The sequence below is a fragment of the Sedimenticola selenatireducens genome, assembly GCF_963675335.2.
GTDB lineage: Bacteria > Pseudomonadota > Gammaproteobacteria > Chromatiales > Chromatiaceae > Sedimenticola > Sedimenticola selenatireducens.
This window is the reverse complement of the sequence record NZ_CAXXYC010000003.1, coordinates 803,244-860,914: the sequence shown is the minus strand read 5'-3', so window position 1 is coordinate 860,914 and position 57,671 is coordinate 803,244. Positions and strand designations below refer to the sequence as shown.

Below are 57,671 nucleotides of genomic sequence, written 5' to 3'. Positions count from 1 at the left end.
GGGCGTCTGCGCCAAATACCTGGAAAAAGCCGGTGTCATCAATACAGTGGTAGTCATCATGACCACAGTGCACATTGAGTGACGCCTTGGTAATGGCACGGGTACCGATATTCAGCACATAGGGAAGGCGTTTGCCGACTGCCGCATAGAGCGACTCGTGCATGAATGCCACGCCCTGTGCCGAGGAGAAATTGGTCGCGCGCAGTCCAGTCATTGCCATACCGGCGGTCACCGCGGCGGCGGCATGTTCGGATTCCGGTTCGACGAACACCAGCGGTTTGCCAGAGACGTTGATATGACCCTGGGCCACCTCTTCCGCCCAGTACTCACCCATCTGTGTGGAGGGGGTAATCGGATAAGCACCGGCAGCATCGGATGCCTCCCGCTCGCACATAATGACAGCGGTATTGCCATCCATTGCCATGCGGATGCCGGGATACTTAAACTGCTTTTGCTCTTTTTTACCGAACATGGACACTTCCTCTTCTGCTACATTTCGGGAACAGCCATCTCTGTTGGCAGCCCAACTGATGAAACTTCAACTACCCGATGGGCAGCATCTCTTTGCGGATAATCTTTTTGGCGTCTTTACCCACTTGATAACCGCCCTGCTTATCAAACCAGACAATAGCGCCCGTCGGGCAGCGCTCTATCGCCACCCGGGATGCCAAATCATTTTTGCTGTAATCAATCACCGCCAGGTTGTTTCTGATTTCGATCAGCCCTTCCGGCGAATCCACTGCACATCGCTCACAGGCGGTGCAGATCACCTCGCACTCGTTTTCAGCTTCTTCACCTTTCTCCAGATTTTTGCAGGCGACAAACAACTGCTCATTAATGGAGTGGAGTTCAAACAGGTCCTTGGGACAGACCTCGACGCAGTCGTTACAGGCAGTACAGAGATCTTCATTCACCACCGGCAAGCCGTATTTATTCATACTAATGGCAGCAAAATCACAGACGTCGGCACAATCCCCCATGCCCAGACAGCCCCAGGAACAACCCTTGCCACCACCGGAGACCAGCGCCGCCGCACGGCAGGAGTTCATACCGGCATAGCTGGCGCGGATGAATGCCACGTGACTGCCACCAGCACAGGCAAGCCGGGCAACACGTTTCTCTTGCGCACCCAGATCCACGCCGAGATAATCGGCAATCAGCTCATTGGTCTCTTTGGAATTGACTGTACATTGGGCGGGTTCAAAAGTGCCGTCGATCAGGCCTTCAGCAAATGGACGGCAGCCCGGGCTGCCACAGGCGCCACAATTGGCCCGGGGCAGGAGATCTTCCACATCATCGATACGAGGGTCTTCGTAGACAAACAGGCGCTTGTTGGCAAGCACCAGAATGGATGCGAGTACCGAACCAAGTACGGCCATAAAACCAACGGATAAGGCTATGCTGGTGATATCGGTCATTTATTCGGCCCTCAAGCAAAACTACAATTTATTGCCGTATAAAAAAATATAACGGTTTCAAGTTATACTATTTTTTTCCTTTTGATTTCAATCAGATGAATCCTTTTCACTTGAAACTATCGCACTCATTATCGCAAGTGCAGCAAAGTGTAGTGTAAATTGTGGTATTTGACAGGCCAATTATTTCAATGCTTACTATTAACATCAGCAATAAAGTAACCAGAGAGCACCATGGCATCGCCCGCCCCGATCTACTACAAACAGAACAGACTCAAACAATTACGCGCTTTTTGTCATGCCGCCCGAACCGGCAGCATCAGTGAAGCCGCCGACAAGGTTTTCCTCAGTCAGCCGACTGTTTCACTGCAGATCCAGGCATTGGAGCGGGAACTTGAAACCGTTCTGTTCGAGCGCCGTGGACCTAAAATACGACTCACTCCGGAAGGCAAAATCCTGTTTAAGCTCTCCCAACCTCTTGTCGAGGGCATGGATAAACTGCATGAAACCTTCATCGCGCAACAGGGGCTTCTTGAAGCCGGCGATCTGAATATCGCGGCGGGCGAATCCACTATCCTGTATGTACTGCCCGAGCCGCTGAAACAATTCATGGAGCAGCATCCCAAGATCAGGGTCAAACTGCACAATGTAACTGGCGGACGGGACGGCCTGTCCAGGCTGCGGGCGGATGAGGCGGACTTCGCTGTCGGCTCAATGCTGGACGTACCCGATGACATTATCTATAAACCGTTAGTCACCTACTCTCCTGAACTGATTGTTCCGATCGGCCACCCCCTGGCAGAGAAAAAAAGTGTCACATTGAAGGATATCGTTCCCTACGGACTAATACTTCCACCGCCCAGCCTGACCACCTGGCGTATGGTCGATCTGGTGTTCCGTCAGCATGAACTCAAATTCAAGACCGGCCTGGAAGCCGGTGGCTGGGAAGTTATCAAGAAATACGTTGAACTTGGCATGGGGATCTCAATTGTTACCGACGTCTGCCTGACAGGCGAAGAGAAACTGGTGAAAATCCCCCTGAATGAATATTTTCCCAAACGAACCTACGGCATTGTGCTGCGCCGCGGCAAATATCTCTCGCCCCAAGCGAAACGTTTTATTGACATGATGGAGGCCTGTTACGATGGCGATGTGGCTGACGCAACAACCGATGCAGTAATCTAAATAAAACATCAAATATGTATTATAACAAACTGTATTTAAAGACGTTTTAAAAGAACAAAAAAGCGACTCTCATCGTCATTAACCGAGTGGCATCTGTGTATATTTAGTCCTTGACTAGTGAACAAACCACGTGGAGAATGAAGCGAGTTAACGTAGATTACTGGTATCGGATAGTTTAACTATTCAGAGCAGGACAGAACTCGTATATGACCTTGGTTATCGGGTAGATGGAAAAGAATCTAGTCACGCTAGGATTTTCTCCATCTATCTGGAAGAGATAGGTGGTCGCACGATCACACACCGGCAACATACAAGTAGGGCCAGTGTTTTTTGTAATGCCAATAAAATTTGGCGCTGTTATATAGTACGAGGGTTATATGTCTGATTTAGTTACCGGTGTCGTTAAATGGTTTAACGATGACAAGGGATTCGGTTTCATTGAGCGCGAAGGCGGTTCTGATGTTTTCGTTCACTTCCGTGCAATCAATGGCACTGGTCGTCGCACACTGGCCGAAGGGCAAAAGGTCACGTTTGAAGTGACTCAGGGCCAGAAAGGTCCCCAGGCTGAAAACGTAACTATCGTCTAAGCTACTGATATCCGTTCACCGGAAGCGTGCCTAACGCTTCCGGTGAACCAATTGAGTACACTGGTTTTTGTTGGACGCACGGATGTCTGCTGGTTCGGTTGTGCCAAAAAATCCTGCTATCCTACCTCCGCCTTGCTGCACCGGACCCGGGTAATAGCCGTTTTACTGACCCAGCGTCAGGTTTACTTCCAGTTGCTTGTCCCCAAACAGAATCCTCCGACGCAACAGTGTCAGTCTGGCGTCGTCCCCCGGTTTTTTCTTGAGCAGTTGTATCCGCAAGTCATTCGGAGAAGCAACCACCTCCCCGTCAAATGCCAGAATAATATCATCGCGCTCCACACCGCCAAGTTCGGCGGCACCCTCTTTCAAAACTCCACTGACCAGCACCCCATTGTCCGCTTTCTCCATATATATCCCCATTACGGCCGCCGGCGGCAACTCGGCCGCTTCGGGAAAAAGCATGAAATCAGCGATGCCCGGCTCAATCTTCAGATCACCGCCCGGAAGCACCACTGCCGATGATACCTGCTGACGCCGCTGTATCCGGTTGGGAATGCCCGAACTGTGCATCAGGTGTCCGCTACCAGCCAGGATCACCAGCTGTTTTTGTGGCTGTTCCATCAGATAAGCGGCAGCCCTTTCGGCCATCCCCTCATCCCACAGCAGTTGCACCTGCAGAAACCGTTCAAAGTCCTGACTGATCTCTTTACCGTGCTGATTGAAAATCTGCTTAAGCCGGTCAGTATATGCCTGATCCGAGTAATCAATATCGGCGGGAACCTGACCCCGCTCCTCTTCACTGAGCGATTTCAGACCTGCCTTCGAAACACGTCTCGTAATCTCACGCGGAACATTCAGGGCGATCACTGGAATGCCATTTTCTTTTGCGAAATTCAGGATGGGTCGGTAAAAACGATAATCGTAGACCCAGCGTTCGTACCATTCCGTCTTTCGAAGCATTTCTGCTTCGGATATTTTTCCGGCAATGTAATCGTCCAGATACTGCTGATAGGGTTGTTGAAACATCTCCATCCCGATCGCCAGATCGGCGCCGGATTCATAGAGCGCCTCAATAACCGCCAACTGGGCCCGGTGGTGCGCGTAATTATCGTGTGACTCACCCACATAGACCACGCGCCGTGTTGCCAGCACCGGTGTCAAGGTTTTCAGATCCAGGGCCTGATGCAGGTCCAGCACAGTCGCAACCGCCGGGCGAGCCTCTTCCTGCTTGCTTGTTTGTTTGTCCGGGTGATAATCATGCCCACTGGCACTGCGCTGATTTACGGCGGCGTTGCCACAAGCAACCAGAAACAGCGACGAGAAGATCAGAGGAAGGGGCAAGGGACATCGTGTTATAACCATAACCGGCTCTCTTTGACTACAAGACATGCGATCAGACATAAAATATTCGGATTGATTCAACCGAGGTAGATAAATTGCGCATCACGCTCCGTCACGCACCTCTCTTGGGAACTTGCAAGAGTTATATTATCAGACGAATAACACTCCTTCTGCTGCTGTTAGGTTCTGCCCCGGCCTTTTGTATTGACACAAATCAGCTGGTGCATCATCAACTGCAGATAGAGATCCTGCCTGAACAGGGACGGCTGATCGCAACAGACCAAATCAGCCGGCGCACGGCTGATAGCGAGGTCGAATTCCTGCTGCATGCCGCGTTGACACCGGTCCTGCTTGACAGTGACGCAACCCTGATCACCGAAGAACTGCTGGATGGGCCGGTGCCGATTCGACGCTACCGGATTCGAACCTCAACTCCCAGAAAAGATTTTTCCATTGCCTACCAAGGCACCATTTCACACGAATTAACGAACGAGGGAGAACGCAGCAGCACCCGCCAATCCACACCCGGCCTGATCTCAAAAAACGGTGTCTTCCTGGCCGGGACCAGTTATTGGTACCCCCAGACCGGTAGCTCACCGGTTAGTTTTCATCTGCAAGTAAAACTGCCGGAGGGCTGGCGATCAGTCAGCCAGGGAAGTCATATCTCCGGCCACAGCGGCTGGCAAGAGCAGCATCCCCAGGAAGAGATCTACCTGATCGCCTATCCTTATCATCATTATCAACAGCAGGCGTCGGGACATCTTGCCGAGGTGTACCTGCGGCAACCAGACCCCGATCTCGCCAAACGCTATCTCGATGCCACCATTGAGTATCTCACCCTCTATGAACGACTGCTGGGTCCCTACCCCTACGCCAAATTCGCCCTGGTGGAGAACTTCTGGGAGAGCGGCTACGGCATGCCCTCATTTACCCTGCTGGGGCCGCAAGTCATACAACTGCCGTTTATCATTCGCACATCTTATCCCCATGAAGTGCTGCACAACTGGTGGGGCAACGGGGTTTACGTGGATGTTTCATCAGGTAACTGGAGCGAAGGTCTCACCACCTATCTGGCAGATCATCTGTTGAAGGAACAAGAGGGCAATGGCGCCGGTTACCGCAGAACCACCCTGCAGAGCTACACCCACTATGTAGCGAGTCAGGACGACTTTCCATTGATCCGGTTTCGTGGCAATCATGGCCAGATCAGCCAGTCCGTAGGCTACGGCAAGACCCTGATGCTGTTTCACATGTTGCGGATGGAACTGGGAGACCAGCAGTTCCTCCACGGCCTGAGGCTGTTCTATCGCACATATCAATTCAAGGCGGCCGGTTTCGATGAGTTGCGGGATGCCTTTGAATCAGTCTCCGGTAGATCATTAAGGCGGTTTTTCAGCCAGTGGCTGACACGCACCGGCGCGCCGATACTAAAGCTGGCATCGGCCGAAACATCCGTCACACCGCAGGGCTACCGCCTGAAAGTCCGCATTGAGCAGACACAGCCGGAGACGCCGTTTCAACTCCATGTCCCGCTCTTTGTTCATTTTGCCGAGAGTGAGCAGGCGGTTCCCTATATCCTTGAGATGGACGAGCGTGCCGCCACGCTGGTGATCGATTCCGAGACACGGCCCCTGAAGGTCAGTGTCGATCCCCTGTTCGATCTGTTCAGGCGACTCGACCCCAGCGAGACCCCCAGCAGTCTGGGACAACTGTTCGGGGCAAAACAGCTGTTCGCAGTCGTACCTGACGCTGCAGACGCGGCGACGCAACAGGCCTATATGCGACTGATCAAACAGTGGCAACAGCGGCAACCTGGCCTCACCCTGCTGCGGGATAGCGCCATCCAACAGCTGCCGGATAGCGGGCCGGTTTGGATTCTCGGCAACAACAACCGCTTTGCCCACCTGTTCGAGCCACTACTCGCGCAACAAGAGCTGATCGGCAAATCGGGTACGCTGGCACTGACGCTGTCCCGGACACGGGGAAACCGGCAGACATTCGGCTATATTTCGACAGACAATCCGACCGCCCTGGGCGGCCTGGCAAGAAAATTGCCCCACTACGGTCGCTACAGCTACGCCCTGTTCAATGGCGATGAGCCCGTCATCAGCCGACGGGGCGAGTGGCGCCTGACTGACAACGCCTTATCCGTTCTTCTGGGGCCGATTATCGAAAAAGCGTATCCGCAGATTCCCGATCATCTGCCACTGGCCAGGGCCAGCGAGTAGCCCGTGGGCCGCTATTTTTTGGGTTTCCTGGCCAGAACGCCGAGTGACAACTTGCCTTTTCCGAACCGCTCCGTTGCATTATCCAGCATCGAATAGAGGCGCCGCTCCCGCTCATCATTTTCCCCGGAAGCGAACAGGTCCAGGTTGGCATCCCCACCTTCCCCCCATTCCGAGGCACCCAAACCGATCAACCGAACGGGCCGATCAACGAAGGACGAGGTGACAAACAGTTCCCATGCCACCCGAAACAGGGTGGCGTCCAAATCACCGGCGACCGGGAGACGACGCTGCCGGGTATGGGTCTCAAAACCACCCAGTCGCAGTTTGAGAGTTACCACCCGGCATTTCAGCCCCGCTTTGCGCAGGCTTCTACCGACCTCCGAGGCAAGACTCCTCAGAGTCGCCCTCAGTTGATCCTGGTCGGATATATCCTGATTGAAGGTGGTCTCTTTCGAAATCGACTGCCGACCGCCCTGCACACCCACCCGGTCGGATGAGACCCCCCGTGCCTGGCGATAGAGACTACCCCCCATCTTTTCACCGAAGTAACTGCTGAGCAGATCCAGCGGCATGGTACGTAGCTGCCGTACGTTTTTAATGCCCAGATGCTGGACCGTCTTCAGGGTGCGTGGTCCAACTCCCCGCAGGTTGGAGAGTGGCATCGGATCAAGAAATGTCTCTATCTCTTCCGCTGCGACGACGATCAATCCATCGGGCTTGTCATGTTCTGAAGCCAGCTTGGCAATCAGTCGGTTAGGGCCGACACCAACCGAACAGCTCAATCCGGTCCGCTGCCAGATTCGCTCCTTGACCAGCCTGGCTATTGACCGGGGCGGACCGTACAGCCGCTCAAGACCCGAAATATCCAGGTAAGCCTCATCCACCGAAACCGGTTCTACGACTGGAGAGACGCTCTCCAGCACCTCCAGCACCTGACGTGACGCCTCCGCATAGCGCGGCATATCCGGTTTGAGATAGATGGCGTCCGGGCAGCGCCGGTAAGCCTCGGAGATCGGCATGGCGGAACGGATGCCGAATACACGCGCCTCATAGGAGCAGGTGGAGACCACGCCCCGTCGGCCAGGCTGGGCCCCGACCACGACTGGCCGGCCACGGCATTCCGGCCGGTCACGCTGCTCTACCGCAGCAAAAAAGGCGTCCATATCGACATGCATGATCCATCTGATGATCGGTCCTGTCATGGTCACGGCGTGGCCCGGGTAAATTTATCTCGATCCAAGGCCGATCCATAAAGCGCGCCGGCCACTACGACATGGATTGTAGCGCGCCGCTCTGTCCGGGAAAATGTTACCAGCCCCCGTTGGCGGGCCGTGTATAGGAAAAGTGGCTAGATTACGCAGAGTTGGCTTACAATGCTGACACAGTCGGTTCGATCAGAACAGGCGTCCCGACACGGTTTTTGTGCGGACGACCGATCGGCCATAAATTCCCGGCAGGTGGAGTACAGGAACAGAAATCCATCGGCCATCGTTCGATTCATCTGTCCAACGGAGTAGCAAGTTGTCTCAGAACAATACAACCAATAACAGTGAAAGCGGTGAGGAACCACGAGTCGAGCTTGAAACCTTCATCCCTTACCGTCTGTCCGTGTTAAGTAACTTTGTTTCCGGCAGCATCGCTACTATCTACTCGGAGCGATTTAACATCAGCATCATGGAGTGGCGGGTAATCGCTGTTCTCGGTAATTATCAGCCCCTTTCGGCAAACGAGATCTGTGAGCGCACCAACATGGACAAGGTGCAGGTAAGCCGTGCTGTCTCCAGCCTGACCAAATCCGGCCGTGTGCTGCGCAAGACCGACAAAAAAGACCGGCGCAAATCCCAACTGAGACTGGCTGCCAAGGGCATGAAGGTCTATCAGCAGATCGTCCCCCTGGCCCTGGAGCGCGAACGCCAGCTGCTCATGCCGTTCAACGCCAAGGAGATAAAGGAGTTTGATCAGCTATTGAGTAAACTTGAAGTACGCGCCCGCGAACTCTGCATTACCAGTTAACCTACCCCAGCCGCCAGTCCCGGCGTCATGGGCGGGACTGGCAAACCATGCCGGATATCCGTGTTTATAGACATGGTGAATTGGTCATATCCGGCACTACAGGTCCTATCGATCGTCATCCAGACTGAACCGTATCTCCCAGGCTAATAGCCGGCACCCACCAAACTTCCGGGTTAATAACTATACTTTCCCTCATGGGAACCCCCTGGTTCGGCCCATTTCAGGGCCCCTTAATTAGCCTACTTTTTTAGATGTTGTTATTAGTTGCTTTTGCAACTATATTTACCGCAACTGACATATGTCATGATTTACAGTTTCACCGGTAACTAATATTCCTCAAACCGGACAGATAGAAGGTATCTCTATGAGCAAGAAATTTGCATCCCACGCTGATGTCGACGAGAAAACAGTCTCATTCGATAAACTGGCCGAGGGCGTTTACGCCTACACCGCGGAAGGCGATCCCAATACCGGTATCATTATTGGTGATGACGGTGTGATGGTGATCGACACCCAGGCGACCCCGGATATGGCGCAGGATGTGATCAGACGCATACGTGAAGTCACGGACAAGCCGATAAAATATGTAGTGCTTTCACACTACCACGCTGTTCGCGTGATGGGCGCCTCGGCCTACAACGCCGACCACATCATTGCCAGCCAGGCCACTTATGACCTGATTGTCGAACGTGGCCAGTTCGATTTTGATTCCGAGGTGGGCCGCTTCCCGCGCCTGTTCCAGGGCGTCGAATCTGTTCCCGGTCTCACCTGGCCGAGCATCACCTTTGAAAGCTCAATGACCCTGTGGATGGGCAAGCGCCGCGTCGAGTTGATGCACGTGGGGCGCGGTCACACCAAGGGTGACATCGTGGTCTGGCTGCCAGAAGAGAAAGTCCTGTTCAGTGGCGATCTGGTGGAGTTCGGAGCTACCCCCTACACCGGTGACGCCTACCTCTCCGACTGGCCCCAGACACTGGCCAATGTTCGCGCTTTGGGTGCCGAGAAACTGGTACCCGGACGCGGTGATGCCCTCACCACCCCCGAGACTGTCGAGGCGGCCATCAGCGGCACCCAGGATTTCCTGACCCAGATGTTTGAAAGCGTGAAGAAGGGGCGGGCTGCGGGAAAAGAGCTGAACGAGATCTACACCGAGACCTACCAGGTGCTGCAACCGCAATTCGGTGACTGGGTCATATTCGACCACTGCCTGCCGTTCGATATCACCCGTGCCTATGACGAGGCCGGCGAATATCCGGATCCGCGCATCTGGACCGCCGAGCGTGACACCGAGATGTGGCATGCACTGCAGGATGCGCTCTGATTTGAGCCGGAAACACATCCGCAACGCAGACAGATAAAGGCGAAAAGCCAGTACAAAAGGAGGATCGACCAACCATGATGCAGACCCACCAGAACCCAGTCTACGAGTATGTCCACTCGGCCGATCAGGACGCCGTCACCCCGGTTCACCACCCGGTGATCGTGGTGGGCGCCGGACCGGTCGGCATGGCGGCCGGACTGGACGCTGCGGCCCAGGGCATCCAGGCCGTGATCCTGGACGACAACAATACCGTCAGCATCGGCTCTCGTGCAGTCTGTTATGCCAAGCGGGCCCTGGAGATTCTCGACCGACTCGGTTGTGGCCAGCGCATGGTGGACAAGGGCATCACATGGAACCTGGGTAAGGTGTTTTTCCAGAAAGACCAGGTCTACTCCTTCAACCTGCTACCGGAGTCGGATCATCACCGCCCCGCGTTCATCAACCTGCAGCAGTACTACCTGGAAGAGTACATGGTTGACCAGATCCAACAATCCGAGAATCTGCAACTACGCTGGAAGAGCCGGGTAACGGCCGTCGAAGAGAAGGATAACCGGGTCGAGATCCGGGTGGAGACGCCGGAAGGCGAGTACAGCCTCACCTGTGACTACCTGATCGTGGCCGATGGCGCCAACAGCGGCATTCGCAAGATGATGGGCCTGGAGAGCAGTGGCCAGGTGTTTCAGGACCGCTTCCTGATTGCCGACGTGGTGATGGAGACCGATTTTCCGCCGGAGCGCTGGTTCTGGTTCGATCCCCCCTTCCACAAGGGCGGCTCCACCCTGTTGCATCGGCAAGCAGACAACGTCTGGCGTATCGACTTCCAACTCGGCTGGGATGCTGATCCGGAAGAGGAGAAAAAGCCGGAAAATGTCATCCCCCGACTCAAGGCGATGCTGGGTGAGGAGACCCAGTTCGAACTGGAGTGGACCTCGGTCTACACCTTCCAGTGCCGCCGCATGGAACAGTTCCGCCACGGTCGCCTGTTCTTTGTCGGCGACGCCGCGCACCAGGTTTCCCCATTTGGTGCCCGCGGTGCCAACAGCGGCTTCCAGGACACCGACAACCTGCTATGGAAACTGAAACTGGTGCTGGACGGCAAGGCGCCGGACAGACTGCTCGACAGCTACAACGCGGAACGGGTCCCGGCAGCCGATGAGAACCTGCTCAACTCAACCCGCAGCACCGACTTCATCACCCCCAAGAGCAAGGTGAGCCACACCTTCCGCGACGCCACCCTGCTGCTGGCCGAGGAGTACCCTTTCGCCCGCAACCTGGTCAACAGCGGCCGCCTCTCCATGCCATCGGTATACCGTGATTCCCCACTCAATACACCGGACGAGGCAAGTTTCGACAGCGCCATGGCACCGGGCACACCCAGTACCGATGCACCGGTCAATGACGGCGACTGGTTTTTGCGGCTGATCAGCAATAACCGCTTCAACGGACTCTATTTCTGCCAGACAGACGGCTGCCTCAGCCGTGAAGAGCAGGCGACACTAAGCGCTCTGACGGAAAACACGGAAATCCCGCTCACTATTCTGGCTGTGGGACTCAGCCCTGACATCAATCAACCCGCGGGGGTCAACCCGGTGACTGATCCCAAAGACATGCTGAAACAACGTTTCGATGGCCAGCCCGGCACTTTCTATCTGTTCCGCCCGGATCAGCACATCACCGCACGCTGGCGCGACCTGGACCAAAAGAAGATCGAAACCGCCCTGAACCGGGCCACCGGCCGGAGCTGAAGGAGCACAACAGAGATGATCGAGACACGCAAACTGAATATCCAGCCGGCGCTCAATCGCCCGGATGACTTCTATAACGCCCTAGTGGATATGCATCGGGACCTGAGTGAGGAGCAGAGTCAAATGGCCAACGCCAAGCTGATCCTGCTATTGGCCAATCACATCGGTGACGAGGAGACCCTGGAAGAGGCACTGAAGATTGCCGCTGAAGGGCTGAACTGACCGACCGACTTTAACACAACCGTCTAATTGACAGGAGCCACCTGTGGAAATCAAACAGATTCATCACGTCGCATACCGTTGCAACGACGCCAAGGAGACCGTGGAGTTCTATACCAAGAATCTCAACATGGACTTCCTGCTGGCCATTTCGGAAGACAAGGTCCCCTCGACCAAGGAACCCGACCCCTACATGCACCTGTTCATGGACGCCGGGATGGGTAATATCCTGGCCTTTTTCGAGGTACCGAACTCCCCGCCGATGGGCAAGGACCCCAACACCCCGGGTTGGGTACAGCACATCGCTTTCCGGGTAGAGGATGAAGCCGCCCTGATGGAGGCCAAGGCACAGCTGGAGGCCAACGGTATCGAGGTGGTGGGGCCAACCAACCACGAGATCATCAAGTCTATCTACTTCTTTGATCCCAACGGCCACCGCCTGGAGCTGACTGTCGTCACCGCGACCCAAGAGATGTTGGACGAGTTGCATGCCATCGCCCCCACCATGCTGGAGGAGTGGAGCAAGACCAAGAAAGTCGTCACCCACGCCTCCTGGCTGCACGAAAAGGAGTTCAAGGAGTAATCGCGGATTTACCGGCGCCAAGACACATTGTAGGTTGGGGTGAGCCTGCGAACCCCAACGAACGGCCATGCACTGATCCACCGTCCGTTGGGGTTTGCTCCGCTCACCCCAACCTACAGAAAGGTCAAGTCGTTATCTGTGTTTATTCGCGTCCATTCGCGGCGAATGTTTTATAAGACAACACCCGTTTCCCGGGTAAAAGGAAAAAACCATGAAACTGGCTTCACTGAAACAGGGGCGTGACGGCGTGCTGCTGGTGGTCTCCAAGGACCTCAGCCGCGCGGTACGTGCCGATGATATTGCACCCACCCTGCAAGCGGCACTGGATGACTGGAATGCAACTGAGCCAAAGCTGCAGGAGCGATATAAACAGCTTAATACGGGCAGCGCGACAGACACCTTTACTCTGGACATGGCACAACTCGCCTCCCCCCTGCCCCGCGCCTACCAGTGGGCCGACGGCAGCGCCTATGTCAATCATGTGGAGCTGGTGCGCAAGGCGCGGGGCGCCGAAGTCCCCGAGAGTTTCTGGCACGATCCGCTAATGTACCAGGGTGGCTCTGACAGTTTTATCGGTCCCCGCGAACCGATCTGCATGGCGGATACCGCCTGGGGTATCGATTTTGAGGGCGAGGTGGCGGTGATCACCGGTGACGTACCGATGGGCTGCAACAGCGACCAGGCTGCCGGACAGATCCGTCTGCTGATGCTGGTCAACGATGTCTCCCTGCGCGGTCTGATCCCGGCCGAACTGGCCAAGGGTTTTGGCTTCTTCCAGTCCAAGCCCTCCAGCGCCTTCTCACCGGTAGCCGTGACACCGGATGAACTGGGCGAGCACTGGCAAGATGGCCGGGTCAGCCTGCCGCTGTTGATCGATTACAATGGCGAGCCCTTCGGCAAGGCCAATGCCGGGGTGGACATGACGTTCAACTTTCCCCAACTGATCGCCCATGCCGCCAAGACCCGTCCACTCGGCGCCGGCGCCATCATCGGCTCCGGCACCGTATCCAACAAGCAGAACACAGAGTGGGGTTCGGCCATTGCCGAAGGCGGGGTTGGCTACTCCTGTATTGCCGAGGTACGGATGATCGAGACCATCAACAGCGGCAAGCCGGAAACCCCGTTCATGAACTTTGGCGATACCATCCGCATCCGCATGGAGGATGCGGCAGGTAACAACATCTTCGGCGATATTGACCAGCAGGTGGAGCAGTACGTCGGACCATGATGACACTGTACGACTACTTCCGCTCTACCGCCGCCTACCGCGTGCGTATCACGCTCAATCTGAAGGGGCTCGACTACCAACAGGCGCCGGTCAATCTGCTCAAGGGTGAGGATCACGGCACGGATTACCGGGCGGTCAATCCCCAGGGATTGGTGCCGGCACTGACTGTGGATAAGGCGGTGCTGCAGCAGTCACTGGCCATCTGCGAATACCTGGATGAGGTGGAGACGGAACCTCCCCTGTTACCGGGTGATCCACTGCAACGGGCACAGATCCGCGCCCTGGCACAGATGGTGGCCTGTGACATTCACCCGGTAAACAACCTGCGCATTCTCAAGTACCTGACCGGTGAACTGGGAGTCAGCGAGGCGCAGAAGTTGAACTGGTATCGCCACTGGATCGACGAGGGGTTCCGCCCGATCGAGCAGATATTGGAGAAAACCGCTCCCGACGGGCCGTTCTGTTTCGGCGAACGGGTGACCTTGGCGGATATCTGCCTGGTGCCCCAGATCTACAACGCGCGCCGTTTCGAACTGGATCTGACACCCTATCCGCGTATCGTGGCGATTGAGCAGCACTGCCTGACCCTCGACGCCTTCGAGCGGGCCAAGCCGGATAACCAGCCAGACGCACATTGAACCCGAGCAGTGTGCTGGTTATCTAATAATCAGTCCATTTAGGAATGTAGCCGCGAGGAGTGGTGCAAGGGTGCACCGTTTACGGACCTAAGGATGGAATGAACGCGAATGGGTGCAAATAGTTTCCAGGCTATCCCAACCTGTCACCGCCTGAGCAGGCAGGGTGGACAAGCGAAGTGCATCCACCAGCGCGTGTAGGTTGAGTGAGCCTGCGAACCCTAACGAAGGGGATTGCACGGATCCACCGGGCGTTGGGGTTCGCTCCGCTCACCCCAACCTACCGAAGGGCCGAGTCGTCCACCGCATTCATTCGCGGCTGATAATTTTTTCTCATGAATCGGCCAGCGGCCGGGAGGTGAAGCATGGGACAACTCTGGGATAACCCAATGGGAACCGACGGGTTCGAATTCGTGGAGTACACCTCACCAGAGCCGGAGGTACTGGGCAAGCTGTTCGAGCAGCTCGGTTTCGTCGCCATCGCCCGCCACCGTTCCAAGGCTGTCACTCTCTACCGCCAGGGCGACATCAACTTCATCATCAACGCGGAGAAAACCGGCTTCCCGCGCTCGTTCGCCCAACAGCACGGCCCCAGTGCCTGCGCTATCGCCTTCCGGGTGAAGGATGCGGCACGCGCCTATCAGATGGCCCTGGAGCACGGCGCCTGGGGCGTGGAGACCAAGGCCGGCCCCATGGAACTCAACATTCCCACCATCAAGGGGATCGGTGACTCCCTGATCTACCTGGTGGATCGCTACGGTGACAAGGGCAGCATCTATGACGTGGACTTCGTTCCCATCGAGGGGGTCGATCAGTACCCGAAGGGAGTCGGCTTCACCTACATCGACCACCTCACCCACAATGTCTATCGCGGCCGCATGGACGAGTGGGCCGACTTCTATGCTCGCCTGTTCAATTTCAGGGAGGTGGGCTATTTTGATATCGAGGGCAAGCTGACCGGTCTCAAGTCCCGTGCCATGACCAGCCCCTGCGGCAAGATCCGCATCCCGATCAACGAGAGCAGTGACGACAAATCCCAAATCCAGGAGTACCTGCACGCCTACCATGGCGAGGGGATCCAACACATCGCCCTGGGTACGGATGATATCTATGCCACGGTGGAGCAGCTGCGCCATAAGAAGGTGCCGCTACAGGAGACTCTGGATACCTACTATGACCAGGTGGACCAGCGGGTGCCCGGTCACGGTGAAGACCTGGAGCGACTGCGGAAAAATCGCATCCTGATCGACGGCGCCCCCACCGAGGGCCAGGGCCTCCTGCTGCAGATCTTTACCAGCACCGTGATCGGTCCGATCTTTTTCGAGATCATCCAGCGCAAGGGCAACGAGGGGTTCGGCGAGGGCAACTTCCGCGCCCTGTTTGAATCGATCGAGCTGGATCAGCTGCGGCGCGGCGTGATCAGCGACGATACGGCGAGCCACTGACGGCTCTGTTATGATCCTCTCCAAGTCGCAAAAAAACCGCGTAGGTTGGGTGAGCGGCGTACAGGCACCGCGCATCCAGACCACGACAAAACCCGGGCGTCGCGCAACCCAACGCATCCACGGTCGTAAAATGGTGTGTTACGGCGCACTCCCATATGCATTCCCACACAGAGCGTGGGAACGAGGAACAGGCAGATCATGACGTTTTCATTTCATGCCTGATCAGTGCTATTCTTTTATTACGTTTACGTAAGCGTAAAGCATATTACCGGTGGAGATATCAATGGCAGAACTGCTCTGGCAGCCAAAACCCGAACAAATCGAACAGGCGAACCTGACCCGTTTTCGTCACTTCGTCAATCAGAAGCATGGCATCGAACTGGCCGACTACCCGGCGCTTTACCAGTGGTCCATCGACCAGCCGGAAGCGTTCTGGTGCGCGGTCTGGGAAGAGGGCGGCGTCATCGCCGAGACCCGTGGCGAGACGGTGCTGAAAGATGGCAACAAAATGCCCGGCGCCCGCTGGTTTCCCCAGGCCCGGCTCAACTTTGCCCAGAATCTGCTGCGCCGCCGGGATGACAGCGATGCGCTGATATTCCGGGGCGAGGACAAGGTGCAACGACGGGTCAGTCATCGGGAACTCTATAACCATGTCTCCCGGGTGGCCCAGGCGCTGAAGGCAGCCGGTATCGGCCCGGGTGATCGAATCGCCGCCTACCTGCCGAACATGCCGGAGACTATCATCGTCATGCTGGCCGCCAGCAGCCTGGGCGCCATCTGGTCCTCCTGTTCGCCCGACTTCGGGGTCAACGGCGTGGTGGACCGCTTCGGACAGATCGAACCAAAACTATTGTTCGTCGCCGACGGCTACTACTACAACGGCAAGACCCATGACAGCCTGGAGAAGATTGCCGAAATACGCCGACGCATCCCCTCTATCGAACGGGTGGTGGTGATTCCCTATACCCGGGACACGTTCGCACTGGATGCGATCGACGGCGCCCTGCCCCTGGGGCAGTTCATTGATGGTTATGCCGCACAAGAGATCAGCTTCGAGCAGCTGCCGTTCGATCACCCGCTCTACATCATGTTCTCCTCCGGTACCACCGGAGTACCCAAGTGCATCGTGCACGGCGCCGGCGGCACCCTGCTGCAGCACCTCAAGGAGCACCGCCTGCACACCGACGTGAAACCGGGCGACCGCACCTTCTTCTTTACTACCTGCGGCTGGATGATGTGGAACTGGCTGGTCTCCGGACTGGCGGCCGAGGCGACCCTGCTGCTATATGACGGCTCCCCCTTCTACCCGGACGGCAACGTGCTGTTCGACTATGCCGATGCGGAAAAAATGACCCAGTTCGGCACCTCGGCCAAGTTCATCGACGCCATCAACAAGGCGGGGCTGAAACCGCGTCAGACACACGATCTCGCCAGTGTTCGCACCCTCTGCTCCACCGGTTCCCCGCTGGTGCCTGAGGCGTTTGATTTCGTCTACGAAAACATCAAGCAGGACATGTGTCTCTCATCCATCTCCGGCGGCACCGATATCATCTCCTGTTTCGCGCTGGGCAACCCGGTGCTACCGGTCTACCGCGGCGAACTGCAGACCCGTGGCCTTGGCATGCAGGTGGAGGTATGGAACGACGACGGCAAGCCGGTGCGCGGGGAAAAGGGCGAGCTGGTTTGCACCAATCCGTTCCCCTCCATGCCGATCGGCTTCTGGAACGATCCCGACGGAGAGAAGTACCACAGCGCCTACTTCGACCGCTTCCCCAACGTCTGGTGTCACGGTGATTACGTCGAGCTGACGGCACAGGATGGCATCATTATCTATGGCCGTTCCGACGCGGTGCTCAATCCCGGCGGTGTGCGCATCGGCACTGCGGAGATCTACCGCCAGGTGGAACAACTGGACGAGGTGGTGGAGAGCCTGGTAATCGGCCAGGAATGGGAGGGCGATGTGCGGGTGGTGCTGTTCGTGCGCCTGCGGGACGGCCTGACTCTGGACGATGCCCTGATCGACAAGATCAGGAAACAGATCCGCGCCAACACTACGCCACGCCATGTACCGGCCCGGGTCGTGCAAGTCAGTGACATTCCGCGCACCAAGAGCGGCAAGATCGTGGAGCTGGCGGTACGCGAGGTGGTGCATGGGCGACCGGTGAAGAACAAGGAGGCATTGGCCAACCCGGAGGCGCTGGAGCAGTTCGCCAACCGCCGGGAGTTACTCTCCTGAAAACCGACCGGCGCCCACCACTAGGGTGGGCGCCGGTCCATTGCGCTCATAAATCCACAGCTTACAGTTTATCGCATGCGTGCCATGCCACCCATTGGCCGCAGCTCGTCGGCAATCTTCTGCTGCTCGGGTGTCAGACTGGCGTAGAGTTTCTCTATGGCATCGGCCATTTCGGTCATTTGGCCAGCACCATTGCGCATACGCTCAACCCGCTCCGCCACCGTCATGCTCCTACCCGCTTCACGAGCTGCCTGACGTGCCTCCAGCCGCGAGCTCATCTTCTGCTTCATGCTCTGCTCAAAGGCTTGCCAGGCCGGCTCCTGTTCCTCGGTAATACGCAACTTGTACTTGATCATATCCAGGCCCTGCTCCATTCTGGCCGCAGGATCACCGGATCTGCCATGCCCAAAACCGTGGCGACCCCATTGCCCCTTGCCCCCATCCTGCATACTTACCGGCCCCTGACCATATCCACAGCGGTCATAACGGCCATTGGCGGATACATACGAGAGCGACGCGAGGCTGATGCCAACCACGGTGACTGCTGTAAGAATAATCTTGCTCGAACGTTTCATGATTTACCCTCTCTGCTGATGGAGCGGCATACCCCCTCCTGTAGGCACTATGAGAACAGCCGAATGTAAGCTGCCAATTTCAAAAGCACGCCTTTTTGTAACCCTGAGTAACAACGCCCGGGCTGTTACACTCTGTTACAAAGTCGGCCACCCGGATACCGGCTGATCGGGTATAAAGAGCCAATGGAAAAACCACAACACATTCTGGTGGTCGATGACGACCAAGAAATCCGCCAACTGCTGCAGGCCTATCTGGAGCAGAACGGTTACCGTGTGACCACGGTGGGTGAAGGCAAAACAATGAACCGGGTACTGGAGGATCAACGTATCGATCTGGTGGTATTGGATCTGATGCTGCCCGGGACCGACGGTCTGGAACTCTGTCGCAATCTGCGCGTGAAATCCAGAATACCCATCATCATGCTCACCGCCCGGGGTGACGAGATGGATCGTATCCTGGGGCTGGAAATGGGTGCCGATGACTATCTGCCCAAACCGTTCAATCCGCGGGAACTGCTGGCCCGCATCAAGGTCGTCCTGCGTCGCAGCACCTCGCTTCCTTATGATCAGCCGGAGTCAACACCCCAGGCAATATGTTTCGCCGACTGGACGCTGGACCCGATAGCCCGCCACCTCGTGTCGTCATCGGGGATCGTGGTACCCCTCAGCGGTGCGGAATACCGGCTGTTGAAAGTATTTCTGGAGCACCCCAACCGGGTATTGAATCGCGACCAATTGCTTGACCTCACCCAGGGGCGGGAAGCCGATCCCTTTGATCGCAGTATCGATGTACTGGTCAGCCGTCTCAGAAGACGCCTGGAAGATGACCCGAAGGAGCCCGGGATCATCAAGACGGTGCGCGGTGAAGGTTATGTGTTCACTGTACAAGTCAAGAGTAATGGTGCTCCGATATGAGGCTGCTCCCCCGCTCACTGTTTGGACGACTGACTCTGATACTGATTGGCGGACTGCTGTTGGCTCAATTTCTCAGTACCGGACTGCTGCTGAAAGACCGGGTCGATGTGATTCGGGAAAACACCGGGATACAGCTGATTCAACGGGTGGCCTCGCTGGTCTACTTGTTGGAAGATACGGAACCCAGGGAACGGGCGCGTATTGTCAGGGCATTCAGTACCCCGCAGTTTCGCACCACGCTGTCCGATAGTCCCCTGCAACAAGGCGTAGATGCCGTGCCGTCAAATCACCTGGAGATGCTATTACGGCAGGCGCTGTCCGAACGCACGGAGATCCAGGTGGCGATCAATCCCATCCACGGCAGTCGTGATCGGGAAAGTTCCTTCTGGCGGCAGCGGCGGGAGGTATCTGACCGACAAAACGTGGAATCCCGTCCGTCGCGATTTCGTCCCCCGAGAAGCGGATTTCAGGCCAGTATTCGGTTGTCTGACGGCAACTGGCTGAATATCCTGCGTCCGATCCCCGAAGGGGTGGAACAGTGGCCGTACAGGCTGCTCACCTATCTGGGTGTGCTGCTGATCTCCATCATCCTGCTCTCCTTGCTGGCGGTTCGTTGGGTTACCCGCCCCCTCGGCACACTGGCCGAGGCGGCACAGAATATCGGCAAGGACATCACCTATCCGCCGCTCAACGAAAAAGGCCCGCGGGAAGTCAGGAATGCGGTACGGGCATTCAATACCATGCAGGAGCGGCTGCGACGCTATATCGAGGATCGCAGCCGGGTGCTGGCCGCCGTATCACATGATCTGAAAACCCCCATCACCCGTCTGCGTCTGCGCCTGGCACTGCTGAAGGACGACGCGCTCCAGTCCAGGTTTGAGAAGGACCTGGATGAGATGGAGCAGATGGTGCTCGCCACACTGGATTATCTGCGCGGCACCGAGAGCAAGGAGAAACCGGTGCAGATCAGTGTCAATGCCCTGCTGGAATCCCTGCAGGATGATGCCCAGGAGCTGGGCTGGGAGATGACCCTGACAAGCAGTAAAACGGCACCCTATACCGGACGGCCGCTGGCCCTGAAACGCTGCCTGATGAATCTGATTGAAAATGCCGTGCGTTATGGCGAGGCTGCGGATATCCGCCTGGAGGATAGTCCGCAGAAATTAACCATCATCATCGCAGACCGTGGCAAAGGCGTACCGGAAGACGAACTGGAGGGACTGTTCAATCCCTTCTATCGCCGCGAGGAATCGCGTGCCCGGGAGACCGGCGGAACCGGCCTTGGACTCGGGATCGCCCGGAATATCGCCCGGGCCCATGGGGGCGATGTCACCCTGCGTAAAGGGAAACTGCATGGACTCGAAGCGGTGATCACCTTGCCCCGTTGACCAGGACGGGTTATTCGGACGCTGAGAGCGATCCGTGCAGTGTCAGTTGCGGGAACGGGATCTCCCAGCCGTTTTCACTGCAGGCATCCACACACCAGCGTTGAATGGCGCGACGCAGCCGGTTATACAGATCACCCGCCTCGCCCTTGAAGTCCGCGATGATGGCAATATCCAGTGACGAAGTGTTCGCGGCTGCAAACTCCACCCGCAGATTCAACAACTGATCACCGTAGCCTTCCTGATGTATCCTTTGCGTCAGATAGTTCTGCAATGCCTCAGGAATAACTGCTGTTATCTCCCGTTGCAGGGCGTAACTGAGACCAATGACCTCCTTGACACGGAAATTGGTCGCCAGGTTACGCGGCGATGCCGCCAGGAAATCCGCCATCTGATAGGTCACTCTGGCACCACCCCGCTCCACCAGCTGAACCATTTCATGAGAAATACCGGTGACCTTGCCCCTGATCCCGTTGCTCAGAATGACCCAGTCCCCCTGACCACAGGGAAACCAGGGATCATCGGTTTGAGATGGACGCGATTTAAGATCGACCAGCTCGTCAATGGGTACCCGCTGGCTGATACCGGCCACCGGATTGACCAGCGTGCTGTAGACGTTGATCTGCTCTACCCGCCAGGGCAATCCCTCCATGAAGATCCGCTCGCCCTCGCGTACCGAGCCTACATTGAGAAACAGCTGTATCTGGCTCCAATAGCGTGGCAAGGTCTGCCTGAGCGCCCAGGCGATGCCGAACAACAGCAGTATACCCAGGCTGAACAGCACCCAGTCTTCCACCAGATAGAATACTGTCATGGGGCCAAGAATTGAAAACAGGACAGTGAGCATGCGGTGTAGCAGCTCAACCAGGCGAATCTTGAAACTGCGATGTTTTGCCCGAAATCCCGGGATATAACGCTGCATTACCCTGGCGCTCAGGCGCGACAAGAGGATGACGGACGCCACCACCAGGAGTGCGATCGTGAGGTAGAGTCCGCGCTTCTGAAAAAAGGATTTCAGATAGCTCTGGGATGCCTCGGCAAACGATGTCTCAGCGGCATTCAGCTTATCCAGTTGTAACTGTGCCGCCTGCAGCTCACTCTGTATGAACGCCTGCTGCTTGGACCACTGCTCTTCCGTCTCCTGCAGGGTCTGCATCAGGCTTTTATTACTTGCCGCCTGTTTAAGTGTGTCGATATTGGCCAGCGCCTGGGTGATAACCGGCAGTTGCTCCTCGAAATAGTCAATTTTTTTCTTGAGTTCCGATTTCTTGCGAACCCGGGCGGTCATCTCCTTCATCTCGTCAATAGCGGGCCTGACCAGGGCGAACACCTCCTGTTGCAGATTGAACTCTTCCGTGACCTCACCCCGTAGCGTGGTAATATCGACACCCGCTGCGATATTCTCGAAATTCCGCGTGGTGGTTCGGAGGTCACTCTCCAGCTTTTCCAGCCGCTGCTTCAGGCTCGCCTTCTCGGCCTCTGACCGGGTGGACTGGAGCTCCTGGTTTAGTGTCCGGATATCCTTTTGCAACGCTTTTCTCAGCTCGACAAAAGAGCTGAGGGTCTCGATCGTGGAGGGTGCAACTGCTGCTTGCGGCTGCTGGGATTCCCCGTTGCTCTGCGCTACAGCCGTCGTTGCAATCAGCCACAGGCAGCACCATCCAAGCAGGACGGAGGCGCTATATTTGAGCAGCTTGTTTTGATATTTCACCGCATGCGAATTCCGTATCAGAAGTTGAATCGTCTTGGAAGCGGAATCAATCCACTGAGTCCTGAGAGCATGCCTCCTGGCTTCTTTTGCATTGACTCCGCCTCTTCCTTACAAAACCACCATACCGGCAGTTACCGGTCAATCTTCATCCCGGTCATCAACATCCAGCTGACCACTCATGCGGCGACGGATATGGGACCAGGAGAGTCCGGTGGCCATCACCGCAGAAATAACGACCAGCACGATATAGGTGAGCAGTGTGGTATTGCTGAGAGAAATGACCTGATAATGGATCAACGCCCAGACCAGGGTTCCGAAAAATGCCAACGCCAGCAGCGCACCGATCACGCCAAGAGAACGGGCGCTTGCACGTACATAGATCACCCAACCAATTAGCAACAATACGCCGGCCAGGGCGATCAGCGGATCGATTTTGGTCTCCGCTTCAGTCAGCCAGTGATACCAGGAGTAACCCGATGGATTGTAGGTTGAAAACACCAAAAGCAACGCCAGGATCCATCGAATCATGAATCCTGCAAAATTGAAACCGCGGTCCGCCATAGACTGTCCTTGATAAAATTAAGACCGATTGCCGCCACCTTGTTCTGATAGCCGTGCCGGTCGACCAAATCAATGATAATTTATAACACAGAATTGGGCAGACAATCTGTCACTATTCCGGGGTGAAACTTGTCCTGCTGATGACGGTCGATTTAATCGGCTGGTCCTTTCTCCACGCCAGGCGTTTCTTGATGGTGTCGCAGAGATTGGCCTGTTTTACCATGAACTCGCCACCGATATGGGTAAAACCAAGACGCTCATAAAACCGCTTGACTCTTTCCACATCCGCTTCCGGAACACGCTTGCCATATTCCGGCGAGAGCGGAAAAGCCTTCAAGGCGATAATGCTGTCTTCCACATCCACCATTTGACCGATTTTTCCCATCAGGGCGCTGCCAATACGCTGCCCCCTATAGTCCGGGTCAATCGTAATCTCGTTGATGTAGACCAGTCCACTGCACTCCTGCTTCTTCATACTGCCATCGGCCATTTCCTGCAGATAGTGGCAGCCATCGTCACCGAACGCCGTCTGGGAAAACTCCGATAGCTCGGGACAGACCGAGTCGAGCAAGAGTGATTGATTGACACCATCCACAATCGCCGCCGCCAAATCGAGCTTGTGACCATGTATCTCTCCTACCACACGATCGGAGCCTGAGGCATCATCCCATACAATTGATTTTCCGGTAAATTTGAGCACATAGGGAGCCAGCTCAGGATCTGAGTCCGGCCTTAGTGAAAATTCAAATTCGAGATCGGGCATTGGATGCTCCAAAAACAACATATTAGCTAATACTTATACTATAGTATCTTCGGAGTGTTTTCATCGGTTTTTTGTTCAAACGTGACATATATTGAACAAATAGTACTTTATCTACTTAGCGGCTGATCAACTTATCTGCGAGACTGCCGATATTGCTACCATTGCGCAAAAAACCGGAGGATACATCCATGTCAACCGCTGCCACTGCAGGCATGAAAATCGGCTCACTGCTACTGCTGGTCACTGCATCGATCGGAATGGCCGACGACTTGAATAAAACTTCGGCGCAAAAAGCGGATACCAGGGTGATTCCTTTTGACCTCTACCGGACACCCGCCACGGTGACACCAACGGAAAGCGAGCGCGCTCTAAACTGTCTCGCCCTGGAACGTGAAATCACCGATCTCATGCCCAAAACCTATAGCTATAAACCGGACTTTTATAATGACCCCTACCAGGGGGCGGCAATCTGGATAGGCTCCACGCTGTTTATGCCGGCCTATGCGATATCAGGATACGCCGGATATCTTCAGTACCAGGAGAATGGACGAATTATCTCGGCAGAGGAGCGGATCGAAACACTTCGACACCTGAAGGCACAACACCACTGTTTCGAGAGCTGACGGTACCTGCCTGAATTCAGGCAATGCGATTGAGCTGACGGGCCGCTGCAACTGCCGCCTGTCCCAGCGAAAGCCCCCCGTCATTGGCCGGCACCACGCGAGGACTCATTAGGGTCAATCCCTGTTCGCGCAGCCTTCGGCTCACGCCCTCAAGTAGAATCCTGTTCTGGAATACGCCTCCTGAGAGTACCACGGTATTCAACCGCTGTTGTCGGCAAAGCTGCAGCGCCGTCTCTGTTAGCGCCTGGATCAATCCTTGATGAAACCTGGCGGCTATGACCCCCGGTGCCACATCCCGCCAAAGATCCTTAAGCAAGGCGTGCCACAGTGGTTGCCAGCCCAGCACGCACTGCCCGCCAATCCATTCCATCCGGTATCCATATCCTGTTTCCTGCCCCTCCAAAAACTCATGGTCAATCAGGGCCTCCATCTCAATGGCGGCCTGTCCTTCGTGGCTCGCCTGCTCCCGGCAGATCCCGATAGCAGCGGCGACCGCATCAAACAGTCTGCCACAAGAGGAAGCCAGTGGTGAATTCAGCCCTCGCTCAAACATCTGCTGCAGGTTGGCAATCGGCTTGCTGTTGAGAAAGCGCATAATCTCCAGTTCGCCATAATCATTTGACAGACGATCCCAGGCGAATTCACTCAACAGGTGGGCGAGCGTATTGCGCCAGGGTTCATGCATCGCCTTGGCGCCCCCCAGCATGGCCGTGGGTTTGAAGTAACCCAGGCGTTGAAATTCACGATAATTGACTCTCAGGAACTCGCCGCCCCACAGGGCACCGTCCTCCCCCATGCCAAGACCATCGAGCGCAACACCCAAAACATCCGCTTGATCCAAACCCCTGCCATGCTCCGCCATACAGCCGACTATATGCGCATGATGGTGCTGAACGGATTCCAGATGGATCTTACGCTCCTCAGCCATCTGCTGGCCCCACTGGGTCGAGAGATAATTGGGATGATAGTCGACCACCACTACCGCCGGGTCATGTTGGAACAGTTGACCATAGAGTTCCAGGGAGCGATGATATTCCTTGATGGTGGCGCCGTTCTCGAGATCGCCCATATGCTGGGAGAGAATGGCCTGGTTGTCCTTCATCAGGCAGAAGGTGTTTTTCAGTTCACCACCCAGGGCAAGTATCGGTGGGGTTCCCCTGAACTCATCAGGCAAAGTGATAGGCGCAGGCGCATAGCCACGCGCCCGGCGCAATAATCTGGCATCACCATCCATCACCCGAACCACCGAATCATCCAGGCGATTCACAATCTCCCGGTCATGCAGAAGCCAGTAATCGGCAATAGCCGACAGACGATCATGAGCAGCGTTATTCGAGATTACCTGCGGCTCATCCGACAGATTGCCGGATGTCAGCACAATCGGTCGCGCCAACCGCCCCATCAATAGATGATGCAAGGGCGTATAGGGCAGCATAAAACCAAGAGATCGCCGCCCCGGGGCGATCGCAGGCGCGAGCGTTTCCTCCCCTCCCTGCCGCAGAATCACAATAGGTGCGGCGCTACTTTTCAGCAGAGCCTCCTCCTGATCACTGACGTCGGCATAACGGCGGATCATTGCCAGGTCGGTCGCCATCAAGGCAAAGGCCTTGTGGTAGCGTCGTTTCCTTGAGCGCAGTGTCGCAACGGCCTGTTCATTCCCCGCATCACAGGCGAGATGCACGCCGCCGATTCCCTTGATCGCCAGGATAGCGCCGGAGCGTAGAAGTTTGGCCGCAAGCTCAAGCGGTCCCTTGTCACTTCCCTCATGCAACGCTTTGCCTGCGACATCTTCCAGCCAGACCCGCGGACCACACGCCGGACAGGCATTAGGTTGTGCATGAAAGCGTCGATCCGCTGGATCACGGTATTCTGCCAGGCAAGCCTTGCATTGTTGAAATACCGCCATACTGGTAGTCGCCCGGTCATAAGGGATCGCGCGCACAATGGAGAGTCTGGGGCCGCAATGGGTACAGTTTGTAAACGGGTAGTGATAACGCCGGTTATGTGGCTGATGGATATCCTGCAGGCAGGCATCGCAGGTAGCCGCATCGGGAACAATACCGGTACGGATCTCGCCCCCTCTGCTTTCAATGATCTCAAACCGGGTGTATGCCGGTCTATCCAGCAATGCAAGCGGCTGTCGTTCGACAGCATCGATCTTGGACAGTGGCGGTGGTTGTTGTGTGATTAATTTGATCAGTCGATCTATTGCAGATTTACAGCCAATGGCATCGATCAGAACACCTTCGGCGTCATTCCATACCGCACCGAGCAATTTGCAGTGATTGGCAAAATTCCAGACCGTCGGCCTGAAACCGACGCCCTGAACCAATCCACGTATACGGATTCGCTCTGCATAGGGTTTGACGTTCATGGGTTAGTTGGGATCCGGGTCGGTGAAATATTGTACAAGTGTACCCCTACCCCCCTTTTCGGGCGAAGTAGAAAACACCGGTTTTCCGGTATCTGCTTCAGTGATCCTGACCCAGTCCCTCCAGAACCGCTTCAGCCAACTCTTCGGTAACAAACTTCGTCAAGGCGGCATTTGCCCCGCTGGCCGTGGCATACTCCTTACTGACGGCGCCTGCCAGCGAGGTATGGAGCAGTATATAAACCGAAGCGAAATCCTGATCCTTGCGCAGTTCCCGAGTCAGCGTGTAACCATCCATCTCAGGCATCTCGATATCCGAAATGATCAGATCAACAGTACGCCCTTCTGCATGCAGTGCGTGCAATAATTGCAGGGCCTCTTTACCGTCGTTGGCCATCACCGGATCTATACCAATCATCGCCAGAGTCTGGGAGACCTGCTTTCTGGCAAGCCCGGAGTCATCCACCACAAGGATCAACTTTCTGCGCAACAGCTCAAGTTGTTCATCCGAGAGGCTAACACCCTTTCCGGTGCTGTCCTTGGGTGGTGCAACCTCATTCAGCACGCGCTCAACATCAATCACCTCTACAATCTTATCGTCGATATTAATCACACCCGTTATGTAATTAAAGCGTCCAGACGAAGCCGGTGGAGGTTGTATGGCATCCCACCCAAGCGGAATTATCTTATCCACTTTTTTAACCAGAAAGCCCTGCAGAGAACGATTGAATTCTGAAATAATGATTGAACAATCGGCAAATTCCGCTACATCCTTGGTTGTAGTCATACCCAATGCACTGGAAAGATCAATTACCGGGAATGGCTGTCCACGCAGACGGGCGATGCCAATAATCGCAGGATTGGCCCCGGGAAGTGTGTTCATCGCATGGTAGGGGATGATCTCCTTAATCTTCAGAACATTGATGCCGAATACCTGGCGACCAAAAAGGGTAAACAGCAGCATGCGCTGTTGTGTCCTGTTTTGATTTTTTTGCTGATTTGAATTTTCAGTAGTCACAAACAATACGTGTGTTATTGAGTTAACGACGACGATGGGCAGGAACCAACAGTCTCTCCACTCCACCATGCTCGAAATAGTCTAGCGACCGACCTCATCATAACTTGAACCCGGTTACTGTTTCATCGACCCGATTTATCCTAATACCACACTGGTAAAACGGGCGACCAGAGTATTCCAAGGCGCTGAATTTGATTTAGCAAGGGTGATTGCTAATTTAGTCTTGACGAAGAAATCATAAAATTATTGCGCGTTGTTTAAGTAAGGTATCGCTATTATCTGTAAAACTATTGAATATTTTTCATAATTTCCAAATAAAGTATTGGCAACAGTATTCAACTTTGGCAATATTCGATCTGTGGGATACTCAACTACCCGTCGCATTTCATACACTCTTATGGGGAACCTCAGATGGTCACGAAAAAAGCAAGAACCACAAAAAAACGCGTTGCTAAAAAAACGGCAGCCCGTGCAACAAAAACTACTGCCGCCAAGAAGGCAGCACCCAGCATCTCTCCTGTAGCACAACTCGAACAGTCAATTGCCAAATCACAAGCTCAACTGACCAAGCTTTACGAAAAAGACGCGGCACAGGCACAAAAGAGTGTAGAAAAAATCAAGGGCCAACTGGATAAGGCGGTAGCCAGACAGGCGGTACTGCGCGATAAAAAGAACGCTGCAGCGGAAAAGGCCACCACCAACCGTACCGCAGCCGCAAAGAAACAGGTAGAAAAGTCACGCGAGGCGCTGCGTATCGCAGGTCAAAAGGTATCCGAGCTGCGTGAGCAGATGAAAAACGCCAAACAGGCTCTCAAAGAAGCGAGCGACACACAGAAGAAGTCTGCCGCGCAACAGAAGGCACTGGAAAAATTCGAAAGCGACTGGACCAAGGCCAATGCCCCCAAGAAGAAGCGGAAGGCAAGCGCCAAACGTCGTCCGCGCAAGACCGCAGCCCGGAAATCGGCTGCAATGGCTGCCGCTACCACCGAAACTGCGGCAAGCGAATAAAACACCAACGGGATGCCGGGTCGACCTGCATCCAGACAGCAAAAAGCCCGCTCCCGAGATTGCACGGGGCGGGCTTTTGTATTGTCTGCCGTCCTCTCTAACCAATCAGCCCCTAATTATCGGCTGACCTCAGCAGATTCAATACCTCTTCGCACTTCTCACGCATCAAGCGTATATCCCCCCGGGTTTCCAGGTTTAGTCTGACGACCGGTTCAGTATTCGAACTGCGCAGATTAAACCGCCACTGCGCCATATCAACACTGATACCGTCGGTGTAATCCACCGACAGCGCCTGCTCCTGATAGTGGGCCAACACCCGGGCGATAGCGGCAGCCGGATCACCGATCTGACTATTGATCTCACCAGGCGAGGGATACTTCGCGATACGATCATCCACCAGGGTCGACAATGGCTGCTGTTTTAGACTGACCAGTTCGGCAATCAACAGCCAGGGAATCATGCCGCTATCACAGTAGAAAAAATCCCGAAAATAGTGATGTGCACTCATCTCGCCGCCATAGACCGCATCCTCCTGCCGCATCCGCTCCTTGATGAAGGCATGTCCGGTTTTACTCTGGATAGCCTGACCACCATGCTGTTTCACAATATCCAGGGTATTCCAGATCAATCGAGGATCATGGATAATCCGGCTACCTGGATACTTCTCAAGAAAAGCCTCCGCCAGCAGCCCCACGATATAGTAACCCTCGATAAATCGCCCCTGTTCATCAAACAGAAAGCAGCGATCAAAGTCGCCATCCCAGGCAATACCGAAATCGGCCTGATGCGACAGTACCGCATTGATCGTATCCTGACGATTGTCCACCAGTAGCGGATTGGGAATGCCATGGGGAAATGTGCCATCCGGCTGATGATGGATCTTATGAAAGGTTATCGGTATACCCAGGGAGGCGAACCGTCGTTCAATGACATCAATACAGAGACCAGCCACACCATTTCCCGCATTGACCACCAGCTTGAGTGGATGAATCGCTTCGGCGGCTATATAACCCATCAGGTGATCGACGTAGGCGTCCCGCGTCGATATCGGTTGGTACTCCCCTCTCTTGTCGGCAGGCATTTCAGAAAACCGGTTGCGCCTGACCAGGGCTTCAATTTCATTCAGCCCGGTATCACCACTGATCGGCTTCGACTCCTCGCGTACCAGTTTCATGCCGTTGTAGTCTTTGGGATTATGGCTTGCAGTAACCACGATACCGCCATCCGTCTCCAGATAGGAAGTGGCGAAATAGATCTCTTCTGTGCCGCACAAACCGATATCCAGCACCGTGACACCGGCATCGCGCAGACCGTTGGATAATGCCCGCTTCAAGGCGTCGGTAGAGAGTCGCATATCCCCCCCGATCACTACTCTTTCTGGCTTTATATATTCGGCATACGCCCGCCCGATGCGATAGGCGATGTCCTCATTCAGCGATTGCCCGAGCTGGCCGCGAATATCATAGGCTTTAAAACAATCGAGCTTGTGCATGAAATAGTCCTGATTTTTTTAATAAAATGATACCTGATTGCCTACCAGGCTCAGCCCTGGTCGAATGCAGTTCGGTTAGACAGGTAATCGAAAAATGGTATGACGATGCCTACAAACAATGCGTTAGCAAGATTACAAGGAATCACACCATTTTAGCCTATTTGACGCACGACTCCCCGCCTCCTTCCAAAACCTGTTGGTAAAGCAATTTTACGTGGACATCCCAACAGGATTCTCTATTATGACGTTAACGTTAAGGTAAACCGGAGCCGGTCAATGCAAGTAAATGAGGCGCTGAAACAGAGAAAGGCTACCCGGGCCTTTCTGCCGCAGGAAGTCGAGAAAGCGAAGATCGTACGTATTCTGGATGCGGCGCGTCACGCCCCATCCGGAACCAACACCCAGCCGTGGCAGGTGGCTGTCGTGACGGGTGAAAAACGGCGGCGGCTAGGTGATCTGATGGAGACCGCCTTTCGCAGCGGGCAAGCCGGAGCAATGGAGTTTCAGTATTATCCGGAGGTCTGGGAAGGGGTCTACAAAGCGCGTCGCCGCGCCTGTGGACTGCAGATGTACTCGACTCTCAATATCAGCCGGGAAGAGAAACAACGTCAGCAGGACCAGTGGGCTGCCAATTACCGTGCCTTTGATGCGCCGGTGATGATGTTTTTCTTTATTGACCGGATTCTTGAAACCGGTTCCTATCTCGATTACGGCATGTTCATTCAGTCCATCATGCTGATAGCACTGGAAGAGGGACTGGCCACCTGCCCGCAGGCGGCCCTGGGCGAGTATCCGGAGATCGTTAAACGGGAGTTGGGTTATTCCGAAGAGAAAAAACTGGTGGTAGGCCTGGCGATGGGATACGAAGACACAAGTAATATCATCAACAGCTACCGCACACCCCGTGACGAAGTGGAGCAGTTCACGCGTTTTTTCGAGTAAAATGGCAAAGGCAACCATCTCACGCGCTCCTACAGCGAGATAGCTTCTACCATTTCGGTAAAAAAAACGCCCTGTGCGTAAGCGCAGGGCGTCTATTAAGTGCGTTAGTCCCGGGAAGGGGTTACAACGCCTGCTCCAACTCCGGCAGGGCCTGGAACAGGTCCGCTACCAGACCGTAGTCGGCCACCTGGAAGATCGGCGCCTCCTCGTCCTTGTTGATCGCCACGATCACCTTGCTCTCCTTCATCCCCGCCAGGTGCTGGATCGCCCCCGAGATGCCCACCGCTATGTACAGCTCCGGCGCCACGATCTTGCCCGTCTGCCCAACCTGGTAGTCATTCGGCACATAGCCCGCATCCACCGCCGCACGTGACGCGCCTATCGCCGCGTTCAGCTTGTCCGCCACCGCCTCGATCAGCTTGAAGTTCTCGCCACTGCCCATGCCCCGGCCACCCGAGACCACAATCTTCGCACTCGTCAGCTCCGGCCGCTCCGATTTCGTCAGCTCAGCACCCACATAACTCGATTGACCATAGCCCTCACCCGCCGGGATGTTCTCGAGCGTCGCACTGCCGCCCTCTCCGGCCGCATCAAATGCCGTTCCCCGCACCGTGATCAGCTTGATCCGGTCACTGCTCTGCACCGTCGCCAGCGCGTTGCCCGCATAGATCGGCCGCACAAAGGTGTCGGCACTCTCGATCGCCGTAATATCCGACAGCTGCGCCACATCCAGCAGCGCCGCCACCCGCGGCAGGACGTTCTTGCCAAACGTCGTCGCCGGCGCCAGTACGTGACTGTAACCCTCCGCCAGTCGCGTCACCAGCAGCGACAAGCCTTCCGCCAACGGGTGTTCATACACCGCATCATCCGCCACCAGCACCTTGCCGATACCGGCAATCTGCGCCGCCGCTTCGGCTACCGCTGCACAGTTCGAGCCCGCCACCAGCAGGTCAATCTCATCCCCCAGTTGGCCCGCCGCCGTCACCGTGTTCAGCGTCGCCCCTTTCAGTTGGGCATTGTCGTGTTCCGCTATGACCAGAATACTCATGCTATCACCTTCGCTTCGTTACGCAGCTTATCCACCAGCTCGGCCACGCTCTCAACCTTCACTCCCGCCTGGCGCTGGCCCGGCTCACTCACCTTCAGCACCGTCAGCCGCGGCGCAATGTCCACCCCCAGCTCCGCCACCGGTATCACTTCCAGCGGCTTCTTCTTCGCCTTCATGATGTTCGGCAACTTCGCATAGCGCGGCTCGTTCAGGCGCAGGTCGGTACTGACCACCGCCGGCAACTGCAGCTTGACCGTCTCCAGACCCCCATCGATCTCCCGCGTCACCGCCACTGCACCGTCCTCCAACACCACCTTGGAGGCAAAGGTGCCCTGCGGCCAGCCCAGCAGCGCCGCCAGCATCTGTCCCACCTGGTTGCTGTCGTCATCAATCGCCTGCTTGCCCAGAATCACCAGTTCCGGCTGCTCCTTGTCGATCACCGCCTTGAGCAACTTCGCCACCGCCAGCGGCTGCAGCTCCGCCTCACTCTCCACCAGCACGCCCCGGTCCGCTCCCAGCGCCAGCGCGTTGCGGATCGTCTCCTGGCACTGCTTCGCACCCAACGACACCACCACAATCTCTTCCGCCTTCCCCGCTTCCTTGATCCGTACCGCCTCTTCCACCGCGATCTCGTCAAACGGGTTCATCGACATCTTCACGTTGGCTAACTCCACCCCCGTCTCATCCGCCTTCACGCGGACCTTTACGTTGTAATCCACAACGCGCTTTACTGCGACCAGTACTTTCATACACCACCTTCGATTGGTTTGGCTGCCGCCCTAATACGGATATTCTAATTCACACAGAAAAACAAAAAATGAATTATTTTTCCTGTTTGAATTATACTAGCTGAACTATTTTGCCTATTTTCTTGTGGAAATCAAATAAAACCCGAGTTTAACTGTTCTCATAACTCACTTTTTATTGGGTTACATTTAGGGTGTCTACGTATCTATAGGTTAGATAGTAAACTACGCCACTGATCAGAACCGGGTCGGGAAGCCGGGGTGCACTACACTTCAGCGACCAATGGAGCAGACTCAGATATTGAAGGAAATTGACCCGTCTGCCTGACTCAGTATAATGACGTTTACGTAAACGTCAACCTGGCTACCTTAGACTACCGGAAACAATAACCGGAACTAACACCAAAGGGGGTGTCGCTGTGGAACGCGAAGCGATGGAATTTGATGTTGTGATAGTTGGCGCAGGCCCATCAGGCCTCTCCGCGGCCATTCGACTGGCCCAATTGGCCAACCAGAATGAGCAGGAATTGACGATCTGCGTCGTGGAAAAAGGTTCCGAGGTGGGAGCCCATATCCTCTCTGGCGCCGTCCTGGAACCCCGGGCGCTAAATGAGCTGATACCGGACTGGAAAGAGCGTGGCGCACCGCTGGATACCCCCGCCAGCGAGGACCGCTTCGTTTACCTGACAGAAAAAAAATCCATCTCCATGCCCAATCCGCCGCAGATGCACAATGCGGGCAACTACATTATCAGTCTCGGCAACTTCTGCCGTTGGCTGGCAGAACAGGCGGAACAGCTTGGTATCGAGATCTTCCCCGGTTTTGCCGCCGCCGAAGTACTCTATGACGAAAACGGTGCAGTGCGTGGTATTGCCACCGGCGATATGGGCGTTGGCCGTTCCGGCGAAAAGACCGACAATTATGAGCCTGGCATTGAACTGCACGCCAAACAGACCATCTTCTCCGAGGGCTGCCGCGGTTCACTGACCAAGGAGTTGATGGAACGCTTTAATCTGCGTAAGGGTGTGGATCCGCAGACCTACGGCATCGGAATCAAGGAGCTGTGGGAGATCGATCCGGCGAAGGTCAAACCTGGCACCATCATGCACAGCATCGGCTGGCCCCTGGACAGTCAGACCTATGGCGGTTCATTCCTGTACCACCTGTCGGAGAACCAGGTGGTGGTCGGTTTTGTGGTCGGCCTGGATTATAAAAACCCGCACCTCAGCCCGTTTGAAGAGTTCCAGCGATTCAAGACCCATCCGGATATTCGGCCACTGTTCGAGGGCGGCCGCAGGGTCAGCTATGGCGCCAGAGCCCTCTCGGAAGGCGGGCTGCAGTCGATTCCAGAACTCACATTTCCGGGTGGACTACTGGTAGGTGATACCGCCGGTTTTCTCAACGTGCCCAAGATCAAGGGCACTCACACCGCAATGAAGAGCGCCATGGTGGCCGCGGAAGCAATCTTTGAGCAGATCAGCGATGAGGGTCACAAAGAGATCAAGACCTATCCTGAACGCTTGCGCCAGAGCTGGTTGTGGGAAGAGCTGAACCAAGTGAGGAATATCCGCCCGGGCTTCAGCAAAGGGCTCTGGTTCGGCCTGTTCAATGCCGCCCTCGAGACCTACCTGTTTCGCGGCAAGGCACCCTGGACGCTGCACCATCATCCCGATCATGAACAACTTGGCAAGGCAGCGGATTACCCACGGATCGACTATCCGAAGCCGGACGGCAAAATCACTTTTGACCGACTCTCCTCGGTATTCATATCCAATACCAACCATGAAGAGGATCAGCCGATCCATCTGAAGCTGAAGGACCCGGAAGTCCCGATCAAGGTCAATCTGGCCCTCTATGATGCGCCGGAGCAGCGCTACTGCCCCGCCGGCGTGTATGAGATTCTGCAGGAAGATGGGCAACAACCTCAGCTGCAAATCAATGCCCAGAACTGCGTGCACTGCAAGACCTGCGACATCAAGGACCCGACACAGAACATCAACTGGACCGTACCGGAGGGCGGTGGCGGGCCCAACTACCCCAATATGTAACTGACGGCTGTGCTTTGTGGCGCCACCACGTGGGGCGCCACACGGAATTCACCGCCGTCTACTGAACCAGTCCTATCAAGAGGTATCGATCCATGCCCAGTTACAAAGCCCCTATCCGTGACTTGCAGTTTGTATTCCATGAACTGCTTGAGGCCGATGAGACCCTAGGCAGTCTCCCCGGTTTCGATGAGGTGAGCCCGGACCTGGTGGATGCGATTCTGGAAGAAGGGGGCAAGATCTGCGAGGAGTTGTTGCATCCGCTGAACCAGAGCGGCGACCAGGAGGGGTGTCGCTTCGAGGATGGCCAGGTGACCACACCGAAAGGCTTCAAAGAGGCCTACCGGACCTTTATCGAGGGCGGCTGGCCATCACTGGCGGCCGATCCGGAACTGGGCGGACAGGGCCTGCCGGAAACTATCAGCTTCATGCTGGAGGAGATGCTCTGCTCGGCCAACGTCTCCTTCAGCCTCTATCCCGGCCTGACCCGGGGCGCCATCACGGCCCTCAGCCATCACGCCAACGATGAACTGAAACAGCAGTATTTGCCCAAGATGGTGGAAGGTACCTGGAGCGGCACCATGTGCCTTACCGAACCGCACTGCGGCACCGATCTTGGCCTGGTGCGCACCCGTGCAGTACCAAATGACGATGGCAGCTACGCGATCAGCGGCACCAAGATCTTTATCACCGGCGGTGAACATGACCTGACCGACAATATCATCCACCTGGTGCTGGCCCGGCTGCCGGATGCCCCGGAAGGGGTGCGCGGCATCAGCCTGTTTCTGGTGCCGAAACGGCTACCCGATGCGAATAATGAGCCGGGAGAAAACAACGGCGTCAGCTGTGGTTCCATCGAGCACAAGATGGGCATCAAGGCCTCCGCTACCTGCGTGATGAACTTTGACGGCGCTACCGGGTTTCTGGTGGGTCCGGAGAACAAGGGCCTCGCCTGCATGTTCACCATGATGAACTCCGAACGTCTGGCCATCGGCATGCAGGGGTTGGGACTGGGAGAAGTGGCTTATCAGAATGCCGTCGCGTATGCCAAGGAGCGTATTCAGAGCCGTTCGGCGACCGGCATCAAGGCCCCGGACAAGGCCGCCGACCCCCTGCTGGTACACCCGGATATCCGCCGCATGCTGCTCACCACCCGCGCCTACAATGAGGGTGCCCGTGCTCTGGCCACCTGGACCGCTATCAATATCGACCTGGCGCATCGGCATCCGGATCCGCAAATACGTGAAGAGGCGGATGACTATGTCGCCTTGATTACGCCGATTATCAAAGCCTTCTTCTCAGACTACGGTTACGAAACCACCACCCTCTGCCAACAGGTCTATGGAGGTCATGGCTATATCCAGGAGTGGGGTATGGAACAGTTTGTACGGGATGCCCGCATCGCCCAGATCTACGAAGGCACCAACGGCATTCAGGCACTGGACCTGGTGCGTCGCAAGCTGTTCATCAATGACGGCAGATTACCGAAACGCTTCTTCAGCCTGCTGGACAGCTACATTGCTGAAAACAGGGATGATGCAGCGCTGGCTGAATTTATCGACCCCTTACGCGAAGCCAACACCCTGTTGCAGGAACTGACCGCCTGGCTGGTTGCCGAGAGTCACAAAAACCCGGATGAACTCGGAGCTGCCGCTACCGATTATCTGCGTATATTCGCGCTGACCACCTTTGCCTGGTTGTGGGCACGCATGGCTCAGGTGGCGCAGAACAAGCAGGATAACGACAACAGCGGTTTCTACCAGACCAAGATCAATACCGCACGTTTTTTCATGGGTCGACTGCTGCCCCAAATACAGGGATTGAATATCAGCATTCGTTCAGGTTCCGACCTGATGATGGCGCTTGATGAAAGTGCATTCTGATCAACAGTGACGCGGTGTGGTTGGTGAGTCCACCAACACCAAACATCTCAACAATATTTTCATCCAGCGTCTGGAGGCCGTATGCCAAAAATAACCTGCCAGGATTTCAATCATATACTGGAGAGTGAAATGTCCTGGGCCAGCGACCTTGAAATGCGGCTTGAACGCATCGAGCCTGGTCTGGCAATCATGCGCCTGCCCTATCACCATAACAGCACCCGACCGGGCGGCACTATCTCCGGACCCCACATGATGATGCTGGCAGATGCCTGCATGTATGCCGTTGTGCTGGGCCTGATTGGGCAGGTAAAACTGGCTGTCACCACAAACTTCAACATCAACTTTCTGCGCAAACCGGAACAGACAGATCTCCTAGCCGAGGGGAAAATCATCAAGCTGGGTAAGCGGCTGGCCATTATGGAGGTCTCCATCACGGCTGAGGCATCAGGAAAACTGGTGGCCCACGCCACCGGAACCTACTCAATCCCCCCTTCCGAGGACGAATAATTCAGCGATAAAGCCCTATAAATATAAGCATATTATAATTTTATTGATTGATAATTATCAATGTGGCATACTCCTTCCGTGTGCTTCAATAGGCACAGGTCAGCGGGACTTGGCCAAATGCAGTATCGTAGTAGTGTCAAGTCCTGCTGTGCCTTCTAAATCCCCATCCTCCTTTGGTGGTTTTAAAACGGTAACTTCAGCCTGACTTCCCCTGTCAGGCTTTTTTTTACCATTATATTTTTGGCTGACATATAATCCGCAACATGAAAGCGGAATTCGTCAATCCATTCCTTAATGCCATTCTCGATGTCCTCTCCACCATGGCACGCATTGATGCCAAACCAGGTAAGCCATACCTTAAAAAGGAACGTACCTCATTGGGTGACGTCAGTGGGCTGATCGGTCTGACGGGAAAACAGATGAAAGGGTCTCTCGCGATTTCATTTACCGAACCCGTCATATTGCAGATCGCCGAAAATATGCTGGGCGAAAAAGCGGAATCAGTAAATGATACGGTGACCGACCTGGTGGGGGAGATCACCAATATGGTAACCGGTGGTGCCAAGCGTATTTTTAGCGAAATGGGCTATGACTTTGATCTGGCGATTCCCGGAGTCGTGGCAGGAAAGAATCACGCAATTACCCATAAAACCAGTGGTCAGACTATTATTCTCCCGTTCCACACCGAGAATGGTGATTTTTTCGTTGAAATCTGCTTTGAAGGCTGATCAATACCTGCTCAATGCACCATTGTCCAATCCAGTTACCCTGCATCGATTAAAATACCTGCAATCCTGTCGTTGTATACTGTCGTGCAGCGGTATCATAAGGTGCTGTTTCCTGACACCAGCCGCTGCCCCACATCCCGGATCAACCCTTAAACAGGAAGCTATCTCGTGGAAAACAGTCTGCCGCAGAAACTCCGGCTTGGCATAGAAAACCTCAAGAACGAAGGGCTGAATCTTTTTGCCATTATGGATATCCAACGGCTGCCTGATCAGGCGGTAACCCTTCTCACTAAATTCAACCTTCCGGTTTCCGACCAGACGCGTATTATCCTCATCGGCAATGGCGGCCGGGCATTGTGGGAATCCATACCGTCCTCCCAGTGGCTACAAGCCGATCCAGTTGATCAGCACAGTAGTGCCGCCGCTTGCCGCTTTGCCCAGCAAGTACTGACACCGGATAACTATCAGATTGTCTACCCCGGCGAAACACCGGTAGCGCTGCAGCAATTTGGGACAGTCGCCGGATGGCATACCCCATCACCACTCGGTATCGGTATCAATCCGCAATGGGGGCTCTGGTACGCCTATCGGGTGGCAGTAATAACCAATGATCCGTTACCGGAAATATTGCAACCGGCACCACCATCTCCCTGTGGGGCCTGCGCTGAGAAACCCTGTCTTTCCGTCTGCCCCGCCGGCGCACTAAGTGCAACGTCCACAATTAGCATGGATATATGCGCCAGTTACCGACTAGCTCCCAATTCCAGCTGTGCCGATCGTTGTCGGGCCCGCCTGAGTTGTCCTGTAGCAACAGAACAGCGTTATACTTTGGATCAGATCCAGTACCACTATCGACTCTCGCTTGAAACATTGCGACACTACTTCGGTTAAGTAGCAAATTGAAAGCAGCTGCCCATTCGCACCCATGGAAATCACGATGTCAGATACCGCAAAAAAAATGGATACCGAATCAACAAAGCCGGTCAAACCCGCGCCTGAAGCCGAAACCCCGGAGATCAACCTGGACCTGGATGCCAGCGAGTATTATCTCAACCGTGAGCTGACCTGGCTGGAATTCAACAAACGGGTATTGCACGAAGCTGCGGATGAACGCACCCCGCTGCTGGAACGGCTCAAATTCATCGCTATCGTCAGTGCCAATATGGACGAGTTTTTCATGAAAAGGCTGGGTGGCCTGAAGCAGCAGGTCGGCGCCGGCGTTACCACTTTGACGGTGGATGGCCGGACTCCCCAGCAACAGATCGACGAATCAAGCCTGGTGGTGCGCGATATTGAAGTTCAGATGCGCGAAAACTATCTGGCGGTTACCGCCATGTTAAGAGAACATGACATTGCGATCCTCAGCTATGATGAACTGAGCAAGACAGACAGAAGCGATCTACGCACCTACTATTACGAAAATATCTATCCACTGGTCACCCCCCAATCCATCGACCCGGCCCACCCGTTCCCGTTCATCTCGAATCTTTCACTGAACCTGCTGGTGCTGGTGCGTTACCCGGGAGACTCCAACAAGACCTCCCTGACCCGCATCAAGGTACCGGTAGGAGCGGGAATCCCACGCTTTCTCAAGCTCAAGGATCGGCGCCATTACGTCCCACTGGAATATGTCATCGCCAACAATCTGGATATGTTATTGCCGGAGATGGAGATACTCTCATGCGAAGTGTTCCGGGTTACCCGGAACGCCAACACCGAGCGCAGTGAAGAGCACGCCGATGACCTGCTCTCGTTAATTGAGTCAGAGCTGCGGGAACGCCGTTTTGCCCCGATTGTACGTCTGCAGGTGCAGCGAGACATGACACCGGTCCACCGGGGCATGCTAGCCGCCGAACTGTTCCTGGATGAAGAGAGTGACGTCTACGAAATCATCAGCATGCCGGCCATGCGGGATCTGTTCGAACTCTCCTCACTGGATGTTCCGGAACTGCGTGATCCTCCCCATAAACCGATTGACCACCCCGAACTGGGCGATACCCGAAACATTTTCCATATCATTCGGGAACGGGGGCCACTGCTGTTGCAGCATCCCTATGAGTCTTTCGGCACCTCGGTAGAACGCTTCCTGAAAGAAGCCAGCATCGACCCCAAAGTGCGCGCCATCAAGATGACCCTGTATAGAACCTCGAGCGACACCAAGGTGGTCGATTACCTGATCAGTGCCGCCCGCAACGGCAAGCAGGTGGCGGTAGTAGTCGAACTGAAGGCGCGCTTTGATGAGGCGGCCAATATCCGTTGGGCAAACCGCATGGAAGAGGCCGGCATACATGTCACCTATGGCGTGGTCGGACTTAAAACCCATTCAAAGATTATCCTGGTGGTACGCAACGACTATAGTGGCATCAAGCGCTATCTGCATATCGGCACCGGCAACTACCATGCCGGCACGGCACGACTCTATTCCGATCTCGGCATACTGACTAACGATGAGGAACTGGGTCGGGACGCTACCGAACTGTTCAACTATCTGACCACCGGGTACACCCAGGAGCGCAGTTACCGCAAGTTGCTGCCCTCACCAAAGATGCTCAAGTACGCCCTGCTGGCGAAGATCAAACGGGAGCGCAAACTGCATAGCAGTGAAACACCGGGGCTGATCCAGTTCAAGATGAATGCACTGGAAGATGTCGATATCACCCGAGCTCTCTATGAAGCGGCACGGGATGGTGTGCGCATCGATCTGATTGTTCGTGACACATGCCGATTCAGGCCCGGCATACCCGGCTTGAGCGAGACCACACGGGTTATTGGTATCGTCGGCCGGTTTCTGGAGCATACCCGGATATACTATTTTCACAATGGTGGCGAGGAGGAGTATTTCATCGGTTCGGCCGATGCGATGAAGCGCAACCTGGAGTCGCGGGTGGAAGTGGTTACCCCGGTAACCGACAAGAAACTGTGTGATGAACTCCGCTTTATCCTCGATACCCAGATCAATGATCAACGCAGTGCCTGGGAGATGCAGTCCGATGGCAGCTTTGTGCAACGCCAACCCTCCAGCGAGGCAGAAGCTATTGGCTGTCAGCAACTGCTCATTCAGTCTGCTGAAAAGCGATCCAAGCAGGCGACCAAAGTGGTCAAGGGAAAGAAAAAACGCCGTCTCAGGAGAAATCTGCGCTAGCCTGAACTGCCTTGCCTGACGGGGTCCGCGGAGCACGGAATCCCCCAGACGCCTGGGGGTCATCCATGACATACAATCCATCCAAATGAAACCGCTTAAAAGGTGCGTTTATCGGAGTATTAGTGGTTTCATTTCTTAGCGTCTGACAGTAGTATTATCCAATTAAGTGGGGGCTTTTATGCTCACACCAAATCCAACTGGAAAAATAACTAACCGGGGATACAGCGATATGAAATCGATCATTGTGAAGAAGTTACTTGCTGCCACAGTGGGATTGTCACTGGCCATACCGACCATGGCGATAGCGGCAGATGATACGATCAAGCTTGGCGTTGCAGGCGCCCATAGTGGTGACCTCGCCTCATATGGCCTACCGACTGTCAACGCAGCAAAACTGGTGGTAGCCGATGTTAATGCCCGTGGTGGAATCAATGGCAAACAAGTAGAACTATTGGTTGAAGATGATGTTTGCAAACCGGAAGTTGCAACCAATACCGCAACCAAGCTGGTTTCCAGTGGCGTGCATGTCGTACTGGGCCATATCTGCTCGGGCGCAACCAAGGCGGCACTGCCTATCTATAAGAATGCGGGAGTCATAGTCATGTCTCCCTCTGCAACCAATCCGGAACTGACCCAGAGCGGTGACTATCCAAACTTTTTCCGCACCATCGCATCCGATGACGCCCAGGCCAAGACCCAGGTTGATTTTGCCCTGGATAACCGCAACCTGAAGAAGATTGCCGTCATTCATGACAAGGGCGACTATGGCAAGGGTCTGGCTGAGTTTGCCAAACAGTTCATTGAAAAATCCGGTAATGCTGAAGTCGTCCTGTTCGAAGGTGTCACCCCTGGTGCGGTTGACTACTCCGCGGTGGTGCAGAAGATAAAACGCTCCGGTGCCGACGGTGTTATCTATGGTGGCTATCACCCCGAAGCATCAAAGATCGTCACCCAGATGCGTAAGAAACGCATCGACATTGACTTTATCTCGGGTGATGGCGTGAAAGATGACACCTTTATTAAGGTAGCCGGCAAGAGTGCCGAGGGTGTCTACGCAACCGGCGCCAAAGACAACTCCAGCAACCCCCTCTATACCGCTGCAATTGAGGCCCACAAGAAGACCTATGGCGAAGATCCCGGAGCCTTCTTTGATAGCGCGCACGCAGCCGCTGCAGCACTGTTGAATGCCGTAGAAAAAGCCGGTTCAACCGATACGGCGGCTATTACCAACGCGCTTCAAGCCAACGATGTTGCCACTACTGTTGGCAATATTCACTTTGATGAACGCGGTGATGCGGTTGGCGTAGGCTTCGCAGTCTACCAGGTGCAGAACGGTCAGTACGTCGAAGTAAAGTAAACCCGAGGACATAGGGGCCTGGATTTCGGGATTCACATCCCAGAATCCAGGCCCCTTGTATTATTTATGGAATACTTCATTGAACTCCTTTTCAGTGGTCTGACCAGAGGCGCGATATATGCGCTTATCGCATTGGGTTATACCATGGTATACGGCATCATCGGGCTGATTAACTTTGCCCATGGCGAGATATACATGATCGGTGCATTTACCGCATTTATTGTCTCTACCGTATTATCGATCCTGGGTTTTCCACTGCTGGCAATTATTGTGCTGGCAGGTCTGGCGGCTGCCGTCTGGTCCAGTGCCTACGGTTATACTGTTGAGAAACTGGCCTATAAACCACTACGACATGCTCCCAGGCTCTCACCGCTGATCAGTGCAATCGGCATGTCAATTTTCCTGCAAAACTATGTCCTGCTGGCCCAGACTTCCGATTTTCAGCCCTTTCCCGAGTTGATTCCGGAATTTTATTTCATGGAACCTTTTGTCCACATTGTGGGATCTTCCGACATGGTTATCCTGGTGGTCACTACCCTGATGATGGTCGGACTCACCCTGCTGATCAAATTTACCCGTATCGGCAAGGCGATGCGTGCCACTTCACAGGATCGCAAAATGGCGATGCTGGTGGGCATTAATGTCGACCGGGTAATATCGGCCACATTCATTGTCGGCTCAGCACTCGCCGCGGTCGGCGGGCTGTTAATCGCATCCCATATCGGTCAAATCAATTTTTTTATCGGGTTCATCGCCGGCATCAAAGCCTTCACCGCAGCTGTGCTCGGCGGGATCGGCTCGATTCCCGGTGCGGTACTGGGTGGCGTCATACTTGGACTGACCGAAAGCTTCGCCACCGGATATGTCTCCAGTGACTACGAGGATGTGTTCGCGTTCTCTTTGCTGGTTCTGATCCTGATATTCAAACCTTCCGGCCTGCTGGGTAAGGCTGAGATTCAGAAAGTATAGGGACGGAAATGATCTCATTTGAAGAACTGAAACGTTCATTTTTGGTATCGCTCTGGTTTGTATTCCTTACCTTTCCGATCCTGGTCATTAAGGCCAATCCCATCGAGCGGACCATCATCTGGCGATGGGAAAACATGTTTTTCGTGGCCATTGGCAGCTTTGTTCTCTCCATTTTGATTCGGGTTGTTAATACACAGAAAACAAAGCGCCTTGAAAGACGTTCCGCCAGTGACTCGGATACGACGCCGAGCGAACCACTGATACAGGTTATTCTGCAAAATCCAAGATATCTCTATCCACTGGAAGGGGCAGTGACGGTATTCGCACTGGTGTTTCCTTACCTGTTCGATACCTACCAGACCAACATCATGACAACCGCCCTGATGTATGTGGTATTGGGGCTGGGGTTAAATATCGTGGTCGGCATGGCGGGTCTGCTTGATCTGGGATTCGTCGCCTTCTATGCCGTTGGTGCCTACAGTTACGCACTGTTGAATGCGCATTTCGGTATCGGGTTCTGGATGGCATTACCCATTGGCGCCCTGTTTGCGGCCAGCTTCGGAATCATACTGGGTTTTCCGGTATTGCGTTTACGGGGAGATTATCTGGCCATTGTGACCCTTGGGTTTGGCGAAATCATCCGCCTGATACTGGAGAACTGGAATGAATTCTCCCAGGGCCCAAGCGGTATATCCAACATACCCCGCCCGGGCATGTTCGGTATTGAACTGTCGCTGGAGGCAGCCATTCTTTATATTTACTACATCATGGTGGCACTGGTCATTGTCACTATCTTCGTGGTGAACCGATTACAGGACTCCCGGCTTGGGCGGGCGTGGATCGCCTTGCGCGAGGATGAGATTGCCTGCCAGGCTATGGGCATAGACAAGACCAAAACCAAACTGACCGCCTTTGCCCTCGGTGCAACCTGGGCCGGTATGATGGGTGTTATCTTTGCCGCTAAAACCACCTTCATAAACCCCGCAAGTTTTACGTTTCTGGAGTCAGCGATCATCCTCTCTATCGTGGTACTGGGTGGAATGGGCTCGATTCTGGGTGTGATCGTCGGTGCGCTGGTGCTGATCCTGCTGCCCGAATATCTGCGGGCACTCTCCGATTACCGGATGCTTGCCTTCGGTGCCATTCTGGTGGTCATGATGATATTCAAACCGCAGGGTATCATCTCCAATGTACGGCGAACCTATAAGTATCAGAAACAGAAGTCGGGTGATGTCCAATGAACAACACCATCCTTAAAGTCAGTGGACTCTCGATGCACTTTGGGGGCATTCAGGCTCTCAAACAGCTTGATCTGGAAGTCAATCGCGGAGAGATCGTCGCCCTGATTGGTCCCAACGGTGCTGGCAAAACCACCTTTTTCAATTGCGTGACCGGTATCTACAACCCGACCGAAGGAGACGTAATACTGCATACGCTCCAGGGAAAAACCAGCCGGCTCAACGGACTAAAACCGAACAAAGTCACTGAAAAAGGCATGGCAAGAACCTTCCAGAACATTCGCCTGTTTCAAAGCATGACGGTGTTGGAAAACGTGATGATCGGACGGCACTGCCGCACACATTCGTTCATTCTGGGAGCCATCCTTCGCACTCCGGGAAATCGTCAGGAGGAGCAGGCGATTATTGAGCGCAGCCACGAAATCCTGGAAATTGTTGGCCTGGCCGACGAGGTGGACAACTATGCGCGAAATCTCTCCTATGGCGCTCAGCGACGCCTTGAGATTGCCCGCGCACTGGCGACTGATCCGTCACTCCTGCTGCTGGATGAACCGGCGGCGGGGATGAACCCCCAGGAAACCCAGGAACTGGTGCAACTCATTCTGCGGCTCCGTGATCAGGGTTACTCAATCCTGCTGATTGAACATGACATGAAGCTGGTAATGACACTTTCCAACAGAATTTACGTGATGGATTATGGAGAGAAAATCGCCCAGGGAACACCGGAAGAGATCCAGTCCAATCCGGTGGTGATCAAGGCCTACCTGGGGGAAGATCTCGATGCTTGAATTACGTAACGTGGACGCTTATTACGGCAATATCCAGGCGCTGAAAGGGATCAATCTTGAGGTTCGCGAGGGTGAGATCATTACCCTAATCGGTGCCAATGGCGCCGGCAAGAGCACAACACTGATGTCGATTTCGGGCATTGTGCCGCCGCGTAATGGTCAGGTTCTTTACAAGGGCGAACCAATCCACAATGTAGCCCCGGACAAGATTGTCGCCATGGGAATCTGTCAAGTGCCTGAAGGTCGGCATATCTTTCCGCAACTCACGGTGCAGGAAAATCTGGACATGGGTGCCTTTCTCCGTTCCGACAAGAGAGGCATCCAAAAAGATCTTGACTACGTCTTCTCACTCTTCCCGATCCTGGACGAGCGCCGACACCAGGCAGGTGGCAATCTGAGCGGTGGCGAGCAGCAGATGCTGGCCATGTCGCGGGCCTTGATGGCACGCCCCGACCTGCTATTGCTCGATGAACCCTCCATGGGATTGGCGCCATTGATCATCCGCCAGATTTTTGAAATTATCAAAAAGATCAATGATGAAAATAACACCACCATTTTTCTGGTGGAGCAGAATGCCAACCAGGCACTGCATATAGCCGACCGGGGTTATGTGATTGAGAATGGCAGCATTACCATCAGTGATGATGCCGATAAACTGCTGGCCAACCAGGACGTGCAAAAAGCCTATCTGGGCGGATGAGGGGGCATTGTTATTGGGTGCCTACAAACCGGGCAGGTCTTGTAACCCTTGTGCCCGGCCAATGTTCATCACCTTACAGGCCAGCCTGGGCTTCCGGGCGAGTAGTGGCGTTCCAGATACCGTAGAAGCGTTCCTTGCGCTCGCAGGCGTCCAGCCGTTGCGGTATTGGGGTCTGACGTGGTGTTGCTAGCACGGCAGGTGTATCCGCGTCGGATCAACTGGACGGTAACCCGCTTGCCGTGGATGGGCAGATCACGATAGGGAACATCAGGCTTGACGAATTGCACGAAGTCACCCTCCAGCCAATTTCCTGGCAGGCAATGGGCGAGGATGCTGAGGTAGAGCCTGGATCATGACCAGACGGAACAGTATGGGTTGACGCTGAGTGCGCGCAAGTCCCGTTTACTGCGGACTGGATAGCGCTTAAGGAATAATATTACTGTGAACTGCCGGATCAGGTTTGATGAAAACCGGCCAGTCTGCTGCCACTTGCATCAATAAAGCATTTTTTCTGCATCCATTTGCCAGTGCCTTCGTCTTCAAGACAGGAGGGCCTCAACCGATATCCCTTTCAAGGAGTGTTTATATGACCACACGATTGCGCGAGTTGTACGCCAGCAACGCTCGTGAAGCAAACCTGCTGTTCTTTATGCTGGCCACCTTTCTGCTGATCTATTTTCTTCCCGCCGGAACTGCGCGCTTCGATAACGCGGTACTGGAAGCAGTGCGCCTGACCCACTGGTACGCCAGAGAACACGTTATTCTCTGTTTGCTGCCAGCGTTCCTGATTGCCGGCGCCATGTCGGCGTATATCAGCCAGGGTGCGGTGATGCGCTACCTGGGGCCCGAGGCATCCAAGCCGGTGGCGTTTAGCGTGGCATCGGTATCCGGTACGCTGCTGGCCGTCTGTTCCTGTACCGTCCTGCCACTATTCGGTGGCATCTACAAGCGCGGTGCGGGCCTGGGCGCAGCGATTGCGTTTCTTTATTCAGGGCCCGCCATCAATATCATGGCCGTCGTCGTTACAGCCAAAGTGCTGGGGGCTGAGATCGGTATTGCCCGTGCGGTCGGGGCCATTCTGTTTGCACTGGTGATCGGCACCATCATGCATCTGATCTACCGCAAGGAAGAGGCACAGCGAGTGGTCAAGAACAATCGCGGATTTGTCGGCGATGACGCAGATAAGCCGATGAGTGCGATTGTTATCTTTTTCGCTCTGATGGTCGGGGTGCTGGTGTTCGCCAACTGGGCGGCGGCTGACAGCGCAGTCTGGATGCAGATATACGAGTGGAAGTGGCATATTACCGCACTACTCTCTGCCGCGCTGGCAGGCCTGCTGATCTGGCGCTGGCAGTGGCCGGCCACTCAACTGCTGATTCTGGCGGCTGTGGTTATGGTTTCAGCTGTCGTCGTGCCAGGTGTTCCCGAGTTACCCTTCGTTATCGGTATTGCCGGCCTGATGATTATCGCGGCATTGCGTGAACAGGATCGTGAATGGTGGCTACAGAGCTGGGATTTTGCGAAACAGATTCTGCCTCTGCTCCTGGCAGGGGTATTCATCGCCGGCTTCGCACTGGGCCGTCCCGGTCATGAGGGGATCATCCCGTCAGAATGGGTCGCGGTGGCAGTGGGCGATAACACACTGACCTCCACAATCATCGCCTCGGTACTGGGCGCACTGATGTACTTCTCTACCCTGACCGAAGTACCTATCGTTGAAGCATTGATGGGAGCCGGTATGGGCAAAGGGCCAGCACTGGCGCTGCTATTGGCAGGGCCGGCACTGTCTTTGCCAAACATGCTGGTGATTCGCACCATATTGGGTACGCAAAAAACATTGGTTTATTGTGCGTTGGTAGTGGTGATGGCCACCATAACCGGATTTGTTTATGGCAACTGGTGGTGACGCCACCGGTTAAACTCATGTCACGAGCGAGGACAAATAATGAAATTTACTATCTATGGCAGCGGCTGTGCCAAATGCAAACAGTTGACAGCGAATGCAGAAGACGCAGCAAGCGCAAAGGGAGTCGAATACGAAATCGAGAAAGTGACCGACACCAATGCGATTATTGATGCTGGCATCATGCATACCCCGGCACTGGCGATTGATGGTGAGATCGTTATTGAAGGCAAGGTAATCAATGCAGATCAGATCCAGCAGTTACTGGCTTGAGTGATAGCGGGCACCTTCAAGCCATGGTTTAAAGGTGCCCCGCAGTCGTGCTCGGTGCTTTCCAACCATGAAGGCACGGCTTTATAAAAGACCGGACGCAACAGTAGCCGGTGCAATTTGATTCCGCACGGGCGAGGTGTGCGCCCTATGAATGGCTTTCAGACCGAACTTGCCGCAAAAGCGGTGCTACAGAATCACCCCTGTATATGGGAAGAGCACGCATGGCAGCCCGCTGCCTGTTCAGCCTTCGGCATACCTCAGGAGCAGTGCATTGCCGGGCAGAGTACTGCTTGGTCGGCGGTTTCGACTTGTAGGGTCACATGCCGTATTTCAAAGAATTCATGCAAGTTCTCACGCGCCTGCTCAAGGAGTCCGCGAGTTTGAACCGTACCTCCCTTGAGCACCAAATGCGCGGTTAGGGCATTTTCATTGGTTGCCATGGCCCAAACGTGCAGATCATGAAGGTCTGCTACGTCGGGTAATGCAAGCAGGCAGTCACGCACCGCGTTAAGATCGATGCTTTCTGGCACACCATCGAATAGCAGGTGCAGTGAACGATAGAAAAGTGACCAGGTGCCGATCACGATCACCACAGCGATGACCAGACTGACTACCGGGTCGATCCAGGTCCAGCCTTCGCCACAGGTAGAGTGCGCCGGAGATCACCACGCCGACCGATACGAGTGCGTCGGCTGCCATATGCAGGAAAGCACCACGGATGTTCAGGTCGGTCTTGCTGCCTGCCATGAACAGGGCGGCCGTCGCGGCATTGATCAACACCCCGATACCGGCTACCACCATCACCGTATTCGCCTCTATGTCTGCTGGTGTTTGCAAGCGCTGTATGGCTTCCCACCCCAGGGAACCCATTGCCAGCAACAGGATAATGGCATTGGCAAAACTGGCGAGGATCGATCCGCGTCGCCAGCCATAGGTATGCCGCACGTTCGGTCGCAGCCGCGCAGCACCCACGGCCGCCCACGCCAGCAACAGGCCCGCCACATCGCTAAGGTTATGGCCGGCATCGGCCAGCAATGTCAAGCGACTGCGTGTGCCAGCCGTAGAACGCCTCAATGATGACAAAGCCGACGTTCAGCGTGACGCCGATGGCAAAGGTCCGCCCATAACGGGCGGGGGTATGTTCGTGTCTATCGGACCGGGTCACGGCACGCCCCTTCTTGCGCTGACTTGGCATTTTCGCTCAAGTGATTTCGAGGGCCAGTGCAACGCCTTGGCCGCCGCCGAAGCACAGCGTGACGATCCCGCGTTTGCGGCGCGATGTGCCGCAGTCAGGGTTGTGATAAATAAGTGGTTGCATAGGGCTTCACAATTTGTCTGGTTGGGCGGGGCAAGCGATCAGCGCGGATGTCAGCGGCTCGCAGACCTGTGGATGACCCGCACAACAGTCATTGACCAGGAATCGAATCGTCTCTTGCATACGACTCAAGTTCGCCCGATAGATGATGGAACGACTCTGGCGTTGGGAGAGAACAAGCCCGGCACGGGTAAGCACAGACAAATGTGCTGACATCGTATTGTGCGGTACACCCAGTTGTCTTGCGATCTCACCAGCAGGGAGCCCGTCTGGTTCATGACGAATCAGAAGCCGGAATGCTTCCAACCGCGTCTCTTGAGAAAGAGCACCAAAGCTGGCTATTGCCTTTAACGTTTCCATATGTCGAAGAATATGGACATAATTAAATCTAGTCAAGTTTTACGATTTCAGGGCTAACCAGAACAATCCTGGATGATCGTAACGACAGGGCAAGACAGATTGGATATCAACCAGATAATCCGAGTACCCATAATAATAAATCAGTTATCTGGGCATGGCGTAACAGAACAGGTCGCTAACCAAAAACCAGCAGTGCCCTGCCGGGCAGGAGATGCGGCACTTGGAAAATCAAAGGATTCACGTTCATTTACGTTTCTGGGCGACTACTATTGTCCGTGGCCATGGCTGAGGCAGATGGGTAATCAGGTCACCTTATACAGAACAGCAGCGCCGCTTGAGTCAATCTGCCTGATTTTCTGCTGCTTGTCACACGGCATCAACCCTCTATAATTCTCCTCTTTCGGACAGTATCCCAAGCTGTCTCAGCGGAGAAATCTCTGGTGTTCAGCCTGTTTCGTGAATCCGAAATCCGTCATATCGGTACACTTGTACTGGGCTGTCTGATGATGGGCTCGATGGGCATTTTCGCCAACCATATTGTACAGACTCATCCGGCCAATATTGTTTTCCTGCGTTTCTTCTTTTGCACGCTCAGTTTTCCGCTGATCGCATTGATTGCGTACCCACTGTTCCCCCGGACCACCCGTGACAAGGTAATGGAGACGATCAGTTTCGCCAGAGATCACACCGGACTCTGGGTGGTGGTCGGCATATCCATGGCACTGGTGGTCGCTCTCTATACCCTGGGGGCAGTCCTGCTGTCAGTCGGCCTAAGCGTGATACTCCTGTATACCGCTGCCATCTGGTTTCCACTCATGGAGAAACTGGCGTGTCGTTATCTGTTTCGCGATCTGCGGCCGACCCAGTTCAGCCGTGCCTACTACCTGTCCGTCAGCCTGAATCTGCTGGGGCTCCTCACCATCATCCTGGGCACCACACAGCTACCCAGTTTCGGATCACTCTCTTCGGTTTTGGGACTGATCTCCGCAGTCACTGCCAGCATGGCGTTCTCCTTCAGCATGGTGCTGGTCAGGGTAATCAAGACAAAAGGAATTAAAACCGAACAGATGATTATCACCAGTTCATTCATCGGTTCACTGATTATGCTACCAGCGCTGTTTCTGCTGCCGATTGAACTGAGCAGTGGCAATCTATACAACGCCTTCGGCATGGGCTTTATCGCTACCGCACTGGGCGGACTGATCTACTTCAAGGGTTTCGGCAGTGTACGCACAACCCTGGCACCGGTGATTGCCTACCTGGAACCTATCTTCGGATTCAGTCTTGCGATCCTGATCCTCGCGGAACAGTTCACCCCCACCCTGCTCCTGGGGATGGCGATTATTCTTGCCACCAACATCGGTTATACACTGCTTGACCTTTGGCGCAGCAGGCATTTGCTTGCCGACCTGGATCAATGACAAAAAAGCCCGGCAATCTGCCGGGCTTTTTCTTTGCCTATACGACCGGTTTACAGATAGTCGTAACTACCGTTCGTCCATTTATAAAGCACATAACCCGGTGCAGTAACGTCACCCTTTCCATCAAAACTGAATTTACCAAGGACGGTATCAAACTCACCTGACTTCAGCGCCGCCACCACCTTTGCGGTGTCGGTGGAGCCAGCCGCATTGGCCGCCTGGGCCCAGGCCTGAACGGCGCCATAGGTATAAAGGACATAGCCTTCCGGCTCAATACCTTTGCTGCGGAACTTTTCCACTAACGGAGCGGCAACCGGGTTCTTGCGCGGATCCGGACTGAAGGTCATCAACGTGCCTTCTCCGGCCGGCCCGGTAATCGACCAGTACTCGTTGGTCACCAGCGCATCACCGGAAACCAGCACAGTATCCATGCCCTGCTCACGCATCTGGCGGACAATCAGCCCCCCCTCGGTGTGGTAGCCACCCAGATACATGACGCCGATATTGCTCTGCTTCATCTTGGAAACCAGGGCGGTATAATCTTTCTCGCCCGCGGTAATCGCCTCGTACATTGCCGGTTCACCACCCAGTTTCTTGTACTCGGCCATGGTTGCGTCAGCAAGTCCCTTGCCATAAGCAGTCTTGTCATGAATAAAGGCTATCTTCTGGTCCGCAAAGTTCTCTTTCAGGAATTTTCCAGCAACCGCGCCCTGCTGATCATCGCGCCCACAGACACGAAACACGTTGTCAGCACCCTCTTCCGTCAGTTTCGGGTTGGTGGAGGCCGGAGAGATCATTACTATCCCCTCCTCTTCATACACCTTGGATGCGGGAATGGAAGAGCCGGAGCAGAAGTGCCCAGCCATGAACACGACGCCTTTATTGACCATCTGGTTGGCAACCGCCACCGCCTGTTTGGGGTCGCAGGCATCATCACCCACTTCCAGCACAAGTTTCTCACCGAGCACGCCGCCGGCAGCATTAAGATCAGCAACGGCTTGTTCGGCACCCGCCTTCATCTGGGCACCAAAACTCGCGTACTGACCCGTCATGGGTCCCGCGGTGGCAATCATGATGTCGGCCAATGCCACCGAGCCAAAGCTCATAGCTGCGGCAGTCGCTACGGCCATCACGGACAGCTTGAATGTCTTTTTCATTTCAACGATTCTCCTCTGGTACTTTCCCAGTCATGAAATATTCCTTCTTTCTTATATTAGTCCAGTATGGGCGCACCACGCTGAACCACTCCTCAAAGCATGAGCAAACAGCATTGCCCACTTACTTTAAGGTGACGCACAATCAACGAACACAATCGCCTGACTGCATTCGCCAGATCATTTATTAATCTCCTCCCAGCCAAACAGGCCCGATCGTCGATAAAGCCAGGGATATTGACTGACCATCCGGTTCACCCGGGTAATCCGAAATGCCAGCAAACCAATCAAGGTGATCGCCGTCGTATCGATCAGATAACCACCCAGTGAAGCCAATTCGCCGTCAAACAGGGCAAAGACCAGAAAGCGATCACCGGCTCCGAGGAGCAGCGCATAGAGAAATACTTGCCGCAGGGGCCGCCAGGTAATGGCAATCGCCTGGCCCATCATGTAGGCGGCAAGGCCGAACAACACCAGGGTAAGGCCAATAAACACCGGTAAGTTCAATGTCCGCCCTCCAGATAGGCCGCCCGCACTTCCGGTCGCTCCAACAGATCCTTACTCTCACCCGACAGGGTGATTTCGCCATTCACCATCACATAGCCCCGATGCGCCAGTTTCAGTGCATGGTAGGCATTCTGTTCAACCAGCAGCACCGTCACATTATCCTCGCGATTAATCTCCTCAATCACTTTGAAAATCTGTTTTACCACCAGTGGCGCCAGACCTAATGACGGCTCATCCAGCAACAGGAGTTTAGGCCGGCTCATCATCGCTCGCGCAATCGCCAGCATCTGCTGTTCACCGCCGGAGAGGGTTCCTCCGCGCTGGTTAGCGCGCTTTTTCAGAATAGGGAACAGTGTTGTCACCCGCTCCAGATCCTGATCAAAATATTTTTCGTCAGAGACAATCGCCCCCATCAGCAGATTCTCCATTACCGACATGCGGGGAAATATACGTCGCCCTTCCGGTGCCTGTGCCAATCCCAAATGCATAATCTCGTGCGTACTCAAATGGGTGATATCCTGCCCGAGATAATGAATGCTTCCTTTTGCGGCTTGGGGGGTGCCACAGGTAGTCATTAACAGTGTGCTCTTACCGGCACCGTTTGCACCAATCAGGGTAACGATTTCACCAGCTTTGACGGTAAGGTTCACCCCTTTCAACGCCTCAATGCTGCCGTAGAAGGTGTGCACCCCTGATATTTCCAACATATCAGATACCCCCCCTGCTCTCTGGATCAAAATCGCTTTTAATATCCTTGACTATCTCCGGGGGTAACTCTTCCGTTTCATCCTCACCTAGATAGGCACGTATAACATTGGGATCAGAACGGACATAGAGTGACGTGCCGTCAGATATCTTGCTGCCATAGTCCAGTACGATTACATGGTCAGATATTTCCATCACCACACTCATATCGTGTTCAATCAATAGCAGTCCAATACCATGTTCATCCTTGATGTAATTTAATAGGTTATTGAGTCCGCCCGATTCCTTTGGATTCAGACCCGCTGCCGGTTCATCCAGACAGAGTATGGTCGGTTTGATGCACATCGCCCTGGCGATCTCCAGCCGTCGCTGATCGCCATAAGGGAGATTGCCGGCATTGATATCGGCCAACCGGGTCAGCCCTACCCTATCCAACCAGTAACGGGCCAGGTCGGTCGCTTCCTTCTCCTTGTTACGATAAGCACGAAAACCAAACAGGCCGGTAACGGTAAAACCGGACGCCTTCATCAACTCGTTGTGCTGGGCGACGATCAGGTTCTCCAGCACCGACATTTCAGAGAATAGCCGAATATTCTGAAAAGTCCTGGCCACGTGCGCCCGCTGGGCGATGCGAAAACCATCCATTCGTTCCAACAGAAACGCTTCTCCACGGGCGCGCAGAGTTAATCTGCCAACAGTCGGTGTGTAGAAACCGGTGATACAGTTGAACAACGTGGTTTTGCCTGCACCGTTTGGACCGATAATCGCGGTAATCTCGCCTTCACCAGCGGCAAACGAGACGTCATCAATGGCGAGCAGTCCGCCAAATCGCATGGTGAGATGCTCAACAGTGAGCAGTGGCGCGGCACCGCTGGGTATAATGAGTTCAGGTGGAATGGATGAAACCCTGTTCATTTCCCCTCCCCTTCAGTTACTGCCTTGATCGCTTCAGGGGGTGGTCCCTTGTCTGGATGCAATTTAATAGTGGGTTCCCGATGCGCCAGCAATCCACGCGGTTTCCACACCATAATGGCCACCATCAGTCCACCAAAGGCCAGCATGCGATACTCCTCAAGACCACGGAACAACTCCGTTCCACCGATCAATAAAACCGCCGCAATCGCCACGCCGACCTGAGAACCCATGCCACCCAGAACCACAATGGCCAGAATCACCGCCGATTCAATAAAAGTGAAACTCTCCGGGCTGATAAAGGCCTGCCGGGTGGCAAAGAAGGAACCGGCAAAGCCTGCAAACATGGCGCCCAGGGCAAAAGCGGTCAATTTGGTATTGGTCGGATTGATACCCAGCGAGCGACAGGCAATCTCATCTTCCCGCAACGCCTCCCAGGCGCGCCCGACTGGCATCTTGCGAATGCGCAGGGTAAAGAAGTTGGTGATTAGTGCCAGTATCAGAATAAGATAATAAAGGAAAATAAGTCGGTGCATGGAGGAGTAATCGAGATCAAAGAACTGATGAAAAGTCTGGGTTCCCTCCACTGCAGTACGTTTGAACTCCAGGCCGAAGAAACTGGGGCGCGGAATACCGGAGATGCCATCGGGGCCATTGGTAAATTTATACCAGTTAAGCAGAATTATCCTAATAATCTCGCCAAAGCCCAGGGTGACAATGGCCAGATAATCACCCCGCAGGCGCAGCACCGGAAAACCGAGCAACACACCGAAACTGGCAGCACAGAGTCCGGCCAACGGCAGACAGACCCAGAACGACAGATCGAAATAGAAGGCAAACAGGGCATAAGAGTAAGCGCCCACGGCATAGAACGCCACGTAGCCGAGATCCAGTAAGCCCGCAAGTCCCACCACAATATTGAGCCCCCAGCCCAACATCACGTAGATCAACACATAGGTGGCGATATCGATCACATAACGATCGGCAAAGGGCATCAGCGGCAGCACCAGGGCAAAGGCGATAAACACCGGACCACCGATAGTGGAGAAGCGTTTAATGATGGTGGCAGCCCGATCTTCCTCTTCTTTACGATCGCGACTGACCGGCCCCTTGGAGGCCTTCCACTCACGCCTGAAAGCGAACAGCAAGCGTCCGGCGAACACCGATATCACTGCAACGGCGACCAGTGGCCAGCGTGTCGTGATGCCAAGCCCCGTGGTGGTATCTACCGTACGCAGTCCAAGCATGACTATGGTCAGCCCCAAGGCCACCAGGGCGGCGATGGCGGATTCCTTCAACAGTCCAGCGATATCAATACCACGCGGATTATTATTGGATTCAATCATCATGATTACACCTTCTCGATTTCCGGCTTACCCAACAAACCGGTCGGTCTGAATATCAGCACCAGTACCAGAATCGCGAAGGCCGCCACATCCTTATACTCAATCGAGAAATAGGCCGACCAGTAGGTTTCAATCAAGCCGATCAACAGGCCACCCAGCATGGCGCCCGGCAGTGAACCAATTCCGCCAAGCACCGCAGCGGTAAACGCCTTTATCCCGGCCAGGAAACCGATATAGAAATCAATCACACCGTAGTAGAGAACAAACATCATGCCGGCTACCGCCGCCAGCGCGGCTCCCATGACAAAGGTCAGGGAGATAGTCCGGTCCACATTGATCCCGAGCAGTGCCGACATGGTTCGGTCCTGTTCACAGCCGCGTTGTGCCCGACCCAATGAGGTACGGGCAATCAGCAGTGCAAAACCTGTCATCAATGCAATGGTGAGCAGAACAATCACAATTTGCAGATAACTCACTGTGATAGAAAAGTCGCTACCCTCCAGAAAGGTGAAACCACCGGAAATCACCGGGGGCATGGGTCGAACCCGAGCCCCTTGCAACAGTTGCACATAGTTCTGCAGGAAGATCGACATGCCGATGGCGGAGATCAGCGGCGCCAGCCGGAATGAGCCGCGCAGCGGCCGGTAGGCCAGCCGTTCAACCGTCCAGCCATAAACCGAGGCGATAAGCATGGAGACCAGCAGCACCACCAGGAGCGCCAGGGGAATCCAGGTGATGCCGATAATGCCGAGAACCAGGAAAGCGATCAACGATAGAAACGCGCCAATCATAAAGACATCGCCATGGGCGAAATTGATCATACCGATAATGCCGTAGACCATGGTGTAGCCAATCGCGATCAGCCCATAAATCGAGCCGAGGGTAACGCCGTTGATTAACTGCTGGATAAAATATTCCATGAGCTCCTCACGCTTATATTATTTTCATCGTGCAGCTGTGAAACAACCGAACAACAATCGCTCACGCTGCACGTCTTTGGTGGCTTTAGACCATGCGCTACTCCATTGTTTTATAGTTATTAATGACAACAATAACAACTGTCATCCGCTGCCGGCCAT

The 57,671-nt window shown here is 54.7% G+C and carries 53 protein-coding genes and 1 pseudogene (1 of these 54 only partly in view); 31 read left to right on the top strand and 23 right to left on the bottom strand.

Annotated features, from left to right (window positions below):
• Together ACHZBF_RS07690 and ACHZBF_RS07685 are read right to left on the bottom strand one after the other, a co-directional pair.
• Positions 1-472 carry the 5' portion of a 2-oxoacid:acceptor oxidoreductase family protein gene (locus ACHZBF_RS07690; protein ID WP_321528113.1) on the bottom strand. The gene continues 4,445 nt to the left of window position 1, outside the view, so the window shows 472 of its 4,917 coding nt (coding positions 1-472); it begins with the start codon at positions 470-472; its stop codon lies beyond the left edge, outside the window.
• Positions 473-542: 70 nt separating this feature from the next.
• Positions 543-1,379, bottom strand: a complete 837-nt coding sequence (locus ACHZBF_RS07685; RefSeq protein WP_321528112.1) for a (Fe-S)-binding protein — start codon at positions 1,377-1,379, stop codon at positions 543-545.
• Positions 1,380-1,649: 270 nt separating this feature from the next.
• On the opposite strand from ACHZBF_RS07685, the gene ACHZBF_RS07680 reads away from it, so the two are divergent.
• Entirely contained in the window at positions 1,650-2,600 is a 951-nt protein-coding gene (locus ACHZBF_RS07680) for a LysR family transcriptional regulator (RefSeq protein WP_029132380.1), read from the top strand.
• A gap of 377 nt (positions 2,601-2,977) precedes the next feature.
• Positions 2,978-3,187: a cold-shock protein gene (locus ACHZBF_RS07675; protein WP_029132379.1), complete on the top strand. Its 210-nt coding sequence runs from the start codon at positions 2,978-2,980 to the stop codon at positions 3,185-3,187.
• 162 nt (positions 3,188-3,349) lie between these two features.
• On the opposite strand, the gene ACHZBF_RS07670 is transcribed toward ACHZBF_RS07675, so the two are convergent.
• Positions 3,350-4,549 carry a ChaN family lipoprotein gene (locus tag ACHZBF_RS07670; protein WP_321528111.1) on the bottom strand — a complete coding sequence of 400 codons (1,200 nt, stop codon included), beginning with the start codon at positions 4,547-4,549 and terminating at the stop codon, positions 3,350-3,352.
• Between the two features lie 200 nt (positions 4,550-4,749).
• Between ACHZBF_RS07670 and ACHZBF_RS07665 the strand changes: the two genes are divergently transcribed.
• The gene (locus ACHZBF_RS07665) at positions 4,750-6,756 is read left to right on the top strand and encodes a M1 family metallopeptidase (RefSeq protein WP_321528110.1); all 2,007 of its coding nucleotides are present in this window, start codon (positions 4,750-4,752) and stop codon (positions 6,754-6,756) included.
• A gap of 11 nt (positions 6,757-6,767) precedes the next feature.
• Here ACHZBF_RS07665 and dinB read toward each other — a convergent pair whose 3' ends face one another.
• Positions 6,768-7,958, bottom strand: a complete 1,191-nt coding sequence (gene dinB / locus ACHZBF_RS07660) for a DNA polymerase IV (protein ID WP_321528109.1) — start codon at positions 7,956-7,958, stop codon at positions 6,768-6,770.
• Positions 7,959-8,277: 319 nt separating this feature from the next.
• Between dinB and ACHZBF_RS07655 the strand changes: the two genes are divergently transcribed.
• The 9 genes from ACHZBF_RS07655 to ACHZBF_RS07615 all read left to right on the top strand — a co-directional run bounded on the left by ACHZBF_RS07655 (position 8,278) and on the right by ACHZBF_RS07615 (position 18,181).
• Positions 8,278-8,769, top strand: coding sequence for a MarR family winged helix-turn-helix transcriptional regulator (locus tag ACHZBF_RS07655; RefSeq protein WP_273437749.1), 492 nt, complete (start codon positions 8,278-8,280; stop codon positions 8,767-8,769).
• A 364-nt stretch (positions 8,770-9,133) separates the two neighbouring features.
• Positions 9,134-10,090 (top strand): MBL fold metallo-hydrolase, encoded by a 957-nt coding sequence (locus ACHZBF_RS07650; RefSeq protein ID WP_335342960.1) that lies wholly within the window; start codon positions 9,134-9,136, stop codon positions 10,088-10,090.
• 74 nt (positions 10,091-10,164) lie between these two features.
• Positions 10,165-11,835 (top strand): FAD-dependent oxidoreductase, encoded by a 1,671-nt coding sequence (locus ACHZBF_RS07645; RefSeq protein ID WP_321528108.1) that lies wholly within the window; start codon positions 10,165-10,167, stop codon positions 11,833-11,835.
• Positions 11,836-11,850: 15 nt separating this feature from the next.
• Positions 11,851-12,057, top strand: a complete 207-nt coding sequence (locus tag ACHZBF_RS07640; RefSeq protein ID WP_273437750.1) for a DUF2783 domain-containing protein — start codon at positions 11,851-11,853, stop codon at positions 12,055-12,057.
• A gap of 43 nt (positions 12,058-12,100) precedes the next feature.
• A complete protein-coding gene (locus ACHZBF_RS07635; RefSeq protein ID WP_029132373.1) occupies positions 12,101-12,637 on the top strand; it encodes a VOC family protein in 537 nt (178 codons plus the stop codon).
• A gap of 211 nt (positions 12,638-12,848) precedes the next feature.
• Positions 12,849-13,865, top strand: a complete 1,017-nt coding sequence (locus ACHZBF_RS07630) for a fumarylacetoacetate hydrolase family protein (protein ID WP_321528107.1) — start codon at positions 12,849-12,851, stop codon at positions 13,863-13,865.
• Complete coding sequence (gene maiA, locus ACHZBF_RS07625; protein WP_321528106.1) at positions 13,862-14,503, top strand: maleylacetoacetate isomerase; 642 nt, start codon at positions 13,862-13,864, stop codon at positions 14,501-14,503. The genes ACHZBF_RS07630 and maiA overlap by 4 nt, the downstream gene beginning before the upstream one ends.
• A 362-nt stretch (positions 14,504-14,865) precedes the next feature.
• On the top strand, positions 14,866-15,945 hold the full coding sequence (hppD, locus tag ACHZBF_RS07620) for a 4-hydroxyphenylpyruvate dioxygenase (RefSeq protein ID WP_321528105.1): 1,080 nt from the start codon (positions 14,866-14,868) through the stop codon (positions 15,943-15,945).
• 283 nt (positions 15,946-16,228) lie between these two features.
• Positions 16,229-18,181 (top strand): acetoacetate--CoA ligase, encoded by a 1,953-nt coding sequence (locus ACHZBF_RS07615; RefSeq protein ID WP_321528104.1) that lies wholly within the window; start codon positions 16,229-16,231, stop codon positions 18,179-18,181.
• A 68-nt stretch (positions 18,182-18,249) separates the two neighbouring features.
• On the opposite strand, the gene ACHZBF_RS07610 is transcribed toward ACHZBF_RS07615, so the two are convergent.
• Positions 18,250-18,756 carry a Spy/CpxP family protein refolding chaperone gene (locus ACHZBF_RS07610; RefSeq protein ID WP_273437756.1) on the bottom strand — a complete coding sequence of 169 codons (507 nt, stop codon included), beginning with the start codon at positions 18,754-18,756 and terminating at the stop codon, positions 18,250-18,252.
• Between the two features lie 183 nt (positions 18,757-18,939).
• Between ACHZBF_RS07610 and ACHZBF_RS07605 the strand changes: the two genes are divergently transcribed.
• Both ACHZBF_RS07605 and ACHZBF_RS07600 read left to right on the top strand, forming a co-directional pair.
• Positions 18,940-19,671 carry a response regulator gene (locus tag ACHZBF_RS07605; protein WP_029132368.1) on the top strand — a complete coding sequence of 244 codons (732 nt, stop codon included), beginning with the start codon at positions 18,940-18,942 and terminating at the stop codon, positions 19,669-19,671.
• On the top strand, positions 19,668-21,059 hold the full coding sequence (locus tag ACHZBF_RS07600) for an ATP-binding protein (protein ID WP_321528103.1): 1,392 nt from the start codon (positions 19,668-19,670) through the stop codon (positions 21,057-21,059). The genes ACHZBF_RS07605 and ACHZBF_RS07600 overlap by 4 nt, the downstream gene beginning before the upstream one ends.
• 10 nt (positions 21,060-21,069) lie before the next feature.
• On the opposite strand, the gene ACHZBF_RS07595 is transcribed toward ACHZBF_RS07600, so the two are convergent.
• The 3 genes from ACHZBF_RS07595 to ACHZBF_RS07585 all read right to left on the bottom strand — a co-directional run bounded on the left by ACHZBF_RS07595 (position 21,070) and on the right by ACHZBF_RS07585 (position 24,091).
• Positions 21,070-22,767 (bottom strand): hypothetical protein, encoded by a 1,698-nt coding sequence (locus ACHZBF_RS07595; protein WP_321528102.1) that lies wholly within the window; start codon positions 22,765-22,767, stop codon positions 21,070-21,072.
• A gap of 138 nt (positions 22,768-22,905) precedes the next feature.
• Complete coding sequence (locus tag ACHZBF_RS07590) at positions 22,906-23,295, bottom strand: DUF6524 family protein (RefSeq protein WP_245621661.1); 390 nt, start codon at positions 23,293-23,295, stop codon at positions 22,906-22,908.
• A 145-nt stretch (positions 23,296-23,440) separates the two neighbouring features.
• Positions 23,441-24,091 (bottom strand): GNAT family N-acetyltransferase, encoded by a 651-nt coding sequence (locus ACHZBF_RS07585; RefSeq protein WP_321528101.1) that lies wholly within the window; start codon positions 24,089-24,091, stop codon positions 23,441-23,443.
• A 188-nt stretch (positions 24,092-24,279) separates the two neighbouring features.
• On the opposite strand from ACHZBF_RS07585, the gene ACHZBF_RS07580 reads away from it, so the two are divergent.
• Complete coding sequence (locus ACHZBF_RS07580; protein WP_273437762.1) at positions 24,280-24,714, top strand: hypothetical protein; 435 nt, start codon at positions 24,280-24,282, stop codon at positions 24,712-24,714.
• 16 nt (positions 24,715-24,730) lie between these two features.
• Here the strand turns inward: ACHZBF_RS07580 and hypF are convergent, their stop codons facing one another.
• Positions 24,731-27,088 carry a carbamoyltransferase HypF gene (gene hypF / locus ACHZBF_RS07575; protein WP_321528100.1) on the bottom strand — a complete coding sequence of 786 codons (2,358 nt, stop codon included), beginning with the start codon at positions 27,086-27,088 and terminating at the stop codon, positions 24,731-24,733.
• 97 nt (positions 27,089-27,185) lie between these two features.
• A complete protein-coding gene (locus ACHZBF_RS07570) occupies positions 27,186-28,049 on the bottom strand; it encodes a chemotaxis protein (protein WP_321528099.1) in 864 nt (287 codons plus the stop codon).
• 465 nt (positions 28,050-28,514) lie between these two features.
• Between ACHZBF_RS07570 and ACHZBF_RS07565 the strand changes: the two genes are divergently transcribed.
• Complete coding sequence (locus tag ACHZBF_RS07565; protein ID WP_321528098.1) at positions 28,515-29,111, top strand: hypothetical protein; 597 nt, start codon at positions 28,515-28,517, stop codon at positions 29,109-29,111.
• A 112-nt stretch (positions 29,112-29,223) separates the two neighbouring features.
• Here ACHZBF_RS07565 and ACHZBF_RS07560 read toward each other — a convergent pair whose 3' ends face one another.
• A complete protein-coding gene (locus ACHZBF_RS07560; protein WP_321528097.1) occupies positions 29,224-30,603 on the bottom strand; it encodes a phosphohexomutase domain-containing protein in 1,380 nt (459 codons plus the stop codon).
• A gap of 276 nt (positions 30,604-30,879) precedes the next feature.
• On the opposite strand from ACHZBF_RS07560, the gene ACHZBF_RS07555 reads away from it, so the two are divergent.
• The gene (locus tag ACHZBF_RS07555) at positions 30,880-31,545 is read left to right on the top strand and encodes a nitroreductase (protein WP_273437767.1); all 666 of its coding nucleotides are present in this window, start codon (positions 30,880-30,882) and stop codon (positions 31,543-31,545) included.
• 121 nt (positions 31,546-31,666) lie between these two features.
• Here the strand turns inward: ACHZBF_RS07555 and ACHZBF_RS07550 are convergent, their stop codons facing one another.
• Both ACHZBF_RS07550 and ACHZBF_RS07545 read right to left on the bottom strand, forming a co-directional pair.
• Positions 31,667-32,593, bottom strand: a complete 927-nt coding sequence (locus ACHZBF_RS07550; RefSeq protein WP_321528096.1) for an electron transfer flavoprotein subunit alpha/FixB family protein — start codon at positions 32,591-32,593, stop codon at positions 31,667-31,669.
• The gene (locus tag ACHZBF_RS07545; protein WP_273437769.1) at positions 32,590-33,342 is read right to left on the bottom strand and encodes an electron transfer flavoprotein subunit beta/FixA family protein; all 753 of its coding nucleotides are present in this window, start codon (positions 33,340-33,342) and stop codon (positions 32,590-32,592) included. The genes ACHZBF_RS07550 and ACHZBF_RS07545 overlap by 4 nt, the downstream gene beginning before the upstream one ends.
• A 416-nt stretch (positions 33,343-33,758) precedes the next feature.
• Here ACHZBF_RS07545 and ACHZBF_RS07540 point away from each other — a divergent pair, with 416 nt between their 5' ends.
• From ACHZBF_RS07540 to ACHZBF_RS07490, 11 genes are all read left to right on the top strand, one after another.
• On the top strand, positions 33,759-35,387 hold the full coding sequence (locus tag ACHZBF_RS07540) for an electron transfer flavoprotein-ubiquinone oxidoreductase (RefSeq protein ID WP_394707554.1): 1,629 nt from the start codon (positions 33,759-33,761) through the stop codon (positions 35,385-35,387).
• A 92-nt stretch (positions 35,388-35,479) separates the two neighbouring features.
• Positions 35,480-37,267 carry an acyl-CoA dehydrogenase C-terminal domain-containing protein gene (locus ACHZBF_RS07535; RefSeq protein WP_321528094.1) on the top strand — a complete coding sequence of 596 codons (1,788 nt, stop codon included), beginning with the start codon at positions 35,480-35,482 and terminating at the stop codon, positions 37,265-37,267.
• 81 nt (positions 37,268-37,348) lie between these two features.
• The gene (locus tag ACHZBF_RS07530) at positions 37,349-37,774 is read left to right on the top strand and encodes a PaaI family thioesterase (RefSeq protein ID WP_157606830.1); all 426 of its coding nucleotides are present in this window, start codon (positions 37,349-37,351) and stop codon (positions 37,772-37,774) included.
• A 263-nt stretch (positions 37,775-38,037) separates the two neighbouring features.
• The gene (locus ACHZBF_RS07525; protein WP_029133946.1) at positions 38,038-38,502 is read left to right on the top strand and encodes a chemotaxis protein CheX; all 465 of its coding nucleotides are present in this window, start codon (positions 38,038-38,040) and stop codon (positions 38,500-38,502) included.
• Between the two features lie 168 nt (positions 38,503-38,670).
• Positions 38,671-39,393 (top strand): hypothetical protein, encoded by a 723-nt coding sequence (locus tag ACHZBF_RS07520; protein WP_273437775.1) that lies wholly within the window; start codon positions 38,671-38,673, stop codon positions 39,391-39,393.
• Positions 39,394-39,439: 46 nt separating this feature from the next.
• The gene (gene ppk1, locus ACHZBF_RS07515; RefSeq protein ID WP_335342959.1) at positions 39,440-41,644 is read left to right on the top strand and encodes a polyphosphate kinase 1; all 2,205 of its coding nucleotides are present in this window, start codon (positions 39,440-39,442) and stop codon (positions 41,642-41,644) included.
• 229 nt (positions 41,645-41,873) lie between these two features.
• Positions 41,874-43,001 carry a branched-chain amino acid ABC transporter substrate-binding protein gene (locus ACHZBF_RS07510; RefSeq protein WP_029133947.1) on the top strand — a complete coding sequence of 376 codons (1,128 nt, stop codon included), beginning with the start codon at positions 41,874-41,876 and terminating at the stop codon, positions 42,999-43,001.
• A gap of 66 nt (positions 43,002-43,067) precedes the next feature.
• Positions 43,068-43,970: a branched-chain amino acid ABC transporter permease gene (locus tag ACHZBF_RS07505; protein ID WP_321528093.1), complete on the top strand. Its 903-nt coding sequence runs from the start codon at positions 43,068-43,070 to the stop codon at positions 43,968-43,970.
• Between the two features lie 8 nt (positions 43,971-43,978).
• Entirely contained in the window at positions 43,979-45,211 is a 1,233-nt protein-coding gene (locus ACHZBF_RS07500; protein WP_321528092.1) for an ABC transporter permease subunit, read from the top strand.
• Positions 45,208-45,996 (top strand): ABC transporter ATP-binding protein, encoded by a 789-nt coding sequence (locus tag ACHZBF_RS07495; RefSeq protein WP_029133950.1) that lies wholly within the window; start codon positions 45,208-45,210, stop codon positions 45,994-45,996. Before ACHZBF_RS07500 ends, ACHZBF_RS07495 begins: the two co-directional genes overlap by 4 nt.
• The gene (locus ACHZBF_RS07490; RefSeq protein ID WP_029133951.1) at positions 45,989-46,696 is read left to right on the top strand and encodes an ABC transporter ATP-binding protein; all 708 of its coding nucleotides are present in this window, start codon (positions 45,989-45,991) and stop codon (positions 46,694-46,696) included. The genes ACHZBF_RS07495 and ACHZBF_RS07490 overlap by 8 nt, the downstream gene beginning before the upstream one ends.
• Positions 46,697-46,863: 167 nt before the next feature.
• Here ACHZBF_RS07490 and ACHZBF_RS07485 read toward each other — a convergent pair.
• Positions 46,864-47,030: pseudogene (locus ACHZBF_RS07485) on the bottom strand (ISL3 family transposase); the annotation flags it as partial.
• A 252-nt stretch (positions 47,031-47,282) separates the two neighbouring features.
• Here ACHZBF_RS07485 and ACHZBF_RS07480 point away from each other — a divergent pair.
• On the top strand, positions 47,283-48,602 hold the full coding sequence (locus ACHZBF_RS07480; RefSeq protein ID WP_321528091.1) for a permease: 1,320 nt from the start codon (positions 47,283-47,285) through the stop codon (positions 48,600-48,602).
• Positions 48,603-48,641: 39 nt separating this feature from the next.
• Positions 48,642-48,872: a thioredoxin family protein gene (locus ACHZBF_RS07475; RefSeq protein WP_273437779.1), complete on the top strand. Its 231-nt coding sequence runs from the start codon at positions 48,642-48,644 to the stop codon at positions 48,870-48,872.
• Between the two features lie 257 nt (positions 48,873-49,129).
• On the opposite strand, the gene ACHZBF_RS07470 is transcribed toward ACHZBF_RS07475, so the two are convergent.
• From ACHZBF_RS07470 to ACHZBF_RS07460, 3 genes are all read right to left on the bottom strand, one after another.
• Complete coding sequence (locus tag ACHZBF_RS07470) at positions 49,130-49,456, bottom strand: cation transporter dimerization domain-containing protein (RefSeq protein ID WP_335342958.1); 327 nt, start codon at positions 49,454-49,456, stop codon at positions 49,130-49,132.
• Entirely contained in the window at positions 49,380-49,913 is a 534-nt protein-coding gene (locus tag ACHZBF_RS07465) for a cation diffusion facilitator family transporter (RefSeq protein ID WP_335342957.1), read from the bottom strand. Before ACHZBF_RS07465 ends, ACHZBF_RS07470 begins: the two co-directional genes overlap by 77 nt.
• A 283-nt stretch (positions 49,914-50,196) precedes the next feature.
• Positions 50,197-50,547, bottom strand: coding sequence for an ArsR/SmtB family transcription factor (locus tag ACHZBF_RS07460; RefSeq protein WP_273437897.1), 351 nt, complete (start codon positions 50,545-50,547; stop codon positions 50,197-50,199).
• Positions 50,548-50,987: 440 nt separating this feature from the next.
• Between ACHZBF_RS07460 and ACHZBF_RS07455 the strand changes: the two genes are divergently transcribed.
• Positions 50,988-51,968: a DMT family transporter gene (locus ACHZBF_RS07455; RefSeq protein WP_273437781.1), complete on the top strand. Its 981-nt coding sequence runs from the start codon at positions 50,988-50,990 to the stop codon at positions 51,966-51,968.
• A 50-nt stretch (positions 51,969-52,018) separates the two neighbouring features.
• Here ACHZBF_RS07455 and ACHZBF_RS07450 read toward each other — a convergent pair whose 3' ends face one another.
• From ACHZBF_RS07450 to ACHZBF_RS07425, 6 genes are all read right to left on the bottom strand, one after another.
• Positions 52,019-53,125, bottom strand: a complete 1,107-nt coding sequence (locus tag ACHZBF_RS07450; RefSeq protein ID WP_321528090.1) for a branched-chain amino acid ABC transporter substrate-binding protein — start codon at positions 53,123-53,125, stop codon at positions 52,019-52,021.
• 177 nt (positions 53,126-53,302) lie between these two features.
• Positions 53,303-53,629 (bottom strand): DUF6867 family protein, encoded by a 327-nt coding sequence (locus tag ACHZBF_RS07445; protein WP_029133954.1) that lies wholly within the window; start codon positions 53,627-53,629, stop codon positions 53,303-53,305.
• Positions 53,626-54,336, bottom strand: coding sequence for an ABC transporter ATP-binding protein (locus tag ACHZBF_RS07440; protein ID WP_029133955.1), 711 nt, complete (start codon positions 54,334-54,336; stop codon positions 53,626-53,628). Before ACHZBF_RS07440 ends, ACHZBF_RS07445 begins: the two co-directional genes overlap by 4 nt.
• 1 nt (position 54,337) lies before the next feature.
• Positions 54,338-55,249, bottom strand: coding sequence for an ABC transporter ATP-binding protein (locus tag ACHZBF_RS07435; protein ID WP_273437785.1), 912 nt, complete (start codon positions 55,247-55,249; stop codon positions 54,338-54,340).
• Complete coding sequence (gene livM / locus ACHZBF_RS07430) at positions 55,246-56,595, bottom strand: high-affinity branched-chain amino acid ABC transporter permease LivM (protein WP_029133957.1); 1,350 nt, start codon at positions 56,593-56,595, stop codon at positions 55,246-55,248. The genes ACHZBF_RS07435 and livM overlap by 4 nt, the downstream gene beginning before the upstream one ends.
• A 2-nt stretch (positions 56,596-56,597) precedes the next feature.
• Complete coding sequence (locus ACHZBF_RS07425) at positions 56,598-57,512, bottom strand: ABC transporter permease subunit (protein WP_321528089.1); 915 nt, start codon at positions 57,510-57,512, stop codon at positions 56,598-56,600.
• Between the last annotated feature and the right edge of the window lie 159 nt (positions 57,513-57,671).

Coding starts and splice junctions, on each gene's coding strand:
- ACHZBF_RS07685 (WP_321528112.1), bottom strand. CDS start 1,379: ATGGCCGTACTTGGTTCGGTACTCGCATCCATTCTGGTGCTTGCCAAC.
- ACHZBF_RS07680 (WP_029132380.1), top strand. CDS start 1,650: ATGGCATCGCCCGCCCCGATCTACTACAAACAGAACAGACTCAAACAA.
- ACHZBF_RS07675 (WP_029132379.1), top strand. CDS start 2,978: ATGTCTGATTTAGTTACCGGTGTCGTTAAATGGTTTAACGATGACAAG.
- ACHZBF_RS07670 (WP_321528111.1), bottom strand. CDS start 4,549: ATGGTTATAACACGATGTCCCTTGCCCCTTCCTCTGATCTTCTCGTCG.
- dinB (WP_321528109.1), bottom strand. CDS start 7,958: ATGACAGGACCGATCATCAGATGGATCATGCATGTCGATATGGACGCC.
- ACHZBF_RS07650 (WP_335342960.1), top strand. CDS start 9,134: ATGAGCAAGAAATTTGCATCCCACGCTGATGTCGACGAGAAAACAGTC.
- ACHZBF_RS07645 (WP_321528108.1), top strand. CDS start 10,165: ATGATGCAGACCCACCAGAACCCAGTCTACGAGTATGTCCACTCGGCC.
- ACHZBF_RS07640 (WP_273437750.1), top strand. CDS start 11,851: ATGATCGAGACACGCAAACTGAATATCCAGCCGGCGCTCAATCGCCCG.
- ACHZBF_RS07630 (WP_321528107.1), top strand. CDS start 12,849: ATGAAACTGGCTTCACTGAAACAGGGGCGTGACGGCGTGCTGCTGGTG.
- maiA (WP_321528106.1), top strand. CDS start 13,862: ATGATGACACTGTACGACTACTTCCGCTCTACCGCCGCCTACCGCGTG.
- hppD (WP_321528105.1), top strand. CDS start 14,866: ATGGGACAACTCTGGGATAACCCAATGGGAACCGACGGGTTCGAATTC.
- ACHZBF_RS07615 (WP_321528104.1), top strand. CDS start 16,229: ATGGCAGAACTGCTCTGGCAGCCAAAACCCGAACAAATCGAACAGGCG.
- ACHZBF_RS07610 (WP_273437756.1), bottom strand. CDS start 18,756: ATGAAACGTTCGAGCAAGATTATTCTTACAGCAGTCACCGTGGTTGGC.
- ACHZBF_RS07605 (WP_029132368.1), top strand. CDS start 18,940: ATGGAAAAACCACAACACATTCTGGTGGTCGATGACGACCAAGAAATC.
- ACHZBF_RS07600 (WP_321528103.1), top strand. CDS start 19,668: ATGAGGCTGCTCCCCCGCTCACTGTTTGGACGACTGACTCTGATACTG.
- ACHZBF_RS07590 (WP_245621661.1), bottom strand. CDS start 23,295: ATGATTCGATGGATCCTGGCGTTGCTTTTGGTGTTTTCAACCTACAAT.
- ACHZBF_RS07585 (WP_321528101.1), bottom strand. CDS start 24,091: ATGCCCGATCTCGAATTTGAATTTTCACTAAGGCCGGACTCAGATCCT.
- ACHZBF_RS07580 (WP_273437762.1), top strand. CDS start 24,280: ATGTCAACCGCTGCCACTGCAGGCATGAAAATCGGCTCACTGCTACTG.
- hypF (WP_321528100.1), bottom strand. CDS start 27,088: ATGAACGTCAAACCCTATGCAGAGCGAATCCGTATACGTGGATTGGTT.
- ACHZBF_RS07570 (WP_321528099.1), bottom strand. CDS start 28,049: ATGCTGCTGTTTACCCTTTTTGGTCGCCAGGTATTCGGCATCAATGTT.
- ACHZBF_RS07565 (WP_321528098.1), top strand. CDS start 28,515: ATGGTCACGAAAAAAGCAAGAACCACAAAAAAACGCGTTGCTAAAAAA.
- ACHZBF_RS07560 (WP_321528097.1), bottom strand. CDS start 30,603: ATGCACAAGCTCGATTGTTTTAAAGCCTATGATATTCGCGGCCAGCTC.
- ACHZBF_RS07555 (WP_273437767.1), top strand. CDS start 30,880: ATGCAAGTAAATGAGGCGCTGAAACAGAGAAAGGCTACCCGGGCCTTT.
- ACHZBF_RS07550 (WP_321528096.1), bottom strand. CDS start 32,593: ATGAGTATTCTGGTCATAGCGGAACACGACAATGCCCAACTGAAAGGG.
- ACHZBF_RS07545 (WP_273437769.1), bottom strand. CDS start 33,342: ATGAAAGTACTGGTCGCAGTAAAGCGCGTTGTGGATTACAACGTAAAG.
- ACHZBF_RS07535 (WP_321528094.1), top strand. CDS start 35,480: ATGCCCAGTTACAAAGCCCCTATCCGTGACTTGCAGTTTGTATTCCAT.
- ACHZBF_RS07530 (WP_157606830.1), top strand. CDS start 37,349: ATGCCAAAAATAACCTGCCAGGATTTCAATCATATACTGGAGAGTGAA.
- ACHZBF_RS07525 (WP_029133946.1), top strand. CDS start 38,038: ATGAAAGCGGAATTCGTCAATCCATTCCTTAATGCCATTCTCGATGTC.
- ppk1 (WP_335342959.1), top strand. CDS start 39,440: ATGTCAGATACCGCAAAAAAAATGGATACCGAATCAACAAAGCCGGTC.
- ACHZBF_RS07510 (WP_029133947.1), top strand. CDS start 41,874: ATGAAATCGATCATTGTGAAGAAGTTACTTGCTGCCACAGTGGGATTG.
- ACHZBF_RS07505 (WP_321528093.1), top strand. CDS start 43,068: ATGGAATACTTCATTGAACTCCTTTTCAGTGGTCTGACCAGAGGCGCG.
- ACHZBF_RS07500 (WP_321528092.1), top strand. CDS start 43,979: ATGATCTCATTTGAAGAACTGAAACGTTCATTTTTGGTATCGCTCTGG.
- ACHZBF_RS07495 (WP_029133950.1), top strand. CDS start 45,208: ATGAACAACACCATCCTTAAAGTCAGTGGACTCTCGATGCACTTTGGG.
- ACHZBF_RS07490 (WP_029133951.1), top strand. CDS start 45,989: ATGCTTGAATTACGTAACGTGGACGCTTATTACGGCAATATCCAGGCG.
- ACHZBF_RS07480 (WP_321528091.1), top strand. CDS start 47,283: ATGACCACACGATTGCGCGAGTTGTACGCCAGCAACGCTCGTGAAGCA.
- ACHZBF_RS07475 (WP_273437779.1), top strand. CDS start 48,642: ATGAAATTTACTATCTATGGCAGCGGCTGTGCCAAATGCAAACAGTTG.
- ACHZBF_RS07460 (WP_273437897.1), bottom strand. CDS start 50,547: ATGGAAACGTTAAAGGCAATAGCCAGCTTTGGTGCTCTTTCTCAAGAG.
- ACHZBF_RS07450 (WP_321528090.1), bottom strand. CDS start 53,125: ATGAAAAAGACATTCAAGCTGTCCGTGATGGCCGTAGCGACTGCCGCA.
- ACHZBF_RS07440 (WP_029133955.1), bottom strand. CDS start 54,336: ATGTTGGAAATATCAGGGGTGCACACCTTCTACGGCAGCATTGAGGCG.
- ACHZBF_RS07435 (WP_273437785.1), bottom strand. CDS start 55,249: ATGAACAGGGTTTCATCCATTCCACCTGAACTCATTATACCCAGCGGT.
- livM (WP_029133957.1), bottom strand. CDS start 56,595: ATGATGATTGAATCCAATAATAATCCGCGTGGTATTGATATCGCTGGA.
- ACHZBF_RS07425 (WP_321528089.1), bottom strand. CDS start 57,512: ATGGAATATTTTATCCAGCAGTTAATCAACGGCGTTACCCTCGGCTCG.